The sequence below is a fragment of the Oscillospiraceae bacterium genome (assembly GCA_025757985.1).
Lineage (GTDB): Bacteria > Bacillota > Clostridia > Oscillospirales > Ruminococcaceae > Gemmiger.
This window is the reverse complement of the sequence record CP107210.1, coordinates 2,989,471-3,047,141: the sequence shown is the minus strand read 5'-3', so window position 1 is coordinate 3,047,141 and position 57,671 is coordinate 2,989,471. Positions and strand designations below refer to the sequence as shown.

57 protein-coding genes and 3 pseudogenes (2 of these 60 only partly in view) are annotated in these 57,671 nt (G+C 51.5%); 13 read left to right on the top strand and 47 right to left on the bottom strand.

Annotated elements, in window-relative coordinates:
- On the bottom strand, nt 1-394 hold the start of the coding sequence (locus OGM67_14485; protein ID UYJ34738.1) for a U32 family peptidase. The gene continues 1,682 nt to the left of window position 1, outside the view; the window shows 394 of its 2,076 coding nt (coding positions 1-394); the start codon lies at nt 392-394; its stop codon lies off the left edge, out of view.
- Nucleotides 391-762 carry a cell division protein ZapA gene (locus tag OGM67_14480; GenBank protein UYJ34737.1) on the bottom strand — a complete coding sequence of 124 codons (372 nt, stop codon included), beginning with the start codon at nt 760-762 and terminating at the stop codon, nt 391-393. Before OGM67_14480 ends, OGM67_14485 begins: the two co-directional genes overlap by 4 nt.
- 310 nt (nt 763-1,072) lie before the next feature.
- Here OGM67_14480 and OGM67_14475 point away from each other — a divergent pair, with 310 nt between their 5' ends.
- From OGM67_14475 to OGM67_14460, 4 genes are all read left to right on the top strand, one after another.
- Nucleotides 1,073-3,427, top strand: coding sequence for a glycogen/starch/alpha-glucan phosphorylase (locus tag OGM67_14475; protein ID UYJ36241.1), 2,355 nt, complete (start codon nt 1,073-1,075; stop codon nt 3,425-3,427).
- 218 nt (nt 3,428-3,645) lie between these two features.
- Nucleotides 3,646-5,496, top strand: a complete 1,851-nt coding sequence (locus tag OGM67_14470) for a glycoside hydrolase family 13 protein (protein UYJ34736.1) — start codon at nt 3,646-3,648, stop codon at nt 5,494-5,496.
- Between the two features lie 242 nt (nt 5,497-5,738).
- Nucleotides 5,739-6,878, top strand: coding sequence for a sodium ion-translocating decarboxylase subunit beta (locus tag OGM67_14465; GenBank protein UYJ34735.1), 1,140 nt, complete (start codon nt 5,739-5,741; stop codon nt 6,876-6,878).
- A gap of 13 nt (nt 6,879-6,891) precedes the next feature.
- Nucleotides 6,892-7,017: an oxaloacetate decarboxylase gene (locus OGM67_14460; GenBank protein ID UYJ34734.1), complete on the top strand. Its 126-nt coding sequence runs from the start codon at nt 6,892-6,894 to the stop codon at nt 7,015-7,017.
- Between the two features lie 69 nt (nt 7,018-7,086).
- Here the strand turns inward: OGM67_14460 and OGM67_14455 are convergent, their stop codons facing one another.
- The 3 genes from OGM67_14455 to OGM67_14445 all read right to left on the bottom strand — a co-directional run bounded on the left by OGM67_14455 (nt 7,087) and on the right by OGM67_14445 (nt 10,099).
- Nucleotides 7,087-7,932, bottom strand: coding sequence for a DegV family protein (locus tag OGM67_14455; GenBank protein ID UYJ34733.1), 846 nt, complete (start codon nt 7,930-7,932; stop codon nt 7,087-7,089).
- A gap of 408 nt (nt 7,933-8,340) precedes the next feature.
- Complete coding sequence (gene rmuC, locus OGM67_14450; protein ID UYJ34732.1) at nt 8,341-9,705, bottom strand: DNA recombination protein RmuC; 1,365 nt, start codon at nt 9,703-9,705, stop codon at nt 8,341-8,343.
- Nucleotides 9,706-9,712: 7 nt separating this feature from the next.
- On the bottom strand, nt 9,713-10,099 hold the full coding sequence (locus OGM67_14445; GenBank protein ID UYJ34731.1) for a hypothetical protein: 387 nt from the start codon (nt 10,097-10,099) through the stop codon (nt 9,713-9,715).
- Nucleotides 10,100-10,295: 196 nt separating this feature from the next.
- Here OGM67_14445 and OGM67_14440 point away from each other — a divergent pair, with 196 nt between their 5' ends.
- The gene (locus OGM67_14440; protein ID UYJ34730.1) at nt 10,296-10,604 is read left to right on the top strand and encodes a YerC/YecD family TrpR-related protein; all 309 of its coding nucleotides are present in this window, start codon (nt 10,296-10,298) and stop codon (nt 10,602-10,604) included.
- A 14-nt stretch (nt 10,605-10,618) separates the two neighbouring features.
- Nucleotides 10,619-11,668 carry a galactose mutarotase gene (locus OGM67_14435; protein UYJ34729.1) on the top strand — a complete coding sequence of 350 codons (1,050 nt, stop codon included), beginning with the start codon at nt 10,619-10,621 and terminating at the stop codon, nt 11,666-11,668.
- A gap of 256 nt (nt 11,669-11,924) precedes the next feature.
- On the opposite strand, the gene OGM67_14430 is transcribed toward OGM67_14435, so the two are convergent.
- The 7 genes from OGM67_14430 to OGM67_14400 form a co-directional block, all read right to left on the bottom strand.
- Nucleotides 11,925-12,731, bottom strand: a complete 807-nt coding sequence (locus OGM67_14430; GenBank protein UYJ34728.1) for an ATP-binding cassette domain-containing protein — start codon at nt 12,729-12,731, stop codon at nt 11,925-11,927.
- Complete coding sequence (locus OGM67_14425; GenBank protein ID UYJ34727.1) at nt 12,724-13,641, bottom strand: ABC transporter permease; 918 nt, start codon at nt 13,639-13,641, stop codon at nt 12,724-12,726. The genes OGM67_14430 and OGM67_14425 overlap by 8 nt, the downstream gene beginning before the upstream one ends.
- A gap of 146 nt (nt 13,642-13,787) precedes the next feature.
- Nucleotides 13,788-14,822 (bottom strand): ABC transporter substrate-binding protein, encoded by a 1,035-nt coding sequence (locus tag OGM67_14420; protein UYJ34726.1) that lies wholly within the window; start codon nt 14,820-14,822, stop codon nt 13,788-13,790.
- A 733-nt stretch (nt 14,823-15,555) separates the two neighbouring features.
- Nucleotides 15,556-17,874 carry an LCP family protein gene (locus tag OGM67_14415; protein UYJ34725.1) on the bottom strand — a complete coding sequence of 773 codons (2,319 nt, stop codon included), beginning with the start codon at nt 17,872-17,874 and terminating at the stop codon, nt 15,556-15,558.
- Between the two features lie 28 nt (nt 17,875-17,902).
- On the bottom strand, nt 17,903-19,216 hold the full coding sequence (locus OGM67_14410) for a hypothetical protein (GenBank protein ID UYJ34724.1): 1,314 nt from the start codon (nt 19,214-19,216) through the stop codon (nt 17,903-17,905).
- Between the two features lie 116 nt (nt 19,217-19,332).
- Nucleotides 19,333-20,478: an FtsW/RodA/SpoVE family cell cycle protein gene (locus tag OGM67_14405; GenBank protein ID UYJ34723.1), complete on the bottom strand. Its 1,146-nt coding sequence runs from the start codon at nt 20,476-20,478 to the stop codon at nt 19,333-19,335.
- A gap of 44 nt (nt 20,479-20,522) precedes the next feature.
- Nucleotides 20,523-21,128: a helix-turn-helix domain-containing protein gene (locus tag OGM67_14400; GenBank protein ID UYJ34722.1), complete on the bottom strand. Its 606-nt coding sequence runs from the start codon at nt 21,126-21,128 to the stop codon at nt 20,523-20,525.
- 246 nt (nt 21,129-21,374) lie between these two features.
- On the opposite strand from OGM67_14400, the gene OGM67_14395 reads away from it, so the two are divergent.
- Nucleotides 21,375-21,608, top strand: coding sequence for a DUF6514 family protein (locus OGM67_14395; GenBank protein UYJ34721.1), 234 nt, complete (start codon nt 21,375-21,377; stop codon nt 21,606-21,608).
- 159 nt (nt 21,609-21,767) lie between these two features.
- Here OGM67_14395 and OGM67_14390 read toward each other — a convergent pair whose 3' ends face one another.
- Nucleotides 21,768-22,388, bottom strand: coding sequence for a recombinase family protein (locus OGM67_14390; protein UYJ34720.1), 621 nt, complete (start codon nt 22,386-22,388; stop codon nt 21,768-21,770).
- Nucleotides 22,389-22,466: 78 nt separating this feature from the next.
- Nucleotides 22,467-22,742: a hypothetical protein gene (locus tag OGM67_14385; protein ID UYJ34719.1), complete on the bottom strand. Its 276-nt coding sequence runs from the start codon at nt 22,740-22,742 to the stop codon at nt 22,467-22,469.
- A gap of 85 nt (nt 22,743-22,827) precedes the next feature.
- Here OGM67_14385 and OGM67_14380 point away from each other — a divergent pair, with 85 nt between their 5' ends.
- Complete coding sequence (locus OGM67_14380) at nt 22,828-23,274, top strand: MarR family transcriptional regulator (protein UYJ34718.1); 447 nt, start codon at nt 22,828-22,830, stop codon at nt 23,272-23,274.
- A 316-nt stretch (nt 23,275-23,590) separates the two neighbouring features.
- Here the strand turns inward: OGM67_14380 and OGM67_14375 are convergent, their stop codons facing one another.
- Nucleotides 23,591-23,872 carry a hypothetical protein gene (locus OGM67_14375; protein ID UYJ34717.1) on the bottom strand — a complete coding sequence of 94 codons (282 nt, stop codon included), beginning with the start codon at nt 23,870-23,872 and terminating at the stop codon, nt 23,591-23,593.
- Nucleotides 23,873-24,434: 562 nt separating this feature from the next.
- Here OGM67_14375 and OGM67_14370 point away from each other — a divergent pair.
- Together OGM67_14370 and OGM67_14365 are read left to right on the top strand one after the other, a co-directional pair.
- Nucleotides 24,435-25,493 carry a histidinol-phosphate aminotransferase family protein gene (locus OGM67_14370; GenBank protein UYJ34716.1) on the top strand — a complete coding sequence of 353 codons (1,059 nt, stop codon included), beginning with the start codon at nt 24,435-24,437 and terminating at the stop codon, nt 25,491-25,493.
- 20 nt (nt 25,494-25,513) lie between these two features.
- Nucleotides 25,514-26,818 (top strand): adenylyltransferase/cytidyltransferase family protein, encoded by a 1,305-nt coding sequence (locus tag OGM67_14365; GenBank protein ID UYJ34715.1) that lies wholly within the window; start codon nt 25,514-25,516, stop codon nt 26,816-26,818.
- 185 nt (nt 26,819-27,003) lie between these two features.
- Here OGM67_14365 and OGM67_14360 read toward each other — a convergent pair whose 3' ends face one another.
- From OGM67_14360 to OGM67_14280, 17 genes are all read right to left on the bottom strand, one after another.
- The gene (locus tag OGM67_14360; GenBank protein UYJ34714.1) at nt 27,004-28,053 is read right to left on the bottom strand and encodes a DUF6077 domain-containing protein; all 1,050 of its coding nucleotides are present in this window, start codon (nt 28,051-28,053) and stop codon (nt 27,004-27,006) included.
- Nucleotides 28,050-28,874: a hypothetical protein gene (locus tag OGM67_14355; GenBank protein UYJ34713.1), complete on the bottom strand. Its 825-nt coding sequence runs from the start codon at nt 28,872-28,874 to the stop codon at nt 28,050-28,052. Before OGM67_14355 ends, OGM67_14360 begins: the two co-directional genes overlap by 4 nt.
- A gap of 219 nt (nt 28,875-29,093) precedes the next feature.
- Nucleotides 29,094-30,146 (bottom strand): glycosyltransferase family 4 protein, encoded by a 1,053-nt coding sequence (locus tag OGM67_14350; GenBank protein ID UYJ34712.1) that lies wholly within the window; start codon nt 30,144-30,146, stop codon nt 29,094-29,096.
- Nucleotides 30,143-31,477, bottom strand: a complete 1,335-nt coding sequence (locus OGM67_14345) for a hypothetical protein (GenBank protein ID UYJ34711.1) — start codon at nt 31,475-31,477, stop codon at nt 30,143-30,145. The genes OGM67_14350 and OGM67_14345 overlap by 4 nt, the downstream gene beginning before the upstream one ends.
- The gene (locus OGM67_14340) at nt 31,474-32,013 is read right to left on the bottom strand and encodes a glycosyltransferase family 4 protein (protein ID UYJ34710.1); all 540 of its coding nucleotides are present in this window, start codon (nt 32,011-32,013) and stop codon (nt 31,474-31,476) included. Before OGM67_14340 ends, OGM67_14345 begins: the two co-directional genes overlap by 4 nt.
- Nucleotides 32,014-32,029: 16 nt before the next feature.
- Nucleotides 32,030-32,620 (bottom strand): hypothetical protein, encoded by a 591-nt coding sequence (locus tag OGM67_14335; protein ID UYJ34709.1) that lies wholly within the window; start codon nt 32,618-32,620, stop codon nt 32,030-32,032.
- Nucleotides 32,621-33,481: a LicD family protein gene (locus tag OGM67_14330; GenBank protein ID UYJ34708.1), complete on the bottom strand. Its 861-nt coding sequence runs from the start codon at nt 33,479-33,481 to the stop codon at nt 32,621-32,623.
- Between the two features lie 22 nt (nt 33,482-33,503).
- Nucleotides 33,504-34,250 (bottom strand): glycosyltransferase, encoded by a 747-nt coding sequence (locus OGM67_14325; GenBank protein UYJ34707.1) that lies wholly within the window; start codon nt 34,248-34,250, stop codon nt 33,504-33,506.
- A 12-nt stretch (nt 34,251-34,262) separates the two neighbouring features.
- Entirely contained in the window at nt 34,263-35,615 is a 1,353-nt protein-coding gene (locus OGM67_14320; GenBank protein UYJ34706.1) for a sugar transferase, read from the bottom strand.
- A 567-nt stretch (nt 35,616-36,182) separates the two neighbouring features.
- The gene (locus OGM67_14315) at nt 36,183-37,148 is read right to left on the bottom strand and encodes an acyltransferase (protein ID UYJ34705.1); all 966 of its coding nucleotides are present in this window, start codon (nt 37,146-37,148) and stop codon (nt 36,183-36,185) included.
- A gap of 3 nt (nt 37,149-37,151) precedes the next feature.
- Nucleotides 37,152-38,417: a lipopolysaccharide biosynthesis protein gene (locus OGM67_14310; protein UYJ34704.1), complete on the bottom strand. Its 1,266-nt coding sequence runs from the start codon at nt 38,415-38,417 to the stop codon at nt 37,152-37,154.
- 57 nt (nt 38,418-38,474) lie between these two features.
- Complete coding sequence (locus tag OGM67_14305) at nt 38,475-39,605, bottom strand: glycosyltransferase (GenBank protein ID UYJ34703.1); 1,131 nt, start codon at nt 39,603-39,605, stop codon at nt 38,475-38,477.
- A gap of 9 nt (nt 39,606-39,614) precedes the next feature.
- A complete protein-coding gene (locus OGM67_14300) occupies nt 39,615-40,826 on the bottom strand; it encodes an FAD-dependent oxidoreductase (GenBank protein ID UYJ34702.1) in 1,212 nt (403 codons plus the stop codon).
- A 20-nt stretch (nt 40,827-40,846) separates the two neighbouring features.
- Nucleotides 40,847-42,001: a glycosyltransferase family 4 protein gene (locus tag OGM67_14295; protein ID UYJ34701.1), complete on the bottom strand. Its 1,155-nt coding sequence runs from the start codon at nt 41,999-42,001 to the stop codon at nt 40,847-40,849.
- 30 nt (nt 42,002-42,031) lie between these two features.
- Nucleotides 42,032-42,862 (bottom strand): glycosyltransferase, encoded by an 831-nt coding sequence (locus OGM67_14290; GenBank protein UYJ34700.1) that lies wholly within the window; start codon nt 42,860-42,862, stop codon nt 42,032-42,034.
- Between the two features lie 22 nt (nt 42,863-42,884).
- Nucleotides 42,885-43,526: an acyltransferase gene (locus OGM67_14285; GenBank protein ID UYJ34699.1), complete on the bottom strand. Its 642-nt coding sequence runs from the start codon at nt 43,524-43,526 to the stop codon at nt 42,885-42,887.
- On the bottom strand, nt 43,471-43,944 hold the full coding sequence (locus OGM67_14280) for a YfhO family protein (GenBank protein UYJ34698.1): 474 nt from the start codon (nt 43,942-43,944) through the stop codon (nt 43,471-43,473). The genes OGM67_14285 and OGM67_14280 overlap by 56 nt, the downstream gene beginning before the upstream one ends.
- 258 nt (nt 43,945-44,202) lie before the next feature.
- On the opposite strand from OGM67_14280, the gene OGM67_14275 reads away from it, so the two are divergent.
- Nucleotides 44,203-44,580, top strand: a complete 378-nt coding sequence (locus OGM67_14275; protein UYJ34697.1) for a hypothetical protein — start codon at nt 44,203-44,205, stop codon at nt 44,578-44,580.
- On the opposite strand, the pseudogene OGM67_14270 reads toward OGM67_14275, so the two are convergent.
- From OGM67_14270 to OGM67_14240, 7 genes and pseudogenes are all read right to left on the bottom strand, one after another.
- Nucleotides 44,472-44,693, bottom strand: a pseudogene (locus OGM67_14270) (ATP-binding protein). The gene OGM67_14275 and the pseudogene OGM67_14270 sit on opposite strands and share 109 nt — an antisense overlap.
- 84 nt (nt 44,694-44,777) lie before the next feature.
- Nucleotides 44,778-45,386: a dTDP-4-dehydrorhamnose 3,5-epimerase gene (gene rfbC / locus OGM67_14265; GenBank protein UYJ34696.1), complete on the bottom strand. Its 609-nt coding sequence runs from the start codon at nt 45,384-45,386 to the stop codon at nt 44,778-44,780.
- A gap of 18 nt (nt 45,387-45,404) precedes the next feature.
- Nucleotides 45,405-45,643, bottom strand: a pseudogene (locus tag OGM67_14260) (sugar nucleotide-binding protein).
- 522 nt (nt 45,644-46,165) lie between these two features.
- Nucleotides 46,166-46,396 (bottom strand): hypothetical protein, encoded by a 231-nt coding sequence (locus OGM67_14255; protein UYJ34695.1) that lies wholly within the window; start codon nt 46,394-46,396, stop codon nt 46,166-46,168.
- Entirely contained in the window at nt 46,368-46,991 is a 624-nt protein-coding gene (locus OGM67_14250) for a RelA/SpoT domain-containing protein (protein UYJ34694.1), read from the bottom strand. Before OGM67_14250 ends, OGM67_14255 begins: the two co-directional genes overlap by 29 nt.
- A 327-nt stretch (nt 46,992-47,318) precedes the next feature.
- The gene (locus OGM67_14245; protein UYJ34693.1) at nt 47,319-47,633 is read right to left on the bottom strand and encodes a helix-turn-helix domain-containing protein; all 315 of its coding nucleotides are present in this window, start codon (nt 47,631-47,633) and stop codon (nt 47,319-47,321) included.
- 60 nt (nt 47,634-47,693) lie between these two features.
- On the bottom strand, nt 47,694-48,065 hold the full coding sequence (locus OGM67_14240) for a hypothetical protein (protein UYJ34692.1): 372 nt from the start codon (nt 48,063-48,065) through the stop codon (nt 47,694-47,696).
- Nucleotides 48,066-48,419: 354 nt separating this feature from the next.
- Here OGM67_14240 and OGM67_14235 point away from each other — a divergent pair.
- Together OGM67_14235 and OGM67_14230 are read left to right on the top strand one after the other, a co-directional pair.
- Nucleotides 48,420-48,739 (top strand): annotated as a pseudogene (locus OGM67_14235) (MBL fold metallo-hydrolase).
- A gap of 259 nt (nt 48,740-48,998) precedes the next feature.
- Entirely contained in the window at nt 48,999-49,196 is a 198-nt protein-coding gene (locus OGM67_14230; GenBank protein ID UYJ34691.1) for a hypothetical protein, read from the top strand.
- A 292-nt stretch (nt 49,197-49,488) separates the two neighbouring features.
- On the opposite strand, the gene OGM67_14225 is transcribed toward OGM67_14230, so the two are convergent.
- The 8 genes from OGM67_14225 to OGM67_14190 form a co-directional block, all read right to left on the bottom strand.
- Nucleotides 49,489-50,709 carry an amidohydrolase/deacetylase family metallohydrolase gene (locus tag OGM67_14225; GenBank protein ID UYJ34690.1) on the bottom strand — a complete coding sequence of 407 codons (1,221 nt, stop codon included), beginning with the start codon at nt 50,707-50,709 and terminating at the stop codon, nt 49,489-49,491.
- The gene (locus tag OGM67_14220; protein ID UYJ34689.1) at nt 50,706-53,177 is read right to left on the bottom strand and encodes a hypothetical protein; all 2,472 of its coding nucleotides are present in this window, start codon (nt 53,175-53,177) and stop codon (nt 50,706-50,708) included. Before OGM67_14220 ends, OGM67_14225 begins: the two co-directional genes overlap by 4 nt.
- Nucleotides 53,174-54,154 (bottom strand): lactonase family protein, encoded by a 981-nt coding sequence (locus OGM67_14215; GenBank protein ID UYJ36240.1) that lies wholly within the window; start codon nt 54,152-54,154, stop codon nt 53,174-53,176. Before OGM67_14215 ends, OGM67_14220 begins: the two co-directional genes overlap by 4 nt.
- A gap of 1 nt (nt 54,155) precedes the next feature.
- Complete coding sequence (locus tag OGM67_14210) at nt 54,156-54,626, bottom strand: RidA family protein (GenBank protein ID UYJ34688.1); 471 nt, start codon at nt 54,624-54,626, stop codon at nt 54,156-54,158.
- Between the two features lie 14 nt (nt 54,627-54,640).
- Complete coding sequence (locus OGM67_14205; GenBank protein ID UYJ34687.1) at nt 54,641-55,105, bottom strand: RidA family protein; 465 nt, start codon at nt 55,103-55,105, stop codon at nt 54,641-54,643.
- Nucleotides 55,106-55,317: 212 nt separating this feature from the next.
- The gene (locus OGM67_14200) at nt 55,318-56,076 is read right to left on the bottom strand and encodes a carbohydrate ABC transporter permease (protein UYJ34686.1); all 759 of its coding nucleotides are present in this window, start codon (nt 56,074-56,076) and stop codon (nt 55,318-55,320) included.
- Entirely contained in the window at nt 55,965-56,381 is a 417-nt protein-coding gene (locus OGM67_14195; GenBank protein UYJ34685.1) for a DUF262 domain-containing protein, read from the bottom strand. The genes OGM67_14200 and OGM67_14195 overlap by 112 nt, the downstream gene beginning before the upstream one ends.
- Before the next feature lie 10 nt (nt 56,382-56,391).
- On the bottom strand, nt 56,392-57,671 hold the 3' portion of the coding sequence (locus tag OGM67_14190; protein UYJ34684.1) for a putative DNA binding domain-containing protein. 31 nt of this gene lie beyond the right edge of the window; the window shows 1,280 of its 1,311 coding nt (coding positions 32-1,311); its start codon lies beyond the right edge, outside the window; its stop codon occupies nt 56,392-56,394.

The window sequence follows — 57,671 nt, the reverse complement described above, 5'->3', positions numbered from 1 at the left end:
CAGCCAGCTCCTTTGCCCCCTCCGGTGTGTGGACGCTCATCTGGGTCGAGCCGTGCAGGTGCAGCGTCGGCGCGATGCTCTTGACCAGCTGCGCCGTGGCAAGATCATCGGCGATCACGGCATCCGCCCCGGCCGCAGCCACGGCGCGCACCGCATCGGCCAGCCCTGCCAGCTCCCGGTCATAGACCAGCGTATTCAGCGTCACATGGACCTTGACACCCCGCGCATGGCAGAAAGCCACGGCCTCCCGCAGCTCCTCCGGGGTGAAATTGCCCGCCGTGCGGCGGGCGTTAAAGCCGGTCAGCCCCAGATAAACAGCATCAGCGCCGCTGAACACAGCGGCGCCAAGCATCTCACGGTTTCCCGCCGGGGCCAGAATCTCGGGGCGGCTCATTCGTCCTCCACAGGGAACTGATTGCGGCGCAGACGGCGCTCCAGCTCGTCGATGCGGCGCTTCAGCGACACATTCTCGCGGCGGGCCTCCTCGGCAGCCATCTTGGCGCTGGCTGCATCTTCCAGATAATCCTTGATCTGGCGGCGCATATTATCGGCGCTGCCGCTGGCCTTTTCCAGCTCATCGCGGTAGTTGAGGGCCGTCATGACCGCTGCTGTCGTGATCGAGACAGAGTTCGAGGATGCCATCAGCTCGTTCATGTCCAGATTGAGGCGGTCAGCGAGGTTTTGCATGTAATCCTCGCTCTCGCTTGTGTTGACCACATAACTCGAGCCGCAGATGTTCAGCCGCACTTTCGAGGTTGCCATACCCATAATCATACTCCTTCCGGTCTGCGCGCGTTTTTTGCAGTGACGGCGCAGAATCATGCCATTATTATAATACAAATCCACAGTTTACAAAAGCCCTTTTTGACGGAATTGTATAAAAAAGCTGTAAACAGGCAATTTTGACTTGCGCACACGGGCAAATACCGTTATAATCTATAGTGTGCTTTTGTAGGCACACGAAATACAAGCGCAAAAATCAGTATTCCCAAGCTATATCGAAAGAAGTAAGGAGAGAACGATTTTGAAATACACAAAGCGTGAATTTGAGAAGCTGCTCAAAGACAAGCTGATGAGCGAGTGCAATGTCACTCTGGACATGGCCTCCGCCGATCAGATCTACCGCTGCCTCGCCATGATCACCCGCCAGATCATGTCCGACCGTCAGAAGCAGTTCCAGTCCAAGGTTCTGGGCGAGGGCAAGAAGCAGGTCTACTACCTCTGCATGGAGTTCCTGATGGGCCGCAGCCTGCGCACCAGCCTGTTCAACCTCGGCCTGAATGAAGTCGCCGAGAGCGTGCTGGCCGACGCCGATGTCAAGATCGACACTATCTATGAGCAGGAGCCCGATGCGGGCCTGGGCAACGGCGGTCTGGGCCGTCTGGCCGCCTGCTATCTGGACGGCATGGCTACCGACTGCATCCCCGGCACCGGCTACTCCATCCTGTATGAGTACGGCATCTTCAAGCAGAAGATCGTGGACGGCTGGCAGCAGGAGACTGCCGACAACTGGCTGCCCGGCGGTCAGGTCTGGATCAAGAGCCACCCCGATCAGGCGCAGGAGATTCGCTTTGACGGTCAGGCCATCGAGACGTGGGAGGGTGGCTTCCACCATGTAAAGTACGAGAACTACAACTCTGTCATCGCCGTGCCCAACGATATGTATGTGGCCGGTTACGGCTCCAACGGTGTTTCCAAGCTGCGTCTGTGGCAGGCCAAGGCCCCCAGCTTTGATATGAGCAGCTTCAACGCCGGCAACTACAACACCGCCATCAGCCATTCTGCCTCCGCAGAGCTGATCTCCAAGATCCTCTACCCCAACGACAACCACACCGAGGGCAAGATCCTGCGTCTGCGCCAGCAGTATTTCTTCTCTGCTGCGTCCATCGCCGACATCCTGCAGAACCACCTGAACCAGTACGGCACGCTGGACAATCTGGCTGACAAGGTTGCCATCCAGCTGAACGACACCCACCCGACCGTTGCCATCCCCGAGATGATGCGCATCCTGCTGGACGAGTGCAGCTATGAGTGGGACGCCGCCTTCGACATCTGCCGCAAGGTGTTCGCCTACACCAACCACACTGTCATGAGCGAGGCGCTGGAGAAGTGGAATGCGGACATCTTCCGCAACACCCTGCCCCGCATCTGGCAGATCGTCTGCGAGATGGACCGCCGCTGCCGCGCCGATCTGGCCAAGGCCTTCCCCGGCGATCAGGGCAAGATCGACTACATGGCGATCATCGGCGACAATCAGGTCCGCACCGCCAACATCTGCGCCTACACCTGCCACGCCATCAACGGCGTTTCCAAGCTGCACAGCGAGATCATCAAGGACAGCGTCTTCCATGATTACTTCCTGTACAAGCCGCAGGCGTTCAAGAATGTCACCAACGGCATTGCCTACCGCCGCTGGCTGCTGGCCTCCAACCCCGGCCTGACCAGCCTGCTGGAGGAGACCATCGGCGACGGCTTCAAGACCGATGCCTCCGAGCTGAAGAAGCTGGAGAAGTTCGTGGACGACAAGACCGTGCAGGCTGCTGCCGCCAAGGTCAAGCGCGAGAACAAGGTCCTGTTCGCCAACTATCTGCAGAAGTCCACCGGTCAGGTCATCGACCCCGACTCTATCTTCGACTGTCAGGTCAAGCGCATGCACGAGTACAAGCGCCAGCACCTGAACGCCCTGAACATCGCGGCCGAGTACCTGTACCTGAAGAACAACCCCAACGCCGAGTTCACCCCCAAGACCTACATCTTCGGCGCCAAGGCTGCCCCCGGCTACTACATGGCCAAGCAGATGATCCGCATGATCTGCAAGCTGGGCAAGCTGATTGACGAGGATCCCGCCGTGCGCGGCAAGCTGCGCATCGTCTACCTCGAGGACTACTGCGTCAGCCTGTCTGAGCGCCTGATGCCCGCCTCCGAGGTTTCCGAGCAGATCTCTCTGGCCGGCACCGAGGCTTCCGGCACCGGCAACATGAAGTTCATGCTGAACGGCGCGATCACGCTGGGCACGCTGGACGGCGCGAATGTTGAGATCGCCGATGCCGCCGGCCACGAGAACGAGATCATCTTCGGCATGCTGACCCCCGAGGTCAACGCGCTGAAGGGCATGGGTTACCACCCGAACGCCTTTATCAGCGGCGACAACACCGCTATGGCCGTGTTGGACTTTCTGGAGAAGGGCTGGAACGGCGAAAACTTCAGCGAAGTCACCAGCAACCTGCGCAACTCTGACCCGTACATGGTCATGGCGGACTTCAAGGATTACCGCCGTGCCCAGCACGATCTGCAGGAGCTGTACCGCGACAAGCAGAAGTGGAACCACATGAGCCTGATGAACATCTCCAACGCAGGTATCTTCAGCGCAGACCGCTCCATCATGGACTATGCGCGTGACATCTGGGGCGCCACTCCCGTCAAATAATTCTGTTACTTGATCTTGGCCGTGCCCTTCACAGGGCACGGCCTTTTGCATAGGCTTCCCCCATTGGGGGAAGCTGTCACCGAAGGTGACTGATGAGGGGCGAACTTCCAGCAGCTGCCCGTTCAAGGGCAATCACGACAGCGCCGCCCGCATCCGGCCCTCCGGGCCACCTTCCCCCTCTGGGGAAGGCTTTACGCTAACATAAAGGGGAGACTTTTATGTCCCACACATTCTACAACAGCCTCGACTCCGCCTGCAAATCCCCGTTCGGGGCAATTCCCGCCGGGCAGGCTGTGACTTTCAACCTGACGGTGCCCGAAAACCTCGGCTATGTTGACCCGCATCTGGTGCTGACCAAGGACCGGGAATCCCCTGTCCACTACCGCATGGAGTTCACCGGGCAGACGCCCAACATCAACCACTTCACGCTGACCGTAACACCCACCACCTCGGGGCTGTACTTTTACCACTTTGACCTGTACACCGATTTCCGCCGCATCTACCGCACCCCCGGCGGCGAGGGTGTGCTCAGCTGGACCGAGGGGCAGGAATGGCAGCTGACCGTGTATGAGCCGGACTTCAAGACCCCCGACTGGCTGAAAAACGGCACGATGTACCAGATCTTCCCCGACCGCTTCTGCGAGGGCAACCCCGGCAAGGAGATGCCCTTCGCCGACCGCATCTACCGCGCCGACAAGACCGGTGAGCCCTACTTCTGGCCGACTGAGCAGAGCGAGGGCTACCTGAACATGGACTACTACGGCGGCGATTTTGCCGGCATCCAGCAAAAGCTGCCGTATCTGCGCGATTTAGGTGTGACCTGCATCTACCTGAACCCGATCTTTGAGGCCCACGCCAACCACCGCTACAACACGGCCAACTACCTCAAAGCCGACCCGCTGCTGGGCACGAACGAGGAGTTCAGCGCCCTTTGCGCCGCCGCTGCCAGAGAGGGCATCCGCATCATTCTCGACGGCGTGTTCAGCCACACCGGCTCGGACTCGGTCTACTTCAACCGCGAGGGCCGCTACGGCCCGGGCGGTGCCTACCGCGACCGCAGCTCGCCCTACCGCAGCTGGTACGACTTTGACTCGGGCTATCCCTGCGGCTACCGCAGCTGGTGGGGCTTTGAGACACTGCCTGAGGTGCAGGAGGATTCGCCCTCCTATGTGGATTTTATCTGCGGCAAGGGCGGCGTCATTGACACCTGGCTGGGGCTGGGTGCCTCGGGCTTCCGGCTCGATGTGGCCGATGAGCTGCCTGACAGCTTTATTGAAAAAATCCGTGCTGCCGTCAAAGCCCACGGTGAGGACAAGCTGCTGCTGGGTGAGGTCTGGGAGGACGCCACCACGAAGGAGGCCTTCGGCCAGCGCCGCACCTACCTGCGCGGGCACGGCCTCGACGCTGTGATGAACTATCCCTTCCGCAACGCGACGCTGGACTATCTGCATGGCGCGGACGTGGCTGCCGTGGCCGACCAGCTGATGCAGATCTGCGAGAACTACCCTGCCCCGGCGCTGGACTGCGCAATGAACTTCCTATCCACCCACGACACCGAGCGCGCCATCACCGCCATTGCGGGCGAGCCCTGCAACGGCCGCAACCGCTACTGGCAGAGCAAGCGCTGCATCCCGTCCGGCCAGATGGACAGCGCCATCCGCCGCCTGCTGCTGGGCTATGCGATGATCTTTACCCTGCCGGGCGTGCCCTGCATCTACTACGGCGATGAAATTGCCATGCAGGGCTACCGCGACCCCTTCAACCGGGCGTTCTTTGACTGGAACTCCACCGAGCAGCGGCTGCGTGGCCCGATGAAAACGCTGGCCGCCCTGCGCCGCAGCTGCGATGCCTTTGACGGCGGGCAGCTTGAGCTGATCCGTGCCGAGGGCGATGTGCTGCACTACCGCCGCGTGGGCAAAACCCAGACGGCGGAGATCATCCTGAACCGCGGCCCGCACCTGATCGCGGAGGAGGCCTTCGGCAAGAGCACCGAGGTCAACCCCTGCGGCTTCACGGTGCTGGTCGAGGACAACGAGCCGGAGCATATCGGCTACTTCTCGGTGTACTGAGGGCTTTTTTGCTTTCTTTTGCCGCCAAATTGTTCTTGCAAATTCTTCCGTCCTGCGTTATAATGTCAGGTAGGTAAAAGGGAGTAAGGGACGCGGGTCACCGCGCCGTATCGCTTCGTCACCACGAGCCGTCCGATGCGGCTCCGGGGCATACTGCAATTCTGAGACTTTTGCCGCAGTTTTTTCTGCGGCAGGGGTCTTTTTATTTTGCCCTGCCGCCCATAACCCATGGGAGGGAGCTTATGCAAATCCTGCAAACCTTTGCCGGGCTGTTCGCAAACCTCGGCAACCTCACCTGGCAGATGGTGGTCATGTGGGTCATTGGCGGCCTGCTGATCTACCTTGCCATCGTCAAAAAAATGGAGCCGAGCCTGCTGCTGCCGATGGGCTTCGGCGCGATCCTCGTCAACCTGCCGATGTCCGGCGCCATCACACAGGGCGAGACCGTTGGCCTGATCAGCGCGCTTTTTGACGCGGGTATGTCCAACGAGCTGTTCCCGCTGCTGCTCTTCATCGGCATCGGTGCCATGATCGACTTCGGCCCGCTGCTGGAAAAGCCGTGGCTGATGCTGTTCGGCGCAGCGGCGCAGTTCGGCATTTTTGTCACACTCGTGCTGGCGGGGCTGTTCTTCGACCTGCCTGACGCAGCCTCCATCGCCGTTATCGGCGCGGCAGACGGTCCCACGGCCATCTTTGTCGCCAACACGCTGGGCAGCAAATATCTGGGCGCTATCATGGTGGCGGCCTACAGCTATATGGCGCTGGTTCCCATCGTGCAGCCGCCGGTCATCCGCCTTTGCACCACCCAGAAAGAGCGGCGGATCCGGATGCCCTACCAGAAGGGCAGCGTCAGCAAAACGACCAAGATCCTCTTCCCCATCGTTGTCACTGTGCTGGCCGGTCTTGTGGCCCCCGCCAGCGTGGCACTGGTCGGCTTTTTGATGTTCGGCAACCTGCTGCGCGAGTGCGGCGTGCTGAACGCCCTGTCCGAGACGGCCCAGAATGTGCTGGCCAACCTCATCACGATCGTGCTGGGCCTGACCGTGGCCGGGCAGATGACCGCCGACAAGTTTGTCCGCCCCGACACCCTGCTGATTCTGGCGCTGGGTCTGGTGGCCTTTGTCTTTGACACGGCGGGCGGCGTTTTCTTTGCCAAGCTGCTGAATTTGTTCCTGCCCGAGGGCAAGAAGCTGAACCCGATGATCGGCGCGGCGGGCATCTCCGCCTTCCCGATGAGCGGCCGTGTTGTCAACCAGATGGGTCTGGCCGAGGACAACCAGAATTTCCTGCTCATGTACTCGATCAGCGTCAATGTCTCCGGCCAGATCGCATCGGTCATCGCCGGCGGCCTGATCCTGACCCTGATGAACGGTTATGTATAAGGAGGCTTGCGCCATGTCAACTGCTCTGCTGCCCGTCACCCTCTCGATGCTCTGCGCCGGTATGGCGGGGATCTTCCTCGTCCTCGGCGCGCTGGTGCTGGGGGTGTATGCACTGAATAAGTTTTTCAGCGGAAAATAAAAAAGCTTCTCCGAACAGAGAAGCTCAATTTGTAGGGGCGAGCATTGCTCGCCCCTACATTTTATTTTGTTACTCCTTCGCTACAAACACCACGCCGACCACACCGGGGCCGACATGGGTGCCGATAGTGGGGCCAAGCTGGGCCACACGGCCGCCGGTCAGTTGGAGATTCTGGTGCATGTAGTGGTGTACCGGTGCAATAAGCTGCTTGTTATCGCTGTAGAGCAGCGTATAGCCGTAGCGCGGGTCAACACCGCCGAGCGTGTCCAGCTGCTTGAACATGGCGACCAGCGCACCGGGGCGGCCGCGGCCCTTGTCCACCAGCTTGATGGCACCGTCCTGCAGGGCCAGCACCGGCTTGATGCCGAGTGCGCCGCCCACCAGCGCCACCGCTGCCGGCAGCCGGCCGCCCTTCTGCAGATGCTTGAGGCTGTCCACCACGGCAACGATGCGCACCCGCTTCTTGAACTGTTCCAGCACAGCGGCGATCTCCTCCGCCGTCAGGCCCTCCTCATCACGCAGGCGCACCGCCTCACGGACGAGCAGCGCCTCAGCCTGCGAAGCCGCTTCGGAGTCCACGATATGCGCCTGCAGGCCGACATCGGCGGCGGCCAGATGCGCGCACTGGTAGGTGCCGGACAGCTTCTGGCCAATGGTGATCACAAGAACCTCATCCCCCGCTGCGGCGGCGTCCTCATACACCTGTATAAAGCTGGCCGGGCTGGGCTGGCTTGTGCGGGGCAGCTTGCTGTCCTCTGCCAGACGGACGAAGAATTCATCCTTCGTCATCGTGCCGTCATCAAGCTGGGTGGTGCCGTCTGCAAAGGTGACAGACAGCGGCACAACAAAAACGCCGGGGGCGTTCAGCTCCGCTGCGGTCAAATCGGCGGCGGAATCGGTAACAATACGGATCATGGCAGTAACTCCTTTATGGGCGTGCGGCAGCGCCGCATGTTGTTGACTGTTCAATAACTTATTCAGTATACCACAGCGCACCCGCCGTGTAAAGTGGGCAGCGGCATAGAAAAAGCCCCCTTGCGGGGGCGGATTCTGGCGAAAATGACAGCGTGGAAAGCAAACAACCACACTGTAGGGGCCGGGCATGCCCGGCCCTGCCGTGTACAGCAAATGGCCATTTGTGGGAAAGCGGCGGGCGGATACGGAATCCGCCCCCCTACGGAAGATGTGATTTTGGAAGAAGCTATAAATAAGGGCAGAGGGCGGCGGCGCAAGGCGGCGGGCGGCATATATGCCGCCCCTACTGCTCTATAAACTTTTTAGCAATGCAATAACGGCACATAGCCCGACAGGGATACGCCTCCCCTACTCCTCGATGCCCAATAGCTCTGCGGCGGCATCCGGGTCAAGCTGCTGCACTGACTCCAGCTTGCGGGTGATGGCGCGGCTGCGCGGGCCGATCAGCTCCTCCAGATCGGAGCCGGTCTGGTTCAGGTGGCGCTGCATCTGCTGCAGGCCGGTGCCGAACTTTTCAAACTCGGTCTTAACCGCACCCAAAATCGTCCAGACCTCGCCGGAGCGCTTCTGGATCGCCAGCGTGCGGAAGCCCATCTGCAAAGCGTTGAGCAGTGCCGCCATCGTGGAGGGGCCTGCAACCGTGATCTGATACTCGCGCTGCAGCAGCTCGGTCACGCCGCTGGAGACGACCTCGGCGTACAGCCCCTCAAACGGCAGGAACAGGATGCCGAAGCTGGTGGTGTAGGGTACCTCGATGTACTTGTCATGGATATCCTTTGCCTCAGCGCGCAGCACATTGTTCAGCGCCTTGCGCATCGCGTTCACAGCGGCTGCATCGCCGCGCTGCTGCGCTGCCTGCAGGTGGGCGTAGGTATCACCGGGGAACTTGGCGTCAATGGGCAGCCAGACCGGGCCGCCCTGCCCCGGCAGCTTGACCGCAAATTCCACGCGGTTGGTGCTGCCGGGCACCGTAGCCACATTTTCCTCATACTGGCCGGGGGCCAGGATCTGCTCAAGGATCGCGCCAAGCTGCACCTCGCCCAGTATGCCGCGGGTCTTTACCCCGGAAAGGACCTGCTTGAGGCTGCCGACATCGGCGGCGAGGTTCTGCATCTCTCCCAGACCCTTATAGACCTGCTCCAGCTGGGCGCTGACCGTCTTAAAGGAGTCATTGATCCGCTGCTGCAGCGTGTCCTGCAGCTTTTCCTCGACCGTGCCGCGTATCTCATCCAGCTTTTTGTTGTTGTCGGCACGGATCGTATTCAGCCCCTGCACCAGCGCGCCGCGCACGCTGTCCATCCGGGTAGCGTTGGAATCCTCCAGATTTTTCAGGCGGTTTTCCATCATCGTCAGCTGGGCAAGCAGGGCATCGTTGGCCGCGCGCTGGCGGGCTGCCCCGGCGCGGTCGATGGCCTCCAGCCGAGCGGTGCTATTGGCTGCGCTCTGGCGCTGATTTTCGGCCAGCACGGCGGAAAAGTCGCGCAGCGTTGCGCTTGTGGTGCGGGCGCTCTCTCCCTGCATGGCACGCAGCTGCTCGGCCAGCAGGTCGGTTTCGCTCTGCAGCACCGGTGTCACGGCACGGACAAAATCGTCCGCTGTGTCGATTTTCTGCTCCGGTCCCGCGTTTTTACGCATGACCTTTGCCAGCACCACAGCCAGCAAAATATCCCCCGCTGCGGCCAGCGCCAGCAGCAGATACAGTATCCAATCCATAGTCACCTCAGCGGATCAGCAGCAGCGCCGCACCGATACCGGCCAGCAATGCCGAGAATATTTCGGTCTCCCAGCTTTTGCGCTCAACACAGCGGGCACTGGGGTTGTACCAGACCTGAATGATCTTGCCCTTGTCCTTGTCATGCCTGAACCAGAAGGAGTCGTTCGTCTCCATCTCCAGCCTCCGGCCGTTGGCATGCAGCTCCACCAGATAGCGGTAGCCGCCGGCTGCCGCGCCGGGGCTGGTGGAGCCGGCCTTGCGGCATTCCAGTACGCGGGCAGGCAGCAGCACAGCCCCGCGCACGGTGCGGTATTTTTCCACAATCGCGGCGGCGGCCAGTGCAAAAAGCACCGTGCCCAGCACGCGGTAGACGATCAGCAATGTAGTCGGCATACGATTCTCCCCATAAAGTCAGTACTTCTATAATACAACAATTTGGTGTTAAATGCAAGCGGTTTTGGCATTACTTTCGCACTTTAGAGTATTGACTTGCTTGGTCAAATTTGCTAGAATGTAGGGAGATACCAACTGCAAACAAATGCAAATTTTACAAAGAAAGAGGTCGGCGCACGACCTGCGCCTGAACGCTATGCAGCAAAATGAACGTAATACCGCCCTGTATGAGGCGATCCTGCGACTGAACACGCTTGAGGAATGCATCCGCTTTTTTGACGACCTGTGTGCCGTGACAGAGCTGCGCACGATGGAGCAGCGCTATGCCGTGGCCGGGTGCCTTTTGCAGGGCAAGGTCTACAGCGAGATCCGCCGGGAGACGGGTGCCTCCAGCGCCACCGTCAGCCGTGTAAACCGTATGCTGAACTACGGCACCGGCAGCGTGGCCGAGAGTGTGCGCGAGGATCTGGTCGCGCAGGGCATCCCCGCCGATGCTGAAAAATAAAGGAGGCTTCTGTCATGTCCGTTTCTATCCGGGATTTCGGCAAGTCCACCACCGGCCAGACTGTCAAGCTGGCGGTGTTGAAGAATGAGTTTATTGAGGTACAGCTGCTCAGCTACGCCGCTGTCATCCACCGCATCCTTGTGCCGGACCGCAAGGGCAACCCTGTGGATGTCGTGCTGGGCTACCCCACCGCCGCCGACTATGAGCTGAACACCGACAGCATGGGCGCAGCCGTGGGCCGGTTTGCCAACCGCATTGCGGGCGCGCAGTTCCCGCTGTATGAGGAGATCGTCCATGTGACACCCAACCAGAACGGAAACTGCCTGCACAGCGGCCTGCACGGCTTCAACCACACGCTGTTTGATGTTGCGCTGACCCCCGGCGAGACCGACAGCGTGACGATGACGGCGTTCAGCCCTGCCGGGACGGACGGTTTCCCCGGCAATCTGGAGCTGAAGATCCGCTACAGCCTTGCCAAGAGCGGGCTGGTCATCCGCTACACCGCCACGACCGATGCGCCGACTGTCTGCAACATGACGAACCACAGCTATTTCAACCTGAACGGTCACACCAGCGGCAGTGCGCTGGGCCACCGCGTAACAGTGGACGCCGATGCCTACCTTGAGGCCGATGCGCAGAGCATCCCGACCGGCCGCAAGCTGCCGGTCAAGGGCACGCCGATGGACTTTACCGAGGAAAAGACCCTTGGGCTGGACATCGGTGCCGATTTCAAGCCGCTGACCGACTGCAGCGGCTACGACCAGTGCTATGTCATCCGTGACAGCGGCCTGCGCCACGCCGCCTGGGCAGTCGGCCCCGAAACCGGCATCCGCATGGAGGTCCTGACCACCCTGCCCGGTATGCACCTGTACACAGCCAACTTCCTGAAGCCCGTGACCGAGGGCAAGGACGGCGCCCATTACGCCGCGCGGGATGCAGTCTGCTTTGAGACTGAGGATTTTCCCGATGCACCGAACCACCCGAACTTCCCCGATACCACGCTGCTGCCCGACCAGCCCTACAGCTCCACCACGATCTATCGCTTTGATTTGGCAGAGATGTGAAAGCGGGCGAACGATGTTCGCCCCTACAGCACTCCTTTTTCACTCGCCTTGTAGGGAGGGGTCTTGACCCCTCCGCGGGCGGATATGGAATCGCCCCTACAGACCGGCAAGCAGCGTCGTAGGGGCCGCACATGTGCGGCCCGCGGCCTTCCCGCAGACGCTCACTCGCCTTATACTGCCGGGCCGGGCATGCCCGGCCCCTACCGCGTAACCGTAAAAAATCGCCCGCACGATTTTTCATCGTGCGGGCGGTTTTTTATACCTCTTTGCTTAGCAAAATTCTGTCATTGTCCAGCGCATGGCCGACATTCTCGGCAAAGCGGTTGAGCAGGCCGTCCACCGTTGTGTGGGCGCGCTCCTCGCCGCCGATGTCCAGCACGATACGGCCGTGGTCCATCATCAGCGTGCGGTTGCCAAGGGTGAGTGCATCGTGCATGTTGTGGGTGATCATCAGACAGGTCAGGTGGTTTTCGGCCACGATCTTCTTTGTCAGCTCCAGCACCTTATCCGCCGTGGCGGGGTCGAGGGCGGCGGTATGCTCGTCCAGCAGCAGCAGCTTGGGGGTGACGAGGGTCGCCATCAGCAGGGTCAGCGCCTGACGCTGCCCGCCGGAGAGCAGCCCCACCGGCTGCTTCATCCGATCCTCCAGCCCAAGGCCAAGCTCGGAGAGCCTTTCGGCAAAGAGCGCGCGGTCCTTGCGGGAGATGCGCGAGAAGGACGAGGTATGCCCGGACGCCCGCAGAAAGGCCAGCGCGAGGTTTTCCTCGATCGTCATGTGGGGAGCCGTGCCGCGCAGCGGATCCTGAAACATCCGCCCGATAGCCTTGGAGCGCTTGAAATCCGGCAGGAAGGTGATATCCTTGCCGTCCAGCGTGATCGTGCCGGTATCGGCGATGAACTCACCGGCGATGGCGTTGAAAAGCGTGGATTTGCCCGCGCCGTTGGAGCCGACGATCGTGGCGAAATCTCCCTGCGCCAAATGGAGATCCACCCCCTGCAGCGCCACCTTCTCATTGACGGTGCCGGGATTGAAGGTCTTACCGATATTTTTCAGCTCAAGCATGGCGGGCGGCCTCCTTTCCGGCATGGGCGCGGCGGCGGCGGAAGGCTGCCTTGGCGCGCAGCGCCGGTGCCGCGATGGCCAGCGCCACGATGATGGCAGAGATCAGCTTCAGACATTCAGAGGGGACATTGGCACGCAGTGCCAGCGCGATAATAAAGCGGTAGATCACGCTGCCCGCCACGGCGGCCACAGCCTTGACCCACATGCCGCCGCGGCCGAAGAGCGTCTCGCCGATGATGAGGGACGCCAGACCGATAACGACCATGCCGGTGCCAAGGTTGATGTCGGCAGAGCGCTGGTACTGCGCCAGCACCGCACCGGACAGCGCCGTCATGGCGTTGGCGATGCAAAGCCCCACTGTGACAGTGAAGGCCGTGTTGATCGAGGAGGCGCGCACCATGTCGGGGTTATCACCGGTGGCGCGGATGGACAGGCCCAGCCGGGTGCCCAGAAACGCGATGAGCAGGGCGCAGACGGCCACCGTGATAACCACTGCGACCAGAAGCTTGGCGGGGGCACCCTCGCCAAGTGCGCCCTGCGCCGCCGTAAAGATGGTCACGGTCTTGAGCATCGGCACATTGGAGGAAAAGCCCATAACCGCAAGGTTTACCGTGTACAGCCCCGTGTTGGTGATGATGCCCGCCAGAATGGAGGGCACTGCCAGCCTCGTCTGCAGAAACGCCGTGACAAAGCCTGCGGCGGCACCGGCCAGCATGGCCAGCGGCAGCCCCAAAAACGGGTGGCCGGCCACAGCGGCGGTGGCCGAGACGGCACAGCCCAGTGTGAAAGCGCCGTCGGTCGTCATATCGGCGATGTTCAGCACGCGGAAGCTCAGGAACAGCGCCATCGCAACCAGCGCGTAGATGAAGCCAAGCTCCAGTGCATTCAGCACGGTGGCAACGGTAAACATAGGGTAACTTCCTCTCTAAAAGTAATGGTACAGTCTATCATACAACAATGTAGGGGCGGATTCCATATCCGCCCGCGGGACGCTGCGGCTGCGCAGGCATCCCGGGCGCATATAGAATGCGCCCCTACGGTCTCTTCCCGGAGGGTTTATTCCGCCGTGGTGACCTCAACGACCTTACCGGCCAGCTTGTTGAAGGCGCTGTAGTCAATGCCCAGCGCGGCGGCGGTCTCGGTGTTGACGGTGATGATGCCGCCGTCCATGACGTGGTACTCAGGCACAGTGCCGGTCTCCAGAACCTCCAGCGCCATATCGGCGGTATAGGTGCCCAGCTCGGTATAGTTTACGCCGCAGGTGGCGAAGGCACCTGCCGTGACAAAGCTGTCCGCGCCGGCGTAGAACGGGATGCCGCCCTTGGTCAGCGTCTCGGAAACAGCAGCGGCTGCTGCCATGACCACATTGTCGGTCGGGGTAAAGACGGCATCGACCTGACCGACCAGACTGGAGGCGGCGGTCATGATCTCATCGTTGGTATTGCCGGTCTTTTCAACATAGGAGATGCCTTTGGCATCGAGGTAGGCCTTGGCCTCGGCGATGGGGGTTGCGGAGTTTGCCTCGGAGTTGGAGTAGAGCAGGCCGACCGTCTGGATGTCGGGCTGCACGGCAAACATCATATCCATGATGGACTGGGTGTTCAGCGCATCGGAGGTGCCGGTCACATAGTCAATGTCGGTCAGGTCGGCGGCAGCGGGGTCGGAGATCGCCGCATAGATGACCGGGGTCTTGGTGGACTCGCAGGCGGTGGTCATGCACTGGGCTGCCAGCGTAGCGATGGGGATGACCGCATCATACCCATCAGAGACGACCTGCGTGCCGATCTGGTTCAGCGTTGTGGCGTCATTCTGGCCGTTGAAGTCCTTGTACTCGATTGCAATACCCTTCTCGGCAGCCTTGGCGTCCAGCTCTTTCTCAATAGCCACGCGGATCTCATCGAGGCTGGCGTGGTCGAGCTGCTGCACAATGGCAACCTTGTAGCTCTTGGCAGCGGTATCGGCTGTGCTTTCTGCGGCGGAGGCAGTTGCCTCGGCAGCGGCGGAAGAAGCGGTGGTATCGGCGGTGGAGCCGCAGGCGGCCAGCGTGGTCATCATAGCGGCGGCGGACAGAACAGCAACAAACTTTTTCATGATAAATTCTCCTTTATTTGTAAAACAGGTAATGTTGTGGTTGTAGAGGCGGACATTGACCGCCCCTGCGCAAATAGGTCTGCGGACTCATTTTACAAATTCAGGCTTGCCATCGTTCTTTCATCAGGCTCATTTTCATGCTTCCCTCTCCCCTCATGCTTGAAAACAAAACTGCCCCTGCACAGAATCTCTCCTGTGCAAGGGCAGATAAAACAAATCTGTGGTGCCACCTTGCTTGCCGCTGCTATGTATCGCGGCCACTCTGTAGGGAACCAACATTCCCCTGCTCTGTAACGGGAGCTGCCCGTCAACGGATACTGCGGATCACTCCGTTTCCCCGTGCCCTCCGCGAACCATTGTGCAGACCCGCTCTGTGCCCCGTTCCCAGCCCCGGGGGCTCTCTGTGACTGCGCCGTCTGTTTTACTTTCGCTTCATTGGTTTAAAGCATTTATACCACACCTGCGGGCGTTTGTCAACACCCAATTTCATTTTTTAGGCAATACCTCATAATTCTAAGTGCCGATACGGCGAGCGAGGTGCGGCAGATGCTAAGCCAAAAGCGCAGATAATACTTTGTGTATTATCGAGCATTTTGGCAACGCAGATGCCGTGCCGCACACCGAGCCGCAGCGAGGCGCTTCGGAGCGCAACCGCCGCTTGCGGCGGCTCTTGGCGCGGAGATCCGCCGGAGCGGTGCTTAAGCCGTTAGGCGGGAATTGTGCGGTGTTGCCTTTACTCTGCATCCGCAGTTTCCGGCGAAGCCATGTTGTTTTTATCCAGTACAAACAGCTTTTGCACCTGCTCGCCCACGGGGGCATCGGCATCCTTCAGCAGGCAGCGCTTGCGCAGGTAGGGACTGTCCTCCCCGTCGAGCGCCAGCAGCATGTCCTTGCCGCGCAGCGCATCACTGCCCAGATACTCGGTCAGGCTGTCGGCATCCCAAGCCGTCTCGGTCTCATCGGGGGTAAAGCTGCCGGCGTTGCTCCATGTACCGTAGACAGCCGCGATGGAGCAGACCTTATCCGGCTCCTCATCCTCCTCACGCGGCTGGTCATCCAGCTCTGCCTGCAGTGCGGCGGCCATGCTGCCCTCCTGCTGCATTGCGCTGGATTCATCGGTAAAGAGCAGGATGCCGTCCTCCGGATAGCTGCGCAGCAGCTGCTTGGCATCGTAGAGCGGCAGCTCCTCCGGGCTGCTGATGTTCAGCGTGCCCTGCAGAGCGTAATACAGGCGGGTCGCCTTGGCGTACTCTCCTCCAAGGAACCGCTCCATCTGGCGGGGATATTTTGCCATTGCGGCCTTGAACCAGTAGACGGCATCGGCTGGCGTGCCGCTGCGCATCGCCTGCACGGCCTGTGTGATCTCCTCCTCAGGGGCCTTGCTGCTGTTATCAGCCAGCACCGAGAGCGCCCGCGCTACCGTTGTGCGGCGGACATCGGCCCCAAGCCCTACGGCATGGAGGGCACCGGGGTGGCTGGTGCGGACCTGCTGCCACAGGGTGCGGGCGCTGTCGCGCTCCGCCGCAGGCAGCGCCGTCAGGTAGCCGTTCAGGCTTGCGGCATTGCCGGTCTGCAGGTAGTCGTCCAGCAGCATACCGGCGGCTGCGCCATCGGGCACACCCAGCACCCGGACCCCGGTGCTGTACAGCCGGTCGATCAGCGCGGCGCGCAGCTCGCTGCCGCGCAGGTTGTCGGTATCGGCCAGATAGACGCGGTAGTCATCCGGCCCAAAGTCCGAGGCATCAAGCGGGTAGGTCATATCCACACGATGGAGGTAGCGGTTGTTGTATACCTCAACGGGGTCGTCCGCGCCGGCGGTCTCGCGGGTGGCGATGACCAGCTCACCCGCGGCCTCTGCGGCGGCGGTCTCCGGCGTGGCGGCAATGACCTCCTCGGCGGTCTTGTCGTTGTAGAGGAAATCCTGCAGCGCCTTGATGTTCACCACCCAGTCCGGGTCATACATCAGGCGGTTATCCATGCCGGTGCGCACACCGTAGGTGCCCTGCAGCGGCAGCGACATCTGCTGCACATCACAGCCCAGAAAGCCCGGCAGCTGCACCAGCAGTGCAGCGATCTCGGTCTTGGTAAAGTTCGTCTGGATCAGCGGCAGCAGCGTGTTGAGCAGGTTGTCCAGCTCCACGACGCTGGCGTTTTTGACCTGATCCAGCACGGCCTTAATGACAGTGCGCTGGCGCTCGACACGCTTCCAGTCGTTGTCGATCTTGCGCAGGCGGGCGTACTGCAGCGCCGTGTAGCCGTCAAAGTGGTTCAGGCCGGGGTCCACATGGTTGACGATCAGCATCGAGTTGGAGGGCACCTCCCAGTTCAGGGCCTTGGCCTCCATCTCGGTGATGTCGATATCGACACCGCCCACGGCGTTGACGATCTGGACAAAGGAGTTGAAGTTGACCCGGACAAAGTGATCCACCTCAATGTTGTAGCATTCCTCCACCGTTTTCATCGTCAGCTTGGGGCCGCCGTAGCGGAAGGTGTGGGTGATCCAGTCGTACTGATCCTCATAGCCGTCCAGCAGGATCGGCACGCCGGTGCCGCGCTCGATCGACACAAGGCGGATGACATGATCCTTGATGTCCATCGACACGAGGATCATACTGTCGGCACGGGCATCATCGCTGAACTCAGTCGTATCCTCCGTGCCGTCGAGCTGGTTCAGGTGGGTAAAGGCATCGGCGTCATTGACGGCCTCGGTGCGCTCGTCCGTGCCGATGAGCAGGATATTCAGCACATCCTCGTCGGCAAAAGGGCTGCCCTCGGGCACGGCCATATCGGCCTCGGTGTGGGTCAGGCCGGTGCCGTCCAGATCCTGATCCTCCTCGGCACCGATCTCGCCCATCTCGCTGACGCTGCCGTCATTGTAGCGCAGCAGGTCAAGCTTGCCGTTGACATACAGGAACGCCGCCACCGCCAGCAGCACCGCGATGCCCAGCGCGACCACGGCCGCGCGGCCGCCCTTGGGCAGCCGGCGCCAGCGGCTCTGCTTTGGCCGGGCATCCCCGGCCTGTGTATCGCTTTTCGTTTTCAATTCGTTCATTTTTACTTTCCCCTATCCTCTGCGGATGTTACCTTTTTATGCGCCGCCCCACGGCGCGGATGTCGCAGCTGTAATACAAAAATGCCATGCCGGAAAACAGCGTCAGCCCCAGCGCGCGCCATGTGAACCAGCCGTGCTGGATGCTGTGGGTGCGCAGCACGATGAACCACGCGGGAGTCATCAGGGTGCAGAGCAGCAGCGGCAGCGCACGGATAAGCGGCTGCCTGCCGCGGATGCTCAGCACAAACAGCGCGGCCAGCAGCACAAGGGCGGCGGCAAGCGGCCAGAGCAGTCGCCGCTCGTTCAACGCATTGTATACAAATGCAAAAATATTACTCCATGTTAATTCCATGCCGTGCCATGTATCGGCGGCGGTGCGCACCCCTACCTGATGCAGCGCATCGGCAATGACATTCTGTCCGGTGACAAGCCCCGCCAGCACCCACTTGGACGCCCAGCAGAGCAGATACCCCACGCCCCAACAAAGGCTGCCGCCCACCACAACGCCGCACTGCGGCAGACCGGCGCGCAGGCGTTGCTGCGGCTCCAACAGCCAGCAGACCAGCGGCAGCCCCAGCGTAAGGATCGGCGTGACCAGCAGATCACAGAAGGCCGTTGCCGCCCCCAGCACCAGCAGCGCAAGGCAGAGGGCATCGCTGCGGCGGGGCTTTGCCAGCACCCAGACACAGCCCGCGTAGCCAAGAGCAAAGCAGGTAAAATACTGCACCTGATGCGGCACCCAGAACACCGTGACCAAAAGCTGGCTGACGGCAAACCAGAGGCAGGCCCGCAGCCCGCAGCGGCGGCGCAGCAGCCACAGCACGGCGGCCAGCAGCGCCAGCAGCACGGCATACTGCACGATGCGCACGCCGGTGATCGTTGTGACCAGCAGCAGCGGTCGCAGCAAGATCAGATAGCCGTGCCAGTACCGCGCGTAGGAGAAGGGCACCAGCGCGGGCGCATCGGTGCGCTGCGCGCCTGTGCTCCAGTCCTTTTCTATGTACCATTGCAGGTCCTCGGCCAGTGTTTCAAAGTTATCGACATTGTAGGCCGTGTTCGTCATCATGGCCGTCAGCGGCGGGGCCTCATCGGCGGAGGCCGCCTCAAACAGCATGACGGTGTCGGTGTAGTTGTCCATCTGGAACAGCTTAAAGCCGAAGTATTCCGGGTACAGCCCTTCCTCGGCGATCGTCTGCGCGGAAGTATACACATGGTCGCGCACCGGCCCGCCGGGCAGGGCATACGCCGCCAGCAGCAGCGCAAACAGCACCGCCAATGTGATTGCAAAGGCCCCCAGTGCCCGCAGGGCAAAGGGCGGCTTCTGGTTTTGCGGGTTCGCCATACGGCACCTCTTTCACACAAAAATGCAGTATAATTATAAAACAAAACTCCCGCGGTTTCAACCGTGGGAGTGTGAAATGTTTATGGTGGGAAAAACTGGAAATCCATCCGGCAGCCTTACACCATGTCGGTCTGCCGCGACACCGAAAGGACGATGCCCATCTCGCCGAGCAGCATGAGCAGGCTTGTGCCGCCGGACGAGAAAAACGGCAGACTGATGCCTGTGTTGGGGATCGTGTTCGTCACGACCGCGATGTTGAGGATTGCCTGCAGGATCACCTGCACCACAAATCCCACTGTCAGCAGCGCGCCGAATTTATCCCGCGCCCGCACGGCGATGGACATGCCGCGCAGAAGCAGCAGCAAAAACAGCGCCACGACCAGCGCCGCGCCGATAAAGCCCAACTCCTCGCACAGGATCGAGAAGATAAAGTCATTCTGCGGCTCCGGCACATACAGGTATTTCTGGCGGCTGTTGCCCAGCCCCAGCCCGGCCAGCCCGCCGGACGCGATGGCATACAGGCTCTGGATGGTTTGGTGCCCCTCCCCCAGCGGGTCGGCAAATGGGTTCCGCCACGATGCCAGCCGGTCGGTGGCATAGGGCACCAGCTGCGGCAGCAGCACCACCGCTGCCGCGATGGCCGCCGCCCCCAAGCCCCCCGCCAGCGCAAACCAGCGCAGCCCCGTACCGCCCACAAACATAAGCACCGCCCCGATCGCGAGGATGAGCAGCGTGCCGGAGAGGTGCGGCTCAAGCAGCATCAGCACCGTGACAACGCCCAGAATCAGCGCAAACGGCAGCACACCGGTGGAAAACGACCGCATTCGATCATGATTCAGCGATATAATATGGGAAAACACCAGCACCACCGCAAATTTTGCGATCTCGCTGGGCTGCAGCGTGCCCAGCCCGGGCAGCACGATCCACCGCTTGCAGCCGTTGTACTCCGGCATAAAGAGAACGACCGTCAGCAGCGCCAGCGCCAGGGCCAGCACCGGCCAGGCCAGCCGGTGCCAGATATGGTAGTCCACCAGACTGGCCGCGTACATGGCCGCCACCCCCAGCGCCGCAAACAGCAGCTGCGGGCGGATGTAGGTGTAGGCATCGCCGCGGCGGTAGAGCGCGACTGCATACCCGGCTGAAAACAGCATGATAAGCCCATAGCTGAGCAGCAGCAGCAAAAGGATGAGAAACGGTACATCAAAGGTGGGCAGCGCGCCGAATTTATCCCGCGCCCGCACCCTGCGCACAAGTTCAGACATACAAAAAAGCCCCCTGCGCAGATTGTACGCAGAGGGGGCGGTTTTTATTCCGCTGCTTTCAGGCCGGACAGCGCGTAGCCGTTGTCTCCGTTTTGCACGCTCTGGGAGCTGGCCTCGTAGCAGGCCCGCAGCACATCCATGTTGGGCTGCGGGGCGTCCGGGTCGGTGATGGCGCCGGTGGCCAGGGCCTCATTGTAGTTGTCGATGATCTGGCCGCAGATGCGTTTGCGGTCGCGCAGCGGTGTCATCAGGTTTGCCATCCACTGCTGGTACATACCGTCACAGCTGCTGCCGTGGTTGGCAAACAGGAAGTAATATTCCTGCTCGACCTCAAGCGGCGAGGCCTGATGCTCGTAGTAGTCTGCCAGTGCGCTGCGCTTCTTGTCGGTGGAAAAGCCGCGAATGTCATCGAGGCCCCGGGGGAACAGCTCCGGGTTGCGGATCCACTTGGAGTAAGCCTCCACCGGGATCTTCAGCGCATCGAAAATATCCAGAAAATCCTCGAGCGTGATCTTCATTTCGCCCTTTTCCCATTTCTGGATCGTGCGCCTGTCCCGACCGAGGCGTTCCGCCAAGGCACGCTGCGAAACCCCTGCGTCCTGACGCGCTGCAGCGATTGCCTCTGCCACGCGTATTCGATGTTCGACCATACTTTCCAACTCCCCTTCTTTTGAACGCAAATCGCCGCCGGGGAGCCCTGTGGCAGGCGGCGCATAATGTACCGCCAAACTTCCCGGTCACTGGCTGTGTACTTTGTACACCGGGATGTGGTATAGTGAAAAAAGCCGATATTCCATCATCTTCCGGTGATGTAACCATTTTACATTCTTTTCCATTTATTGTCAATCTTTTCCTGTACATATCGTATAACAATTCAAAAAAAGCAGGTGAAAATCGTGTACATCTACCGCGCTGTCCGCCAAGAGTTGTCCACCCCCGAAACAGGCCCCTATACCACCTTTGGCATCCTTGCCCTGCGTCTTGAGGCCGGCCAGAGGCAGAAGGTCTGCCTTATCGCGGATGTGTCAACTTCCCGCAGCTTTGCCGCCGACCTGGCTGACCGCTGTACCGCAGGCCAGCTTGACCCGCGCCAGCTGAACGATGTAATCGAGGATGCACTGGCTTTTTAGGAGCATGGCAAAAGTTTCGGGGACAAATGCGCCCAAAAATTTCCCGCTGCCTTTTCATCCGGGAAGGGGCCTCTCCGGGTGAACATATCCCCCCTGCCCAATACCTGCCGTTGCACCCGAAGTCTCGACGGCAGTGCCTATTCCTGATCAATTTTTGTGTCATAGCTTCTGCGCAAGGCTTTGTAGGCTCGTTCTACTACAAGGCCTTCTTGTTTTGCGCTCTCCAGCTCGGCCACATCCTTCAAGATGCTGCCTATCGTAAACATAGCCAAACAACGCATTGTGTGCTGACGGTTCACCTCGTTCTCTTTTTACCTGCTGCCCCGCTCTGGATCGTTCGCTGATTTTCCGACTCTCTTCCTGTGCCAAGCAAGCCAGGATCGATAGACGAAGTTCTCCGTCACTTTCCATCGTCCAGATATCTTCCATGACGAAATACACTTCGACGCCGCACTGCCGCAGCTCTCGCACCGTTTCCACCGTATCTACGGTATTGCGGGCAAACCGCGAGACCTCCCGCGTCACGATCAGATCAAACTTGCCCTCTTTGGCATCGTACAGCATCTTCATGAAAGCCCGGCGCACTTCCTTCACGGTTCCGGTCACGCCATCGTCCGCATACTGATTCACAACTAACCAGTTCGGGTACTGCGCTGCCAGCTTATGATACCATTCCATCTGACTTTTAAGCGCTGCCGTCTGTGCTTCCAGCTCCGTGGAAACGCGCCCGTAGAAGGCCACCTTGCGCGGACGCCTGAGTGTTTCATCCGAATAACTCACTGATTATCCCTCCTTGCGCTTTCAGTATACCGCATTGTTTAACGGCTCACTTCGTCGTGGTTGACTTTGAGCTGCTGCTCATGGGTCAGACCGCAATCGTCCTTCTGTGAAAAGACCAGTGTCTGCAAGATGCATGCTGCCTTTACGCGCTTCATTGATTTCACCTTCCTCAGCCTCCGCCCGGTCAGAACGGATGCTCTTTTTCAGAGAGATGATCAGTGAACAAACAGCCTGTGCGCGCCAGTCTGCCGCCAACGCCCACCGCACCGGATGCACTCTCATGATACCTTTGTATGGCTTTATTTTATCAAATTTGAAACTCGATTTCAAACGATTTTTTGAGATTTTTCCCAACTTTTTCTTTAGGACCCTTGTAAAGTGAAAATCGTGGTGCTATAATCCAATCACAAGTTTCCTAATGATTTTTCGAGGTGATCTCATGGACAACGAACTGAATTTGCGCCTGCTGGGGATGATGCACCAGATCTCTCACCTCATGCAGACACAGGAAAAGTTCCGTGGGCAGGGGCGGCTGTTGGTTCTTTTGAACCGATATGGCGCATTGACCCAGCGGGAATTGATCGAGCTGACCGGACGCCGCTCCGCAACCCTCAGTGAGCAGCTGGACGGCATGGAGAAGTCCGGGCTGATTTCCCGCTGCAAAAACGAGCAGGACAAGCGGAATGTGGATGTGGAGCTGACCGAGCTGGGCAAAAAGGCCGCGATAGAGGCGATGCAAAACCGGCAGGCTTATGCGGATGAGCTGTTCGCTGCGATGCCGCAGCGGAAAAAGCAGCAGCTCGCGGGACTTTTGGACAGCCTGCTGCATACATGGGACATTCCCATCAACGAGGAAGAATACCAATTTTACGATTCGGAGGAATAAGAACATGGATGCTGTCAATGCAATTTTCACCCGCCGCAGCACACGGGAATTTACAGATTCGCCTGTTGAAAGCGAAAAGCTACATCAGATACTGGACGCCGCTAAATAGTATCTTGCTAAACTTAGTGGCAAACACCATTGGACTGGTAATCCCTAAATGGTTCAATACACTGTATGGAAAAGAACTATTCGAGGGCAAACCATCAAATTGGTTTTACGGAAGTTTTGCGTTGACACTAACAGCATTACTTATATGCCAATACACGGATTCAACTACAATTCGTTTTATCGCTAATCTCATCACGGGTGGAAACGCTTATATCACGGCGTTGTGTTTTAACATGATTCTCAAACAGAACGAGGAGATAGCCCTCACAAATTCCCATAATGAAGAAGAGGACAACAAGCATAACAATTCTCCCAAAGTTGTAATCAGATTGATGGAGCACTGTTCCGCTTTCTGTCCGGCACAGCCAACCAGACGCTTGAGGGTCACACTGTGCAACACGAGGTTGTCATAGTGAATCTGACGGTTGGAACCATCACGCGGGGTGAAATCGCCAGTTTTGCGCTCAACGCCAATAACCTGATACAACATTTTCTTGCTCTCTTTCCGCTGGGCTTGTTTTCTTCATTGCCAGCACTCTTATTTTTGTACTTTTCGGTCAGGTTCAAGGCCTTCCGGCCTTTTTCACGATTATAAAACTCTAGGTCCGAGCTTTTCTGAATGAGTTTTTCTTGTAAGAGCACAAGATTCATGGTATCATAGGAATAATAGGAATTTTGTATATGTCCTCATAAATGATTTTACATTACTGCACAACTCTCGCCTTTTGGGCACAAGTACCGCTACAGCATGCCCCCCTATTACAGTAGAATTTAATAATGCATTGACTTTCATTCTGGTAGTCAGTACACTTCATTTTCTGTGTCGGCGCTTGAGATTATACCAAGCACCTCGCGCAACGAGATTGAAGTCTGAAATCCAAGTTTTAAAGCAAATGTTATTAAATCGCGCAGATGGTGTAAAAGTTATGTATATATTAAACCTAAACGCAATTTTATTTTTTGCGCTTTTGGCGAAAGGGAAGATCATCTCTTTCTTGGTTCTGTAACACACCAACAACAAAGCAACCGCGCTTGAATTGGAGGAACGCAAAATGTACTACCTAAATCACAATATAGAAAACTTAGTTAGAATCTTTGACCAAAACGAAAGAAAAGGATATCTTCGCTTGGATTTAAATGAAAATCCAGGCGGGTTGCCCCAAGAGTTTGTTGAAACGGTTTTAACCGAAGTCACTCCACAGATGATAGCACAGTACCCAGAAACACTGCACTTCACGCAGGTGTTGGCAGATTATATTGGAACAGATATCTCTAATATTTGTATTACAAACGGTTCAGCAGAAGCTATTCGTTATGTGATACAAGCATTTACAGCTCCTAATGGCAGAATTGTAGGCGTTGTACCCTCATATTTCATGTTCCAGATATACTCAGAAATGTATGGCAGGAATTTTGTGAAAGTTCCGTACAATGACGATTTAACTATTAGTATTGATAACATCGAGCGAGAGCTAACCGATGATACGCAGATGCTTATTCTTCTGAATCCCAACAATCCTATGGGAAATGTTTATACTGACGAAGAATTCGAAAGGTTATTCAAGACCTGCCAAGAGAAAGAAATCACGCTTCTGATTGATGAAGCATATCATTATTTCTACCCTAAGACGTTCATAAAGTATGCTCTGGGTAATAGAAGAGTCCTCGTCACTAGAACATTTTCTAAGCTCTTTTCAATGGCTGGTTGCCGCTTAGGATATGTAGTAGGGAATCCAGAAGACATCAAATTTGTTCAAAAATTTTGCACGCCACATAATACAAACGCTTTCGCCCTGCTATTTGCAGAGAAAATCATCACAACACCCGGGATGGTTGACGGCTTGATAGCCAAATTTAACGAAGGAAGAACTTATTTATTGAACAGTTTGGATGCAAATGGATATCGACACAAAGGAGAAGCCGGGAATTTCTTGTTCATCGAACCAAAGACCAATGCAGGACGCATAGTTGATCGAATGAAAAATGAAATGAAAATACTCATTAAAGAATATCCTAATGTTGGTGAGTTTGGAAATTGTTTGAGAGTTTCTATCGGTGAAAAACAGTATATGGAACGATTTATGGATTCATTGTTAAAAATAGACAAATAAGAAAGCTAAATGAGTGCTATATGACTAAAGTTATAACATATGGAACATTTGACTTGCTCCATTATGGACATATTCGATTGCTTAAAAGAGCAAAAGAACTCGGTGATTATTTAATTGTCGGTGTAACAGCCGATGATTTCGATAAGACAAGAGGCAAAATCAATGTACAGCAGTCCTTAATGGAGCGCATTGAGGCAGTACGTGCTACTGGTCTTGCGGATAAAATCATCGTCGAAGAATACGAGGGACAAAAAATTGATGATATTCGCAGATATGGCGTAGACATTTTTACCGTTGGCTCGGATTGGGCCGGAAAATTTGATTACTTGAAAGAATACTGCAAAGTAGTATACTTGGAACGTACAGAAGGTGTTTCTAGTTCCGAAATCCGCTCGGAAGAACGCAAAGTCCGGTTGGGAATAATTGGAGACTCTCATATTGCAAAAAAGTATATTCAGGAGTCTCAGTTTGTAAATGGATTGGAGATTACTGGTGTTTGTTCAAGTGACCCCAAGTATTTCGAAGAGATTCCATTTATAACTGCCAGTTATGACACACTACTCGAAAAAGTAGATGCAGTCTATATTGTTTCCACACCTGAACACCACTATGATCAGATTAAGAAAGCACTAGAATGTGGAAAACATGTCTTATGCGAACCGCCTGTTGCATTAACCGAGCAACAAAGCCAAGAACTCTTTCTATTAGCGGAAAAAATGTGCTGTGTTTTGATGGATGCGCTCAAAACTGCTTACGCCACCGCATATTCACGATTGCTCTTGCTGGCAAAAGAAGGAAAAATCGGTGAAATCTATTCTGTTGACGCTACCTGTACTAGTCTACGATCGATTGCAGAGGATGCGTGGGATAGCATTTGCGATTGGGGCCCCACGGCAATGCTTCCGATATTCAACCTCTTGGGGAATGACTACAAATCCAAGAATATTGTTTCCCATATTGACGATGAAGGTCATGACCAGTTTACAAAAATCACCTTCCTTTATGATCACGCAGTTGCGTCTGCAACAGTTGCAAAAGGCGTCAAATCAGAAGGTGCACTAATTATTTCGGGAACAAAAGGATATATTTATGTCCCCGCCCCATGGTGGAAAACAGACTATTTTGAGATTCGTTATGAAGACGCTTCACTGAACAAGAGATATTTCTATCAACTGGATGGTGAAGGTATTCGTTATGAACTTGTTGCATTTGCTAGAGCAATAGAAAGCGGGCGCAACTTGGCATATGTTGACAGCAATGTATCAAATAGAATATGCAAAGTAATAGGCGATTTTTATTCAAACATAGATTGCATTATGATTTAAGGACCCTCAGATGAAAAAAGCCGGAGCTAATTAGCTCCGGCAACTATCATGGATTTTTTTTGCAACATTCGTAGACACACATCTGATCATAGTAACAAATGTGCATAGCCAACATCATTCAGTAAGCGTGGGATTGTTTGAACCACGCAATCGTTTGCATATACTCTTCGTAATTTCTCACAGTGTCATAAAAACTGATACAACATACAACAACCCGCAGGAACTGCCGCCACTATAAGCAGTGGCAGTTCCTGCCATTGCTTTGTCCGCAAAACATATAAGCTACCCCAAATTCCCACCTCTACTGGAATCATTATAAACAAGGTTCCAGAAATCAAACAGCTTCCCCAGCAAACCGCAATAAGTGCTGCAAAAATATCCTGCCTTAGTATGGCATCGGCGGGTTCTTCCAACTGCACAAGAAGCAAAAGCACTAACGGAATCACAATACTTCCTGCCAACGATTTTCCCGTCCAGCAATTCACCACAAGCCACCACTCTGCGCTGGTGCCGGGCATGTTTTCTGCAGTCATCAGGATCAGCATTTGAGCGAATAAAACTGTAAGTAATATTTTTTCGCGATTATCTTTCCAAAAGCACCTTGCAAACAGCCCCAAAACTAGCATTGCCAATGGAATCTCAAATAAAGGCAGAATCGTCCTATAGACAATAGCTGGATGCACGCCCATCAACAGTGCCAACATCGCGTTGTAGATCGGCCAGTTGGGGAGTGAATACTGCTTATCATAAATAAAAGCTGGCACCAGCTTTCCAGCTTCTATGCTTCCCCTGTTTACAGTATCTGTTAATAGGGAGCTTACCGCTGTAGCACAGTAGGTTTGATCATCCCAGTTTATATAAATCGTACCGAAAACAGTGCACCCTGTCAGTAGCATCGTAATCAACACTACCATAGCAAGTAGAAGCCATTCTGTACAACCCCTTGCTCTTAGAACCAACTCTGGCTTACGCAACTGTCCTGCTTTCGTCACCTTTATAAAGCCCAGAAGCATCAACACTGCGCATATTATACACCAAATTGCAACCATAAGACGCAAACTCCACAGCATCCCATGGAAAACAAGGCACAATATTTCAAAAACCGCCGTACTCAATCCAAACCCTGCTGCCCATGTTACAGCTCTTGCTCGGCCAGATGTAATAAGTTGTCCTATCCCCAAAGGGGACAGGACAAGTACAATGAAAAGAACTATCCCGCAGCGCAGAACCGTCACTTTACCGCCTCCTTACGATGATAGAGAATGTATTCTCTATCGTAGACACCAACATCCTCCGGTGCCCCCATATTCACACGAGCAAGTTCTTCAAACCCATAGCTATGCAGGTCGCTTCCCTGAATCCAACTTTCCGGAAGGACTACATAGTTACAAGGGGTATCCTCCAGAACAGCACCAAATTCTGTCACATCAAAAGGCTCTAGGCCGTTCATAAAGTCATATAACTCATCCACCTTGGGAAAGTATTCATCCGTGTCATTCCAAGAAAACGGTAGCTGCACCTCTGCTCGATACTGGCGCACCCAAAGGTTTAACGGGTGAGGTAGTATCGCGACTTTTTGCTCTATTGAATCATCTGCCATGATATCATCCGTAAGTTCTATCACGGATGCCGGTATCTTATACCAGTTTGGTGTTTCTTTTTCCCTTAAAGAACGAAGATTGCTAAATCTATTAATCTGTGCTGCAAAAACACCTAGTACAATGCCTCCTGCCAGTATCTTACCGACCTTGTTTTTGGGAATTGTAACAAGTTCCACCGTGACCAATGCCATAATCAATGCGGCAGGAACAATCCAGAAGAAGCGCAGAATGCGAGTCTCCATCACATTGGGCACCAAAAAATGAGTTGAAACCGGGTTTAGAAACATAACAATCAGAACCAGTGACGGTATAACAAGGAGATTCCGTATACTTTTAAACTCCGGCTTATTTTTTTTTAGAGCCAGAAGAAATACCAACACACAGCAAACCAAAAAATAGACAACCCGCTCGGGATAACTCCACAAATACGCGAATACACTTCGCATGGAAACCATAATGCTACCTCTCCATTAGTTCTAGTAAATAATTTCCAGAGAGAATGTATCAACATTTCTTTCTGGCGGATGTGCTGTAATCCTAAGTAAGTGAATAAAATCAGCGAAAGACATTGTCACTCATTGTTTTTGGCAACACCAATCTTTCTGACACCCTAGTTCGCTATGGCACAACCAACTAGCACCAACGCATTTTTTTAAATCGATTCCAACTCACTTCTATCTCAGTTTCTCATAGACCCGCTCATAGCCTTTTCGGAAATGTTCCAAATTTAATGCCTGCTGATAAGCCTTGTAGACGCTGTCTTTTTCAAACGGTTCTAGCAGAGCTTTCTCTATCGCCTGCGCCAGAGAGACTTCATCTTCGGAGTGAAAAGTATATCCAAGATGGTTCTTATTAATTGTATACCCAAGATTGCCGTGATCCGGCCCAACAATCACTTTTCCAAGTGCTACTCCGTCCACCATTGGCCCACTGGCACCATCAAAGACTTTCCGATACGGCAATACAACCAAATCTGCCGCCGAAACGGCCAAAGCCATCTCTTCATCACTAAGATACTCCAAATGCAACCGTACACTATCTCGATAGAGCGCAATCTTCTTCTGAATGAAGTCTACATCAAAATAGGCACTCTTCCCTGCGACCAATAACTGGAAGGGAACCTTTACCTTGCTCAGTGCATTCAATAGAATATCAATTCCTTTGTCATAGCGAGTATTACCCAAGCAAGCAATAACCGGTATATCTGTTTTCAAATTCCAGTATGCCTTTGCCTTCTTAGGCTCAAATGCCAGCGTTTGAAATCTAGGATACTCAACATGGACAGCATTATTGACTCCCTTACTCTGCAATTTACATTTCAAGTAATCGGAGTGTATTACTATCGTATCTACTGCACCTGCAATGCACTTTGTGCTAAGTGTTCCAAATAAGCCATTGCGCAGCCAATGCAATGTTACAATGGTTTTATAGGCAGAAAAACAACTCAGCCTCCAACCAAAGAAACGGTAAAAGTCATCCCCCATCAAGAAGTGGACAATATCAGGCTGTTCTTCATCCACGATTGTTTTCACTGCTCGTATCCACCTGTCAAAGTCAGACAGTTTTCTTTTGGGGGCTGTTGGGAATGCACACACGCGCTGACGCATAGCAAAATGGGGGATTCTTTCAGGCAACACTGCAACTGATTCATCGGCCAAACCTACCAGTCCCTGTAGATACGGAATATGGTGTCCTGCCAGATTGGTGTCTATATATACGATTTTCACAATGCCACCTCCATCTTCTTATTTTCCCAATCGCTCGCCATTAGTAGTAATACGATCGAGAAAAACTTTCCATAGGGGAAACTGTTGAAAAGTCCTTCTATCATGGATAGCACTGTAAAATATTGTGCCGCCATTACAGCAGCCGAATTCGTTTTTTTCCACAGATATTTCAACGGCACAACAAACATAATAATCGAGAACACAATTCCGCCAAAAACGCCTAGGTCAATAAATGCTTGAAAGAACGGCATATCCACCCAAGAATGCATATATCCTCTACCAAACAAGAATTGCAGCATCGTTGATTCCTTATAACTATTCCATGCCAAGCTAGCGGATTCAAATCGCATAGATGCTGATGCATCCGCCTTAGAAAGTCCAAGCATTGTTATTAGGCCGTTCCAAAATTTTGTGACAACCACCATTATTAAATCACGAATGATTGGCACTGAAATGGAAGCCCATGTGAGCAACACCACTCCCCCACTCACCAAAATAGCAGTAAGCCGCTTATGGCTACGCACCCACGCCATAACATGCATGTTTTTTCCATGCAGAATGAGCGTAAGAATAACCGCCATATAGATACTTCTGCGTGAAGAAACTGCAATCGCAGCAACAGATGATAACAGCACAATATACTTACATATTCTGGTTGGCTTCTTATTTGCACGATAGGCAACCGCAAAAACAAACGTAGCGTAAGCAAGTGTTCCTGTTGCCTCACGGTCAAACAGAATGTCCGTAAACAACCAGCTTTTTGCCATCTTGTCAAAGGGGTTTACAAAACTCGAATCGTAAAAAGTGTTAAAAAGTGGTGGGAAAATTCTTGTTCCCATATCCACCATATTCACATTTTTGTGCAACGAGTAAAAATTGTTGAAATAAGGAACGCACCCCCGTACCATCAGTAGTGCAAGTTCTATAATGCAAAAAACGCCACTAACCCAAAAGCCAATTTTAACATAGTTTTCAAGGTTGCCATCTCTACGCATATTCCAAAGAAGTATTATCTCCACAAAATAGGCACCCTGATACACGAAGCCACTTCCAGACTCCATCAATCCTATACCCGAAAAGAACGCCAATACAAGTGTTGCCAAACTATACAGACCAATTAGTCTAATTTGCCATGTGGTTTTCTGGATTTGCGTGCAACACTGTCCAGTTGCCATCAATAGCACCGCACCAATAACCACACCAATTGACAGTTCGCGTATATTATAGTCCAGTAGGCCTTTCACAACAGCCATACAGCCAATCCCGTCAATCGCCAGCACAATACCTAGACACGCTAGTAGATTGCGGTACTGCATTGTATTATTCTTCATTCGCTCTCCATTAGAAACCTCTGCATCAATGTGCAATGCTCCTCTGCCATTCTTTCTACAGTCCAGTCACGAATTGTTGCCAAGCTGTTTTCAGCCATCGAATGCCGCAGCACATTGTCTTCAAGTACCGTTCGTATCCTATTTGCCATTTCTTCCACATCGTCTACTTGAACTATATAGCCGTTCACGCCATTTTTCACCAGTTCGATTCCTGACACGCATCGATTTGTAGTGATAACCGGAAGGCCATTAGCCATCGCCTCATTTACAACCAATCCCCAGATATCCTCTCGCGTGGGAAGTACAAACAAATCTGCCGCTCGGTAATACTGCTTCAATTCTTCTTTGGCCTTAAATCCAACAAAAAAGACATTTGTCAGTTCAAGTTGATTTTTTAGCGCCAAATACTCTTCCGTTGGCTCAGCACCGATAATGTAAAGGACATTTTCCGGCGAACATTTTGCCCACGCTTTCAACAGAACATCGAACCCTTTTCTGTGGATGAACTGTCCGACTGACACCACAACTTTTGTCATCGCAGGAACCTCCGCACTACTCTGCTTTCAAGCCAATCTGTATACGTAATTGCCGCTTTTCTTCATCATTAGGCAACCGTTCCAGAACATCATCTTTCAACAGGGAAGTAAAGTGATATCGTACTATTTTTTCCTTTGGGACCCCATAGTGCATTAGACATGAATCCACACTCTCTCCTGGTGACATCACGAGCTCTGGGCTCTTCAAGCAATACTTTTTCACCATATATACCAGAGGGTTCTCATGCTTTCTGGGAAGCATCCCATCCACCGAAAGTAGAAACTTCTTCTTCATTCGATTCATGCAGAAGATCGCATACATATTTGTCGGATTACCATACATATCCATAAAGATCAGCTCGTAGTCCATCAGCATTTTTCTGATATCAAAAGCAATTCTCACACCTGCAATTTTTGTGGTATTCAGGTAAACCACTTTATAGTTTCGCTCTGTGTGCGCAAACCACTTCGCATTGCGATCCTTTCTATCTTCAGGACGCTGTGTCAGCACCAATGTTAAATCAAACTTTTCCCCCAGAAGGTTAAAAAAGGGCACTCGATACGGTGCCTCAAAATTATTTATGTATAGTAACTTTTTTTTCCCCATTTATACGTATTCCTTATAACTCTTTTGGGTGTCAAATGCTTCCGGCTGGTGGAACATTACCTGTTTCTCTTTGGGTGGCAGCTTCATGTAATCACCATACCAGCGTTGTAACATATCTTCCGGATCTGCGATACACATTAGTTTGTGCCCCTCGAAGTCAACCTCCTTGTAATGTTGTAGGCTTTCTGTATCAAAAGTTTGTACCCCATAATCCGGGCGTAGTAAAACACCACCTTCACAAATAATACCAGAGTATTTGCATGGCTTATCGTCATATTTCGTAATATAGTGCATTTCCAACTTATCACAGATGTTTCGAGGGAAAAGTCTCACCACATAGTAGAGCATATTTTTAGCTATGTACAGTGCCTTCCCGAAACGCTTAGAGCAACCATTCATATAAATAACAGGGTTTCTGGTAATTCGCACTGGTGTAAGCAGAATAACAAAAAATTTCTGAATTGCATGCGCCACTTTGTTGTCAGGGATTCGATCCACTGGATAAATGTCAATATAAATTCCCTGATGAATGCCAGAGTCTTTCCATTCCGGATATATCATTGCCGTATTATTTTTTCTCAGACGACTGATATTATATGGGTACAACGGTTCAGTATCTTTGCTTTGAAAAAAATATCCATCACGAAGCGATTTCGGGCAGACTTCGCAGAACCGATTATAATTCTTACGATCCATTACGACATCCACATCATCGTCCCATGGGATAAAGCCTTTATGACGAATAGCCCCGAGCATCGTACCATATGCCAACGAATATTGAATATCATTATCTCTGCAGACTCGATCAAACTCCAGCAGAATATCCAGCAGTACTTCGTGAAACTCTTTCAAATCAACCATAAATCTTACTCTTTTCTATTTCTTAAGCAACCAAGTATTTTGCCAGCTCCGTAGCGACCCTCAGGAACCAGTACATACGACTCATACCGTATTTGCGATAAATATTGTATGTAATACCTACCCTTCGCATAGCTTCACTAAGGCTCTTTTGTGTGCTCATACCACCCGTACCGAAGCTAAAGTTACTAATGATATGATCCGTTGTTACAATTTTTTTCCCTGACTGATGTACCGCAGTGATATAATCAAAATCATCGTACATACTTTCCAATGGGTATGGAAACGCCAGTAGTGTTTCTCTGCAGCTAAACATACCTGGGTGGCACCAGCCAGTCGTAGTCCACAATTTCCCAATTTTAGCATGCTTTATCAGGTCGCCATTCTTTTTCTTAATACGGATACTCCCCCATGCCGCATCATATTTTTCTCTCTCATATAACCGAACCATGGTTTCAACTGCATCCAATTCGTACCAATCATCTGCGTTAATCTGCCCAACTAATTTTCCCTGTGCTATTTTTGCTCCTTTGTTCAGTGCATCATACATGCCCTGATCCGGCTCAGACACAATTCGATAGGTATACCCTTTTTCGCAAAACGCCTTCATGTAGCGCTGCGCCACATCAACCGTTTTATCAACAGAAGCACCATCCAATATCAGATATTCTATATCCGGATATGTTTGATTCAGCACAGACTCTATTGTGCGCGAAATTGTTTTTTCCGCATTAAACGCCACCGTAATAATAGAAACCTTGATCTTCTCCATGGACTTGCCTCTTTATTCTGCTGTTGTCTTCCCTTCTTCGACCCCTTCGGTACTCTCCGGGATAAACAGTATTTTAATAGTAGCAAAAATAATGCGCAAATCCTCCACAACACTTGGGTGTGCAATATACATCAAATCCATCTGTAGTTTGTCATAGGGAGTTGTATTGTATTTCCCATAAACTTGCGCATAGCCTGTCAGCCCTGCTTTGGCTTGTAGGCGCAAAGCAAACTCGGGCAATTCTTTTTCATACTGAGCTGCAATCTCCGGGCGTTCCGGACGCGGACCAACGATAGACATGTCGCCTTTCAGAATATCCAACAGTTGCGGCAGCTCATCAAGGCGCACCTTGCGGATAAAGCGACCTACCGGTGTCACACGGGTGTCTTTGTCACCCGTAGAAAGGCGAGCCACACCGTCTTTCTCCGCATCAACACTCATACTGCGAAACTTGTGTACCATGAAAGTTTTTCCATCTTTGGTCAATCGGCATTGCTTATAAAACACCGGCCCACCATCATACACTTTAATCGCAATCGACACTGCAATCATCACTGGTGAAAGAACCAGCAATGCAAGACCAGAAACAATAACATCAAAAATACGCTTAATACAGACATATTCTGGATTCGGGTCGTACCGCGTGACCTGTAAAATTGGCAGATGGAACAAATGCAGTTGCTTTGCGCTGCTGATGAGTACATCACCAATGCGTGGCAACATATAGACCTGTATGTCCTTTGCCACACACCGTTTCAAGATCAGATTACGCTCATGGCTATGGATACCACACAGGAATACCGTTTGTATCCCATTCAATTCTGTCATATCTTGTTTCAAAAAGTCACTTACTGCAATAATTTTCTCGACTTTGAACTTTTTCTGCAAGCCATACTCTTCAATCAACTGTTCCATTCCCGGACGGAAATCATAAATAATTGCAGTTCTACGCGGTGGAAAAACACGATAATACCACTGGTGTGTCGTGTATGACCACATAGTTGCCACAAGACACTGCACAGTAAAGCACAGTACCAACGGCCAAATTTTAGGCCTGTCTTGATTCAAGAGCCAGATGATAACATACATGACTGCATCCGAAAAGAAAGCTGCCAATGCCTGGGAGTACACCATTTCCGATATGCGATACAATGATACTTTAAATGCATCATACACCCGACCGTACAAGCTATACAGCACCATAAAAATCGCAATGACAACAAAATTTCCTCTCCTGTAGAATGGAGCCATTATAAAATCTGCATAGAACACATACCATGCAACCGCAAAAACTGCGGTCGCATTGACAATATTCAGCATTTTTACTGCCCGCAGCATTGTGCGGTTTTTCATCGTGTTCTCCATGTTATCCCCTTAAACGAGTAGCTCCTCTCACATTTTATCTTCTGCACGCAGAAATTTCTATCTGTGGTTTGTACTTCCGCATTCCTTGGTTGCAAAATTAGCACATATTGCATTAGCAAAAAAATCAGAAAATGTGCATCAATTAGCGCACAACAGCAAATCCGATACACTCAAACCGCACATGTGCCACATTGCCAAGCAGGTGCTTTTCGACAAAATAATAGTAAAGTTAAGTATATTTTATCACACATTCGACACAATTTCAACCAGCGAATCCATTTAGAGTTTTGGGGGATCAGAGCAATCTCATGGCCTCTGGCCTGCAGATACTGCCCTTTCCTCTATTCCTTTAACCTCATATCCATGTCCACATGGACACCGCACACACCAAAACATGCGACTATTCTTGATAGCAATGGATAGACCAACATAGCCGATACCTGCATCTGCAATTTTCATCCTATCAACCTTTCCCATCATCAAGATTTTAATCTTTTTACTGTCATCTGTGCATTTTCAAGAGTGTCGCCGATACCATAGCCCCATCATTTTTATGACACTCACTTTTCATCCGACTTTATCCATTAAATATTTTTGAATCGGCTTTTCTAAACAACAGTGGACAATTTCCGCTAAACCAATAATAATTGTGCATGTCACAACAATTGCCACGGTCTTATTTACGCAAACCGCTAAAATTCCATCTATGGCAAAGTCAATAATAAATGGATGCACCAAAAAAACAGCGTATGTCAAACCATCTATGTGGCTCAGAATCTTTCCTGTCCTATTCGTTGTATCAAGCTGAAATTTTCCCGAAAGCCACCCTAAAGCCAGCGAATATATTGCGGACAGGAAAATCGTCATCGTGTGATAAGACGGCTTTATTGCAACACATAAAATTGCTATAATCGGCAGTACGATCAATTTCTTTTTCTCTTGCTCCTGATGTGCTATCATTCCCAAAATAAAAAATTGCAAATAGCACCAGCCATTTACCGACCACATCGCATCCCGCTGCTTTATCACAATAGAGCACACGCTGCAAATCAAGAATGCTATGTACAGAAATCCATCATTTGTTCTTTTAACTCTTTTCCAAAGAAAAGCAACAATAATATAAAACCCCCATACAACACTTACATACCAGTTTGCGTGCATTCCTTTCCAAAAGATGTCCTCCGCCGGTAGCCATGCATTCAACCCCAATATGTAGCGAAGCCAATTCGCCTCATTTCCATGAGTTTCGCAAAGGATTAGTCTGTGAATGACATAACAGAAAACAAGCGACATGTAATATATTGGAGCCAACCGTATGATTTTTTTCTTAATATAGGTACGCCTGTCTTCTCCATTCCACATACAAGCAAGAAATCCGCTCAACACAAAGAAAACAAAAAGACCATATCTTCCTACAGATAGTACTCCCCCTATACCTTTAACCTCATATCCATATCCAATGTGAACGCCACACACACCAAGACATGCGATTATTCTTGATAATTGGATAAACAAATCCTTCCTTCTGCTCACATTCTAGTTTCCTTCCTTATTCTTGTACAACAGGAACCACACTTGAATCGGAATAGCGATTGCCGTCAATATAGCCGAAACCAGCGTCGCCAGTTTGATACCAAATATTCCCATCCCCAGATTCGATGCAAAAAATACAGAAAGCGGAACATTTATCGCTGCGCCTATAATAGAAACGATTAGTTGAAGCTTGATTTGATTCAATCCGTTAATCACATTAACAAATATAGCCGAGAACGAAATTGTAATACCATATACAGCAAACAATGCGACAAGCGCCGGTTCATAATACGATGCCTTGGCGCCGATCCAGATTTTTACAATTGGATTGAACAGAAGCGACACACCAATGACACCTACCACATATATGCACCAAACCATAAGAAGCTTTTTTATTTGACCCTTGATCCAGTCCATATTGTTTTTCACCGATTGATAAGTCACCGCAGACCACAAGGCAATCAACATAATTGCAAACAAATTCTGTCCCGTATCATAAACTTTCGTAATAACAGAATATTTTGTCACAGCTTCTCCGTCAAACAGATAATTGATAATTAAATTATCCGTGGAATAAAGAACGATTGAACAAATCTGTATTCCAAAGAAATTCATTCCCACGCCCACAATATCCTTGCGAAGTTCTCTCTTTGCATTTCGCCGAATACCGCAGTGCAGAATATCCGTTCCTTTCTTTTTCAGCAGGAATATTAAAACGACGTTTGGAACGGTCGAGCACACACCATGAACAAAAGCAAACAGCACCAAATCCGCTGGCACATTCATCACTTTCAAAAGTAGAACGACAACCAACGCTGAGGCCGTCATGCCTGTACCCGCAAGCGAAACATACCAACTTTTTTGTTGTCCGTAAGAAATTGTCTGTACTACGCTCAAAACAAGATTCAAACAGAAAAATGCGACCGTAATATCCATTGGGAATCGCAGCTCCGGCTGAATTACGCCAAAGCCAATCAGCACCTCACACAGACCACAGCCCACGAACAACAGCAAAGCGGCAATCTTAGAAAGTGTATTCATACCTGTCGCAATCAGTGCTGTCTGCCGGGGCTTATCCCCCTGCGCATAAGCCTGTGCGTACTGATTTCTCAGTCCATTTCCAATGCCAAAATCTCCGGAGCTCATCCAGGAAACAATTGAGGCAATCGTCACCCAAAGACCATAAAGGTTATTTCCGAGATAATTGATGGTAACGCGTGTACTCAACAGAGAAATTACAATTCCAAAAATTTTGACGATGTAATTCATGAGTACATTTTTCTGATAATTATCTATCTTTTTTATGTGCATTATCTCACCTTCATGTCACAAGACATCTCGCAGCGCCTTTCCCATCTCCTGCGTAAAAGCGTTCCGCGAATATTTTGTCTTCGACAGCGCAATCATCTCATCACTTTTTGTTTCGATCCAATTCATATCTTGTTGGGAAGCATCCAGAATTGCTTTTTGGATTGTTTCTTTGCTGCAGTCTTGAAGTGTAATAACCTCGTTTTCCTCAAAGCCACATTCTCGACTACAGATAGGAATCACACCTGCAGACATACACGCCACAACCGATCCAGCCATCCCTTCTGAGCAAGAGGGCATAAGTGAATAAGCACACTCGTCATAAAGTTTTTGGAATTCTTCCCCCAGCACATCAACAAAACCAACAAGCTTTATATTGGGGGTATGGTACAATTCTTGCTCGTAAGCCTTGCAGAAATCCGCTTCCCCTTTTATGTTTCCACACACATACAGTTTACACGGGAAATCTTTTCCTGCGAAAATTTCAAGCAACAGATCCAAACCCTTGTGTACACTTCCTGCACTTCCAAAGTACAGAAAACTATTTGTCTTTTTCTTATCTCGATCAAAATGAACACTCAAATCATAGCCCGTGTTAGGAACTTCAAATGTTTTCGGAAGGCGAAAGTCATTGTATGTTGCAAGGTTATAATCATTTCCAATGATTATTGCCTCGTCAAACTCTTCCACCCTTTTACTGATCAGTGGCGCCTGACGTCTCGGCTGCAGTTTGACGCCGCGGCGGACATATAAATCGTCTATGCGTTTTAGCTCCGCATTGTTGGCAAAAACGGACTCGCTACCCGTAAAATAGACGATTTTCTTTGCGTTTTTCTTCAGCGCTCTTTTATATATCGGATTATCTCTGACACAAATGTCAAATACTGCATCATATTTTTTATGTAGCCAAACAATATCATCACTATAGTCTACCACATCAACATTGTACCCAAGACCATTGATGAGCCGTGCAATTTCCTTCGTCTGCCATAAGTTTTGATGTGCAGCAGATTCTTCAGATGTTTCAAACGGCTTTTTTACATATAATAGCAAGCAATTTTTTTCATAATTGCTTTCAAATACATTTTCCAGTACCGCCTTACCTCGCAAATTGTTATAAATCTGGCGCAAATATTTTTTTATGCTCATACGAACTCCTTATTGCTCAGTCAGTTCATCTGCCAATTTCATCGCCAGTTCAACAGTAACATCTGAGTTGTAATGCTGGTGTTCACCCCAGCGTCCCAAGCCAATCACATGATGCTCTTTGCTCCATGCAAGAAGTTCCTTCATGATCTGCGGTTTTTCAACTGTATTCAATGGATAAGCATACTGGTTCAGGTACTTGAAATTGTTGTTCGGTTCTTCCATACAAATTCTTTCGCTGTTTGTTTCCGTCCAATACCCCTTACTGTTGGCGCAGAAATTGTGCCGCACCAAAATTCGGTGGTAGGGAAGCTTCGGGTCCGGATAATATATCCAATGGCAAGGTGTATCCAGATTTTCTTCAAAATATTCCGTTTGGATAGAGCTATATTTCAATTTTGAAATACTATGCTTGATTTCTTCCGGCATTCCAATCAATCCCGAGAATTCTGGCCATGGAATTGTGGTAATGATCACATCCGCAGTATAGCTGCTTCCATCGGTTGCGCGCACCTCATGCGTGTTGAAATCGATACTTTTAACGGCTTTATTATATTCGATTTGATTACGAATAGCATCTGCCATGCGCAACCACAATTCCCCATAACCATATTCTTTCGGATAATAAAACTCAGCGTGACCCGGCTGTTTACCATATGGCTTATGGGTCAGACAGGAACGCAGTGTATCCTCAAAGCTGACATTTGGAAGCTTTTCCAGCCAATATGTTCCCAACTGATTCAGTTCTTTACTGAACATTTTCTGGTTGTAAGGAATCATATAATCTTGTGCAACTCGATTCCCAAGTTTCCAATAAATCCAGTCTACAAAGTTCTCCGGCATTTTTGTTCCGACATTGCACCCAGCGGCAGCGATTGACTTCAAATAATCTACCTGGTCATCTATTTTCATCTGCCAGATATTAGCCTCTATCGGATGATTTACAACATTCCCGTTTACAACAATCCGACTGTCCCTGGTAAATTTGTTCCACTCATCTTCTGGCATAAAGCCAAAAAGAAACTCATTTACCTTAGGACGTCTAACATCCAGAAAATGACCGCCACCAATATCAAAAGCCGAGCCATCCACATCTGCTGAACGACACAAACCACCAGCAGTTTTTTCCTTTTCAAGGACACAGAAGTCAGTAATCCCCATTTGCTTCAGTTTATTTGCTAGTGTTAAGCCTGCGGGGCCGGCACCAAGAATCAGATATTTCATACCCTATCTTCCTTCTCCATTCATTTCCTTAACAGTTCGTCAAATAGCTTTACCATCTTCGACGAATACAGTTTTTCCCATGTATAATCCTTCACTGCATTATACGCCTTTTCGGAAATACGATTATAGTACTCTCCATCTTCCATCAAGGCAATCATCTGATCTGCAATTTCTCTGACATCTTTAGGTTCTACGATGATTGCGTCTTCGCCATTATGGAGCAGTTCAATTGCCCCCACGCTGTTCGATACAAGCGTAGGAATGCCCGCACTCATTGCCTCAAAGACTGTTAGGCCCCAACTCTGGTCAATATTAATAAACGCAAAGATATCCGCCTGATTATAAAGGGTATTGTAGGTTATTTCATCTACCTGCCCCCAGATTTTAATATCATTTTCAAGCTTTTTTTCTTTGATTAGAGCCAAAATCTTATTCGCATAATCTTTATCCTTGTCTGTACTTCCAATAATATCTAGCTTTACCTTATATCCTTTGCTGCGCAGATAATCAACCACAAGGACAAGTGTCTCATAGTTGCGATAACTGAAAAACACGCCTGTCGACAACAACTTGACTTGATGTTTCATTTCATTATGGTATTCGTGTTTCTTCAAAGCACCATTTACATCAACTCCGCAATAAAATACATCAGCGGCTTTTCCCATACAAGACTCAACCCGTTCTTTGTTTTTAGTAACATTGACCGTGATTGCATCTACCCGGCTTGCAATCCAGCTGTTGAATCGGCATTGCACCGTATCACTTTTTCTTGTTTCTCCCCTCTTACCAACGCCAACACGGAAACAACTTGGCAAATCATTGATTTGCCAAACCACTTTCGTGTTTTTTCTGAATGTTGCAAGACAGGTAATCCATTGCAAACCACCGTCATGAATATTAACGATTTCGTAATCATCTGGAACCATCTTCAAGAATCGCCGAGTGCTTCTGATCTTGTCAAATAGGCTTCTATGCTTCTGAAATTCCTCAAATGTGTCATACAGGCTTACTGGATGGTACTTTTCAAACTCTGGATAGGTCTTTTCAGGATCATAATACTTTGTTAATAAAAGCATTTCAATTTTTTGTTCTTCCAAATATTCACAAAGCCTCAGAACTTGTTTATGTGTTCCTCCTCGTATATTTAATTCATTTATAACAATTGCTACTTTCATTATGTCGTCCTCTCCAATTATATTATACTATTAATATTTTTTCCTTCCACGCACGCGATTATATATAGCCCACATAAAAAATGGAATTTTCTTCTTGATGTTCTCATGTTTCAAATTTTTATTTGTTGTGACAAATCTATTTCGATAATCGAATGCAATGCCTTCCTTTTCTTGAACCTCACAATACTCTTTTGTAATTCTTTCAACTTGAGTTGTGCTTACTCCCCCTGCTCTAAAGTTGACGACAATCTCATCAATATGCACAAACCTTTTACCTTGTTTCCACATTGATAATGTAAAATCATAATCAGCCACAATTTTATAGTGAGTATTATACGGATGTTCTTTCATTAGCTCTGATTTAATGAACATTGCCTGATGACAAATAGACATCCCCTTTTCTATTGTTTGTAGGCTGCCTATCTCTTTCTTGCCATAACCTCTTTCAATTTTAATAATATCCCCATACAAAATATCTATATTATCCTTTTGTATACAGTGACTTATTTTAGAGAGTACCTCATCATCATGAAACTGATCACCCGCATTCAAAAAATTTAAATATGCGCCATTCGAAAGTCGCACGCCGATATTCATACCAAAATAAATTCCACCGTCTTTTTCCGAATGGACAATAAATCGAATTTTCTTATTTTCAAATGCCGCTCTATATGACTCAACAATCTTTAATGTTCCATCTGTGCTACCGCCATCACACACAATGTATTCATAGTTGCAGAATGTCTGATTTAGGACAGACTCAATAGTCTTTCTAATCGTATCTTCTTCATTAAAGCAGACTGTTATGATTGAAAAAAGTATTTCACATTTCCCACTCGTCATATAACTCTCTTCTTTCATGCAAATTGAGGCGTTCTTTTGGTCATTCATTATCGCGTTCTCCAACCAGTTCATTTTTTAGCTTTTTTATAAACCTTGCAGGGTTTCCTGCCCAGACTTCATCATCTGGTATTTTACCCGTCACGACTGAGCCTGCTCCAATAACTGCTCTCTTTCCAATGTCAGCACCCTTTAATATTATTGAGCAGCCTCCAATGAACGCTCCTTCTCGTATAACAATTGGTTTCGTTGTTCCATCAACCTCTGATTTTATCCGTTCTGTATAATCTATTGGATGAAAATCGGTATCCCATATTTTCACTCCAGATCCAATCAAAACATCATCTTCAATTACAACTTTATCATATGCTGTAATATTCGCGTGACTTATTCCAACACGATTTCCGATTTCGAGTGTACCATCACTTCCTACCACCAGGTGAATATGATTCATGCCTGATGTAGGGTTGACATTTTCACTAGACATCAACATACAATTATTTCCAATCTTTACCCCGCCTTTTCTACCATGTACATAGAGTCTCCCGTAGATAACTAAGTTGTCTCCTGCATCTACCTTTTTAAAGGAAAGCATAAAACAATTCCACAATTTATCAAACAACCTCATTTTAGATTCCCCCATGAAAAAATTCCAAATTTGTCGTTTGATAACCAGAAAACGCATAAACAAGTGCTCCGATCACTGCCCATTGATGCTTATCAACGAAAAGTCTGAGATAAAGATACGCTGTTGTTGCAGCAGTTACATATTTGATAATATACAAAAAGCCAGCCAGATATGGGAACACACCTCTTGGAGCCAATAGGCTCAACCAAATAAACGGACTTCCCAAATCATAAAAGCTAAATGTAGTAATAAAAGAAGATCCTAAATCTATATTCCAGCTCCATTCTCCTACATCGCCTGAATGAAGCACGTTCCACACTGCAGTCGCAAATGGCAATTGCTGTGCATTAAAATCATCAACGACTGTGAAAAATCCTCCACTTTTAAAAATAAAATATCCGAATATAATGCATGCAGATATTAATGAAAATAGCATTGTCTGAATAAGGTAAACATCTTTTCCTTCCTTTTCCATCTGCCCCTCCTGTATAATTTAACTTTCTACTTGTCAAAATGTGTATTTTTCTGTAAATCGCCTATGTAGAAGAACCCATATTAATATTACCACAAAAGTGCGTTCGTTCCAATACAAAATGGCAATTTTCAAGGCGATTTTTCTGGGTACAGAAAAGTACATCGTATGCGATCAATAATCCCCCGGCTAGAAATCAACTCCATTAAGTACGACAATAGATTCTGAGAAGTCTAAGAATCTAAAAAGGTGGAGTGAAAAATGGCGGGTGAATATCACAGCTTAAAAAAGCAGCATTATCTGGCCCTAATTAAGGAATGTGCTCATAGCGGGAAAACCAACCGTGAATGGTGTTCTGAAAACGGAATTGCATATTCCAGCTTCATGCGCTGGCAGGCGCTGCTAAGGGATGAGGCAGCCGGGAAAGTCATGGAACAGCAGGCAATAGTCCCTGTAAAAATAGCTCCGCCAGCATCCGTCAACAGTATTCCAGCCAATGAATCGCACCTGGAGATTCGCATACCTTCCATTCAGGCCAGAAGTGTTTTCAGCAAGTTCAATTTTGCCTGTCCTATATCCTTTCTCATGCTGGGGCCTGTGCAGGCAATCGGGGTACACAGTTCCAGCAGACGGTCATAGATACGGGCGTGAGCGGTATCCTGCGGGTTCTTCAACTCCGTCAGGGTCAGGTTCGTGGTAACGATCAGTGGTTTCCTGCTGCGGTAACGGCTGTCGATAATGTTGTAAATCCGCCATATGCACCTAAGCTCTTAGCTCCTACCAGAAATACGTGTTGTACTTCGTTTTCCCACTGCATTCTTCCTACCCCTGTGTTCTTAAAATTTAAAAGTGTCTTTCAGTCCCAACCACTTCTGATCCTTATCACTCAGGTTCAGTGCAGTACCATCTTCCAGCGTGTATCCCTCTGCGCTTGCACTACCCTTGTATTCGCCCTTCAACTCCGGCCATTCAATGCCGATCTCCGGGTCGTTCCAAGCCATGCCGCCTTCATCATTCGGATGCCAGAAGTCATTGACTTTGTAGCAAAACTCTGCTTCATCACTCAGAACCAGGAAGCCATGTGCAAAGCCTTCCGGGATGAGGAACTGCTTCTTGTTCTCAGCAGACAGAGTCACACCATACCACTTGCCGTAACTCTTAGAATCACTTCTCAGGTCAACCGCAACATCAAACACAGTACCACGCACAGCGCGTACCAGCTTGCACTGCGGATACTGCTTCTGGAAATGCAAACCGCGCAGAACGCCCTTAGTGGACATAGACTGATTATCCTGCACGAAGTGAATATCAATTCCAGCTTCTTTCATATCTTTCTCGTTGTAGGTTTCCATGAAATAGCCACGAGCATCACCGTGAACAGCAGGCTCAATCACATAAAGCCCTTCAATACCACCAACATTTTTCTCAACTTTAATCTGTCCCATTTTCTTCTATCTCCTCTATTACTGCTCGATCTCTTTCAGGTAACGGCTCAGTGCATCCTGCCAAGTCGGAAGCGGAGTAAAGCCTGCCTCCACCAGCTTGCTCTTATCCAAACGACTATTGAACGAACGAGCAGCCATGCTCAGACCATACTCCGCCGTGGTCACTGGCAGGACTTCCGTCTTCCATCTAGCCTGACGGTGGATTTTTTTGTGAAATCGTACCAACTGATGTAGTCACTCTCATTAGTGGCATGGTAGCACGCTAAGGGAGAGCCCAACGTATCCAGTTCCAGCCACTGCAATTTTGTATTTTTTCATATTTCTCCTCACTTTTCTCTTTATAAAACAGCAATAAGCCTACGGCGGGTCGCACAAAGGCAATCCACCGTAGGCTTGAACTCTCCTTCAATCTTTATTTGTTGCTCCTTTTTGTGGGTCAAAACAGAGCTTCCAAAAGCCACCTACATATAACCCTCAGGATTTCCCGCTTCTTGCAGTCTTTCAACAAATAAAACATTTGAAGGACAACTCAAGCCGTCAAAACCCTTTAGTTATCGTGGTATTTCTTGGTTGACCCTATGCGGTTGTCAAGTAAGGAACAAAAATTTTTGTAAAAAAAAAGCCCTACAAGGCTTTCAATCGGTTCTTACACCAATTTGAGCCTTATAGGGCTTATCTTCTTATTCATAATTCGGGGGCTTAACCTGACTACAGATGGTATTATTCCAGCACACACCAATCGCCTGAACTGAAATACACTGCTCCCACGTACAGCATTTTTATGGACGAAGACCCTTTACAAGAGTCTGAAATTCCTGTTCTGTATCCACAAAGTGGTAAGGCGCATACTCACCATACGCTGTTGGCCTGCTGATTGTTACAAGCTGTACGCCCTTATATCCAACCTCTCTGTTCAATTCTCTTTTTAATTCCACCAGATGCTTTCCATGCGTCGTTTTTAGAGCAAAACAACCATGTGCATTACGATCTTTTGCTACCAAATAGCACATTATTCAGCACCTCCTTAAATTCATGTTCATTCCGAATCAATCCATTTTCATACTTTTCACGCATTATCTTCCCTGTTTCCACGGGATAATTCTTTTTATACAGATAATCGTGAAGCCAGTTATTTAATTGCCTATCAAACAACGTATTAAATTGGATTTCTATGGGGTAATGTCTTCCACTTTTCTGATAGTACACATGGACACCCCTGTAACCATCATCCACTGCCTTTCCTTTTGCCATATCAGCAATCCGGAACGGTGAAAACTCTTCTTCTAATATTTGATCGTAGCTATCACAAAAAGCCCGGAAGCCCAGAATATCATTAAACACTTTTCGTGTCTGATGATCCGGATAGTAACGATCATACTTCAAAAGTATAGAATCCAAGCTCTTAACCCTGTAGTCTAGCGCAATATTAGAAAGGATTTCCTGTTCATCCAACCACTCAGTCATCGAAATCAGTTCAGCAATTAACAAATCCTTATCAAAATAATGCAAGTTCTTCTTCAACGGAATTCCCAAATGCGACTCAAATGATAGTGCATCTAAAATTCCCACCGATAAGCCATTCATTTTCAGCAATTGCTCATTCATAGAGATGCCTCACTGCTTATTAGGATTCTTATGTTATCGGTTTTCAACTAATTGAGCCTCGTATAGCCTATCTGCTTATTCGATATAGTTTTAGTGACCAGCTGTTCTTAGCAGCCTTATCATCACTCGAATTATATTTCGTCTGAGTTATCGCATAAGCAAGCTGGTTTTCCATCAGCATTCACTTCCAGCAACAGATTCAACGGGAGTGTATGCTCTCCCTATTGTGCTTCCATCTTACCATAAAACGCTTTGCATATCAAGCTTGCAGATATAAACTTTTCGGCATAGATTTGTCCATATTGCTCTTTTTTCGGCATCATGCCGTCATTTAAATTGATGTTTTCCCCTGTCACCAAATCGTTTGCCTTCAATAGTTTTCAATTCTTCAAGGTAATAGTCACCATGATAGAATTTAGAAACATCCATATCAAGAGCTTCAATTACCCGACACGCCAAGCCAAAAGAAGAAGTCAAAATGTTTCTTTCCCCAGATTCCAGCCTTTGATATTGACGTAATGTTATTTTTGCGCGATCAGCAACCTCTTGTTGCGTCAGCCTTAATATTTGTCGTTTTTCCGATAAGACAGCCGCTGCCGTTGGAATTATCGTTTGAAAGCCATCTAAAATTCCGGCACTCATAGTATTAGCTCCCTTCATCACGTCCATTTGGACGTATTATACGACCAAGTGGACGTGATGTCAAGTTGTACACTTTTGAGGCGAGAGGGCACTTTGTTCATCTTTTTCAAGCGAAATGATAACTGCATTTTTCTCGGCATCATACCGTCCTTTAAACTGATGGTCTTTTCCTGCCGCCAGACCATTTGCTTCCAGCAACACCTGAATGAACTGTATTCCGTTAATCATCATCCGACACTGCCCATCGGTCAGTAGCCTGCCCGGGACCTTAAAGGACATGGGATGCTCCGCAGCACACGGCGTGATTGCAATAGCCTTCCGATCTTTCCTCTGCAAAACGCAGATATAGGCCGGACTTCCAAGAATACGGATAACATCTTTCCCAACATTCATTCTCCGGCTTTCCGCCGGAATTGTCACTCGCAGGTTCATAACTCGCCCAGAATTCATGTCGGCATTCCTCTCTTAGCAATCTCATTGCCCGATTGTTGTACGTTTTCAAGCTGTCCCGGTAAATCTGGCAAAGGTATATTTTTCTATCCTTCCTAGCACCCCACTATTATGGTCTTTGTCCGCGGATAAGTCAAGGGATTTTTCTCCCTAAAATCCGTCAAAGATCGACACCCCCGCGGAAATTTCTCCGGGAATCCCGGCATCCCTGCGGATAAGCGCCATTTCCGGCGAAAAATGCGGATTTCCTATTGAAAACCGCGTTTCACTGTGCTACAATGTTTCCACAGTAAGCATTAACTAACCATATAAAGAGCGCTTTCGGGAGGGATTCTGATGTCAAAAAAAGCAACCGAGTTTCAGAAAAAAGAAATGAGCAAAATGTACCGTGGCAAGGAGATTTTCAAGCCCTTGAACACCGGCTGGATTGATGAAAACGTCGCCTGTGTCCGGGAGTGGGTGGCAATATCTTCTTCTACCGCAAGGGCGTTACCACCATCATGATCGACGCGGGCTACAACTACGACCGGCTGGAGGAGAAAATGGGCTGGCTGGGCATCGCCCCCAAGTCCATCCGCCACATCCTCATCACCCATCAGGACACCGACCACGTGGGCGCAGTGGAAGCCGACAGCCCGGGGCTGTTCCGTGACGCGAAGCTGCTGAGTCACCACAGTGGCCAGTCCGTCAATTCCAAGACGGAGGTCTGTGTAGCCACAGGCAAGGTAGTAGCTGCGGACTTTGGTCAGGTCCATCATAGCGATTGAACGGAACGGAACGCAAAAGCGCCGCAACGGCATCCATATCTACGCCGGACGGCAGCTTCAATTCGGCCCCACGATACCGGATTTGAAGTTCCTCCTCAACAGGCGAGGCCATCTCCAGCGGTACCAGTTCCGGTGCGGAGGCCGCAATTTGCGTGCGAAGCTTTTTCTGCCGGTAATAGAAGCTCTTTTCCGAAAGCCCATGTCGGATGCAGTATTCCTTCTTCGTCAGCCCACTGGCCTTGCATTCCTGAATTACCGCCGCCCATTGGATTTGCCGGTATTCATCCCGAACGGCAAGAATGTCTCCAATTTGATCACCCCATTTTTCAGTTTCTCAAATAGCTGAGACTCAGCAACTTGAGATTTGGGATATTATCTCATAGAGGTGGGGGAAATGCTAGGCGGGGGGTTATTGAGCGCTTACCAGAGGATGTCATGACCGGCCAGCTCCCCGGCTTTTTCCTGAGCTGCACCGTTTTCCTCGGGGTATTTCTCCTGGCCGCCGATGCGGTTCTTACCAAACGGGATGTGGTGGCATAGCCATTTTCCACAAATAAATGTTGGGGCCAGGCATAACGCCTGACCCCAACATTTATTTTAGAACTGAAAGCCGTTTTTGCGGTCGTCAAAGGATTTCGTTACAGCACGCCCGGAGCTGTCCAATACGGCGCGGGCGCCGTCTCCCAATCCGGCATGGCGAGGGCATACGGATCATACACGATGTCACCCCCACGCAGGGTGGCCATGCATTCCAGCCGCACATTGCCCGCCATTCTGGCATGACCACTGTCGGCAAAGTGAACCGGCCCTTCCACGGTACGCAGCACCGCCACGTCCGCGCATCCGCCCACGGACAGATTGCCAACGCCCTTCATCCCCAGCACCTCCGCAGGGCGCTTTGTGGTGCGCATGATCACCTCGGGCAGCGGCATTCCCATGCTGAGATATTTGGACATCACATGAAGCAGTCCGATCACCGGCCCCGCCACGTTGTCCAGGTACAGATCAGTGGAAATCGTATCCGGGTAGAAGCCCTGCCGCAGGGCAGGCACCGCATTCCGGAACCAAAAGCTTCCCGCGCCGTGTCCCAGGTCAAACACGATTCCCCGCTCCCTTGCCTGGAACAGGAAGTCGTTCACCTTGCCGTTCTCATCCAGAATGGGGAACTGCTGGGCATATACATGGGTATGGATATCACCGGGGCGCAGGTGTTTTAGCACCAGATCCTGGTAGGTGCGCTCGGGGCCGTTGGGCTGGAAATCCGCCATGCAGGGCAGGCCGCTCAACTCAGCGGCTTCCACCATGCTGTCCACCGATGCCCACGGCGCATGGTCGGCGTCATAGGGGAGCCCTACCCAGTAGTGCGCCGTCTTAATTGCCACCACAACGCCGGGGAAGGCCCTCGCCATCTGCGCCACCAGTGCGGGGTGGAACTCTCGGCAGTCCTGTTCGCCGTCCAGATGCACCATACCCGTGGAGGCGATGTTCAGCATGGCAAATACACGCACGCGGGCCTTGTCGATGATCTCCTCTTTGAAGCGGATAAAATCACGCCAGCCGCAGGTGCCTGCGTCTACGGCGGTAGTTACGCCCTGCTGGAACATATGCGCATCCGGGTGGATCGTGGGCAGGCTGTCCGCCGCATGGGGGAAGAACGGATAACAGTGGCAATGCATGTCCACCAGTCCCGGTGTCACGATGCAGCCGGAGACATCCAGCACCTTCCCGGCTTCTCCCTGCACAGATCCTACCGCCGCGATTTTTCCATCCTTGATCGCCACGTCCATCACGCCGTCGATGCCGTTGGCGGGGTCGATGACCCGACCTCCGCGCAGCAGTATGTCAAATTTCCCGTTCATATGTTTTCCTCCTTTGGATTGCGGGATGTCCAGTGCAGCCCCCGCGCCTGCGGCTCCTGACCGGAGGGGTCCTCAAAGCGAAGGATACGCTCCGTTCCCGGCAGCAGATCAAAATAGTTATCTTCGATCTCAAAGCCCTCCAGCAGACCTTCCAAATGTACAAACTGGGCAAAGTGCCGGGTTTGAACCCTCACCCATCCGTCTCCCCATTCCTCTTCCAGTGTCTGCACAGGGAGCAGCAAATCCTTCGGGCGCTCGAAATAGCGGACGTAAGGCCGCGCTTCGCCCTCCAGTGCAGCTGCCAGATAGTATAGACGCGGACGGTTCATCAGGATCGCGTTGGGATAAAAGCGGCCGCCCGCACGCAGGGTTCGCACGCAGCGGCTTTCCCCCGGTGCCAGCGTAAGCTCTATTGTTTCGCTCAGCACCCGTGTGCCAAAAAAGTCGCCGATCTCCAGATTCAGCCGAGTTTCCCGCACCTCGCTGCCGTGGTTCATCACCCAGACCCGGGTTTCGTTCGCCGGACATTCCTCCAGATATACCGCCACCGGCGCAAAGGCCTGGCGTACAAAATACCATGCGGCCTTGGGAATATTGCAGCTGTCCACAATACTCCAGCTGTGTGCGCCGCAGCAATCGTTCAGCTGCCAGATCAGCGCGCCACCGCAATCAGGGAACCGATGGCGGTAATGGCTGCAGGCACAGGCCAGTGCCAAGGCTTGGATCAGCATGGTATCTGCAATATAGCGGTTCAGGGTCACCGGCTCTCCCGTATACTCCCTCAGATAATACCGCATCCGTGACAAATCCTGATCCCGGTTGAGATACTGCACTTCAAAGCTCTCCAACGTAGGCGCGCGCAGGCCGGTGGTCTTCTCGAACACCTCCCGGGACGGTGCGCCGTGAACACCAAACTCACTGGCAAAGCAGGTAAGATCCTTGCAGTAATCGGTATAGGGGATATCATTGAACCACACGTCCCAATTGTGCCGGTCGCCGGACGCCATGCTGTTGGCCAGCCCCTCTCCCCAAGGAGAGCCGGGAAGGTAAACCGCATTGGGATCCAGCTGCCGCAGCCATTCCGGGATCTGCTTCTCGAACAGCTCCTGTCCGTACATCGGCCGCTGCAATCCGATTTTCTCACACAGCATACGGGACTCCACATTTCCGATCCACAGCGCAATGCTGGGATGACCGGTCAGGCGGCGTACGGCCTTGGTCACCTCGTCCCGGACATTTTCCACGAATTCCGGATCAAATCCCGGATATTCGCCGCAGGCAAACATGAAATACTGCCAGATCAGGATACCCTCCCGGTCGCAGAAATCATAGAATACATCCTGCTCGTAAATGCCGCCGCCCCAAATGCACAGTGCATTCATGTTGGCCTGCTTCGCCCGGCGCAGCAGGGTCAGATATTGCGCTTTGTCCACGGAAGCCGGACGGTTGGAGGCTGGCACCCAATTGGCTCCCCGTGCAAAAATTCTCCGGCCGTTCAGCACCATCACGAACCGGGCTTCCCCCGTCTCCGGGTCACGCTCTTCCACGTGAACGGTGCGGATACCTACCCGGCGCTGACGGCAATCCAGCACGCGCCCCTGCGCATCCAGCAGTTCCGCCCGCAGCATATAGCAGTAAGGCTGCCCCTGATCGTGAGTCCACCACAAACGCGGCCGTTCCACCGTCATGCTGCCGTCTCCGCTTTCCGATTCGCAGCAGGCACAGGCGTGACCCCAGTCATCTTCCAGGGTAAACCGCACCCGGGCTTCTCCCGTTCCAAACAGCCGATACTGGGCGCACACATGAAGCACCGCCCGGTTTTCCTCCGGTTCTATGCAAACGGTCTGCGCCTGCAAGCCGTCCAGCACGCCGTTCCATACAGCTTGCACGGACGCGGGTCTCCACACCCCAACGGTACAGACCCGGGGCGTCCAGTCCCATCCCACCTGATAAGCGGCCTTTCGGGCATAGGCACGCTCCGTGGAGTAGTTGATCCAGAATCCCTCCGGAAGCGCTTTCCGGGTGCTGCACCGGCCAAAGGGCCAGAAGACGATGTCCAGCCGGTTCTCCCCCTCCGATACGAAGGGTTTTGCATCCAGCCTGTGTTCTACCAGCATGTTTTCACAGTGTCCGCACAAGCTGCCGTTCACATAGACGTCCGCGTAAGTATCCAGTCCCTCGAACAGAAGCTCCAGCGCAGAGGCAGACAGCTCCTCTCTTCCGAGAGAAAAACGGGTTTGATAAACCCACACCTGCCGCTCCACCCAGAGCGTCTGCACATCATTGGTACCCACGGCCGGGTCAAGGATAACGCCGTAGCGCATCAGTTCGGTGTGGACATCCCCCGGTACCGAGGTATCCCGCCAAACCGTTTCCAGCCGGCCGGTCAGCAGCTCTTCTACGGAAAAAGCATCCGGATCAAAGCCGCCGAATTGCCAACCCTCCTTTAGTGGGATCACACGTTTCATTCCAATCTCTCCCTCTGGACGGAATCGAGCAAAACCGCACAGGATGCATGTTCCAGCTTCAGCGTGTCCGCAGGCCGCAGACCCCTTCCGTCCCAGATATGACTACATACGCAGCCGCTTTTTTGGCATGCCGCCAACAGCAGGTTCCCCGAGCAGGCAACCCACCTTGGCCACACGCCTCCCGCAGGCCATTCGCCTGCATACCGCAGATTTCCGTCCCAGAGCCGCAGCGCGGCAACGGTATCGGCTCCCCGGTTACATACAAACAGTGTTCCGTCCGGCGCAAGGCAGGCGCCGCCGGGATAGTTTTTCCCGGTTGCCCGGGTGCAGGATACGGTGTCCTCCACCGACCATCCGGCATTTCCACGGCGCAGCAGCGCCACCGCATTGCCGTTTTCCAAAATGACCGCGGCCAGATCCCGCGTCAGGAATATGACCTGCCGGGGGCCGCTGCCCGGGGCAAGCGGAACGCTTTGCGGGTCGCCCCATGGCTGCCCGTCATCCAGCCGGCAGAAAAAGACGCTGTCCGCGCCCAGATCCGCCCAGACGAAGGCATCCCCATCCGGCGTCACCTCGCCCCAGTGGGCGTGGCCTCCGGGTGCCGGAGACGCCTGCCAAAGCACACGTCCCCCCGGCTCCATCCAAAACACATCCCCACTGCCGTAGCAGCAGCCGAGTACGCCGCCCCCAACGGTGCGCAGATGGCACAGCTCCGTACCCGGCACCGCGTACCGTCCGTCGATCCGTAAACCAGACGGTTCGGCAGAGAGCCGCAGTACAGCGGCTTCTCCGGCCTGTTCACAGCCTGCGTAATAAACACCGGGCCGGGTTCCGGCACACAGGCACGAGGGATTCTCGCCGGTGCGCAGGGCTGCCTGCGCAGTCAGCGTTCCGTCCGCGTCCACCTTTGTCAGCACGATGTCGTTACCCGCGCCGCTGTAACCAGACAGCAGCCAGAATTTCGCACCGTCTTCCATCTCAGTCACGCACTTTGATGATGGCTTCTACCTCGCAGGGGATATTGCCGTTGGGCAGGTTGTGCGTACCCATTACGGTACGGGCATGGTATCCCCGCTCCTCCAGTACATCCGCCAGCGTATCGGAAAATCCGTCCATTACGCCGTCCACATCGGTAAATCCTTCGGCGCAGTTCACCAGAGCGAACACCTTTACAAAGCGCTCCACCCGATCCAGCGTCCCCAGCGTGTCCTTCAGCGCGCCCAAAATGATGATGGCGCACTCACGAGCCGCCTGACGGCCTTCATCCGGGGTCAGATCTTTGCCAATCCGGCCGGAAAACAAAGGCTTGCCCGTCACCTGATCCTCGGGGCCGTGACCGGAGATGTAAATATACTGCCCCTCCCGGCGCAGAAGCACGATGCCCCTCTTCTTTTTATAGGTCGGCTCGGTCTCCGCACCGTCTACAAACACACGGTTGATCGTATCCATTTTCTGCCCTCCGTTCAGCGCAGCTTTGCAATCATTTCCACGACGACCGGGACATTCATCGGCAGAGCAAAGGCACCCATGGCGCTGCGGGCGTGCTGTCCGCGGCGGCCGAATACCTCCACCATCAGATCAGAGAAGCCGTTGATGACAGCCGGCTGGCTGGAAAAATCTCCGGCGCTGTTCACCAGACCCAGAACCTTTACCACATGGTCGACCCGATCCAGCTCTCCCACGTAGTCCTTGATGGTAGCCAGGGCATTCAGGCCGCACAGGCGCGCCGCCTGGTATGCAGTCTCCAGATCCACGTCCGCGCCCACCTTTCCGGTGTACACGGGCTTCCCCTCCAGATCCACGGGCAGATGGGCGGACAGATACATCATGCCGTCTTCGATGACCGCATCCACGACGCCTTGTCCCTTACGGTTACGAACGGGCAGCTGAATGCCCAGCTGCTCCAGTCTCTTTCCTGTTTCACTCATAATTAAGCGCTCCTTTACTATTATGATCCGGCATCCGCCGGGAAGTTTTCGGAAGCTCTGATAAAATCGGTAAGAGCCGTGAGCGAGAGATTTTTCGGCCAATTGAGGTATTGGAAGCGGCGGAATACTGTATGTATTTCCCGGTTTCAATACCGAAGAGTGGGCGAAAAAGATCCGCTCACAGCCGAAGGCGATTTTATTCAGAGTTTCCGTTATCCTTTTACAGCGCCGCTGGCCAAGCCCGCGACGAACTGCTTCTGAATCAACATAAATACAATGACGACCGGCAGGGTGATCAAAGCCGCAGCGGCCATGGTCTGCCCCCAGTCTACCTTGAAGAAGGAGGAAAATTCATTCAGCGCGATGGGAACCGTGCGGCTTGACATCGAACGGGTGAGGACGTTGGCAAGCGCGAACTCGTTCCACGAGGATACAAAGGCATAAATGCCGGTGGCAGCCAGCGCAGGCTTCAGCAGCGGCAGAATGATGTGCCACAGCGTCTGCACCGTATTGCAGCCGTCCACCATGGCGGCCTCCTCCATCTCCTTGGGAATGCTCTTAAAATACCCCCGCGTCATCCAGGTGACCAGCGGCATACAGATCACAAGATGCGCCATGGCCAGACCGAAACGAGTATCGATCAGTCCCATGCGGTTTTCCATATAGTACATGGGGATCATCAGCACCGTCAGCGGCAGCATCTGGCTGATCAGCATGAACAGCGACAGCCCCTTGTTGCCGCGGAAGCGGAAACGCGCAAAGGCATAACCCGCGCTTCCGCCCAGGAGCAGAGAGGCCAGTGCGGCCATCAATCCCGTAAGGAAGCTGTTGAGAAACGCCTTGGGAATGTCGCTCTGGGTCAGTACCGTGATATAATTTTGCAGGGTAGGTGCCTTGGGAATCCAACGGGGCGGCTTGGCAAAGATCTCGACGGAGGGCTTGATAGACGTACTGATGATATACGTTTCCATTTATAGTGGTCGTCCAACACCTCTTGCCCAACTATTGCGGCAGCCATTGCCGTAATACGCTGCTGCCCATCAATCAGAACCTTTTTGCCAGAGGACTTTGTTCCGTCTTTCAGCTTAACATCTGGGTTTTGCCATACAATGATGTATCCTACTGGAAATCCCTTATACAAAGAGTCCACCAAATCTCTGACTTTAGAGCTATCCCAAACAAAAGGGCGCTGCATCTCCGGGATTGCAATGCTTCCAGATTTTATATTTGAAAGCAATGTTTCAACTGTGTAGTTATTAACGCTGTAACGTGCCATACATTGTCCCTCACTTCAATCTATATCTCTTACCCGCGCCTCTGCCGATAATTTCGATCAATCCATTTTCATTCATCTGACGGGCGAGCAGATAGGCTCTCGTCTTTTTGACGTTCAACAGTTCCTGCAGATCTTCGTCGGTCATTTCGCCGTACTCTGCCAGATAATCCATCACAGTTTTCATCTGAGGGGTGATGGCTGCTGTGGCTTTGACAGTTGTCGCCGGTGCATCTTCGCTTGTAGCACTGGCAGCATTCATATTCGGCAGTACAATTTTGAAAGCATTGGTCGTTGCCTCAATACTAGGCTGAACGGGGCAGTTTTCGTACAGCTTGAAAATACGTCGAATACCTGTACCGTAACTTTCAATCAGACGCAGACGGTGAAATATCTCTGCCAGTTTCTTGTTCCTTGGCTGAGAAACGCCGATGCGAATATCCTCAGTAGAAAGGCCAGGGAGAAGTCCGCCAAGCGAAATAAACTCCATCTTTCTGTCATTCACATTGATGATGATGCTGCCGCTGAATCCGTAATCACGATGCACCAGGGCGTTGAGCAGAGCTTCACGAATCGCTTCTTCGGGGTAATCCTGCTTATCCGTGCGAACAACTCCTTTGATCGTGGAAACAGTCTTGTTGCACAGAGCAAGATAGTTTATCGCATCATCAAGCTGCTTGAACACGGAACCTCCGAACTCCTTGCTGTCACGAAACTCTGTGCAGAATTCATCTTTGAACACGGCAACTTTGATCGTGTGATGGCACTGATCGGAAAGCAGCAGCGCAAGGTTGGTGTACACGTCGTTTTGGGTGATGCCCAAAGCGCGGTATTTCTCGACGGAAAACTCCACACCGTAGCGCTGGAATGCAGTTTTGGCAGCATCAAAGGTCAGTTCCTGTTCCAAACTGCGGGAATCTTCGTAGGTATCTCCGTCTGATTCTTTTATCATCTGGCGAATCTGTTCGGGAGATGCCTGAACGCTGGATGTGCCCTGACGAACATAAACGCCGGTGGGCTTCATGCCTTTGGATTTCAGATAGTAGGGCTTATAGCTGCCTTCGCCGACTTCAATCCGAATTACCTTATTATCCTGGAGGACATACCGCACGAACATGGTCACATCCGGTGCGATTGCATCACGGATGCCGTTGGTCAGGCGCGTGTAGGTTTCATCTACATTGTCAATGCCAATCTGGTTGCCTTTATCATCAATACCGAGATAGATCACGCCGCCGTCCGTATTTGCAAATGCGATGACCTCCTTATAAATGTCATCGATCATCTGAGATT

Excerpts from the sequence above, each read along its gene's own strand:
- OGM67_14340 (UYJ34710.1), bottom strand. The coding sequence starts at position 32,013 with ATGACAAAAGTTGTGGTGTCAGTCGGACAGTTCATCCACAGAAAAGGG.
- OGM67_14195 (UYJ34685.1), bottom strand. The coding sequence starts at position 56,381 with ATGGCACGTTACAGCGTTAATAACTACACAGTTGAAACATTGCTTTCA.
- OGM67_14330 (UYJ34708.1), bottom strand. The coding sequence starts at position 33,481 with ATGGTTGATTTGAAAGAGTTTCACGAAGTACTGCTGGATATTCTGCTG.
- OGM67_14255 (UYJ34695.1), bottom strand. The coding sequence starts at position 46,396 with ATGTGCTATTTGGTAGCAAAAGATCGTAATGCACATGGTTGTTTTGCT.
- OGM67_14405 (UYJ34723.1), bottom strand. The coding sequence starts at position 20,478 with ATGTCTGAACTTGTGCGCAGGGTGCGGGCGCGGGATAAATTCGGCGCG.
- OGM67_14325 (UYJ34707.1), bottom strand. The coding sequence starts at position 34,250 with ATGGAGAAGATCAAGGTTTCTATTATTACGGTGGCGTTTAATGCGGAA.
- OGM67_14200 (UYJ34686.1), bottom strand. The coding sequence starts at position 56,076 with ATGGAAACGTATATCATCAGTACGTCTATCAAGCCCTCCGTCGAGATC.
- OGM67_14285 (UYJ34699.1), bottom strand. The coding sequence starts at position 43,526 with ATGCGTTTTCTGGTTATCAAACGACAAATTTGGAATTTTTTCATGGGG.
- OGM67_14370 (UYJ34716.1), top strand. The coding sequence starts at position 24,435 with ATGTACTACCTAAATCACAATATAGAAAACTTAGTTAGAATCTTTGAC.
- OGM67_14250 (UYJ34694.1), bottom strand. The coding sequence starts at position 46,991 with ATGAATGAGCAATTGCTGAAAATGAATGGCTTATCGGTGGGAATTTTA.
- rmuC (UYJ34732.1), bottom strand. The coding sequence starts at position 9,705 with ATGGATTGGATACTGTATCTGCTGCTGGCGCTGGCCGCAGCGGGGGAT.
- OGM67_14445 (UYJ34731.1), bottom strand. The coding sequence starts at position 10,099 with ATGCCGACTACATTGCTGATCGTCTACCGCGTGCTGGGCACGGTGCTT.
- OGM67_14335 (UYJ34709.1), bottom strand. The coding sequence starts at position 32,620 with ATGGGGAAAAAAAAGTTACTATACATAAATAATTTTGAGGCACCGTAT.
- OGM67_14480 (UYJ34737.1), bottom strand. The coding sequence starts at position 762 with ATGGCAACCTCGAAAGTGCGGCTGAACATCTGCGGCTCGAGTTATGTG.
- OGM67_14210 (UYJ34688.1), bottom strand. The coding sequence starts at position 54,626 with ATGGATACGATCAACCGTGTGTTTGTAGACGGTGCGGAGACCGAGCCG.
- OGM67_14425 (UYJ34727.1), bottom strand. The coding sequence starts at position 13,641 with ATGTTTACCGTTGCCACCGTGCTGAATGCACTGGAGCTTGGCTTCATC.
- OGM67_14460 (UYJ34734.1), top strand. The coding sequence starts at position 6,892 with ATGTCAACTGCTCTGCTGCCCGTCACCCTCTCGATGCTCTGCGCCGGT.
- OGM67_14345 (UYJ34711.1), bottom strand. The coding sequence starts at position 31,477 with ATGAAGAATAATACAATGCAGTACCGCAATCTACTAGCGTGTCTAGGT.
- OGM67_14380 (UYJ34718.1), top strand. The coding sequence starts at position 22,828 with ATGGACAACGAACTGAATTTGCGCCTGCTGGGGATGATGCACCAGATC.
- OGM67_14355 (UYJ34713.1), bottom strand. The coding sequence starts at position 28,874 with ATGGTTTCCATGCGAAGTGTATTCGCGTATTTGTGGAGTTATCCCGAG.
- OGM67_14435 (UYJ34729.1), top strand. The coding sequence starts at position 10,619 with ATGTCCGTTTCTATCCGGGATTTCGGCAAGTCCACCACCGGCCAGACT.
- OGM67_14475 (UYJ36241.1), top strand. The coding sequence starts at position 1,073 with ATGAGCGAGTGCAATGTCACTCTGGACATGGCCTCCGCCGATCAGATC.
- OGM67_14400 (UYJ34722.1), bottom strand. The coding sequence starts at position 21,128 with ATGGTCGAACATCGAATACGCGTGGCAGAGGCAATCGCTGCAGCGCGT.
- OGM67_14420 (UYJ34726.1), bottom strand. The coding sequence starts at position 14,822 with ATGAAAAAGTTTGTTGCTGTTCTGTCCGCCGCCGCTATGATGACCACG.
- rfbC (UYJ34696.1), bottom strand. The coding sequence starts at position 45,386 with ATGGGACAGATTAAAGTTGAGAAAAATGTTGGTGGTATTGAAGGGCTT.
- OGM67_14295 (UYJ34701.1), bottom strand. The coding sequence starts at position 42,001 with ATGAAAGTAGCAATTGTTATAAATGAATTAAATATACGAGGAGGAACA.
- OGM67_14205 (UYJ34687.1), bottom strand. The coding sequence starts at position 55,105 with ATGAGTGAAACAGGAAAGAGACTGGAGCAGCTGGGCATTCAGCTGCCC.
- OGM67_14430 (UYJ34728.1), bottom strand. The coding sequence starts at position 12,731 with ATGCTTGAGCTGAAAAATATCGGTAAGACCTTCAATCCCGGCACCGTC.
- OGM67_14465 (UYJ34735.1), top strand. The coding sequence starts at position 5,739 with ATGCAAATCCTGCAAACCTTTGCCGGGCTGTTCGCAAACCTCGGCAAC.
- OGM67_14410 (UYJ34724.1), bottom strand. The coding sequence starts at position 19,216 with ATGGCGAACCCGCAAAACCAGAAGCCGCCCTTTGCCCTGCGGGCACTG.
- OGM67_14300 (UYJ34702.1), bottom strand. The coding sequence starts at position 40,826 with ATGAAATATCTGATTCTTGGTGCCGGCCCCGCAGGCTTAACACTAGCA.
- OGM67_14240 (UYJ34692.1), bottom strand. The coding sequence starts at position 48,065 with ATGAACCTGCGAGTGACAATTCCGGCGGAAAGCCGGAGAATGAATGTT.
- OGM67_14440 (UYJ34730.1), top strand. The coding sequence starts at position 10,296 with ATGCAGCAAAATGAACGTAATACCGCCCTGTATGAGGCGATCCTGCGA.
- OGM67_14455 (UYJ34733.1), bottom strand. The coding sequence starts at position 7,932 with ATGATCCGTATTGTTACCGATTCCGCCGCCGATTTGACCGCAGCGGAG.
- OGM67_14220 (UYJ34689.1), bottom strand. The coding sequence starts at position 53,177 with ATGAAACGTGTGATCCCACTAAAGGAGGGTTGGCAATTCGGCGGCTTT.
- OGM67_14470 (UYJ34736.1), top strand. The coding sequence starts at position 3,646 with ATGTCCCACACATTCTACAACAGCCTCGACTCCGCCTGCAAATCCCCG.
- OGM67_14225 (UYJ34690.1), bottom strand. The coding sequence starts at position 50,709 with ATGAACGGGAAATTTGACATACTGCTGCGCGGAGGTCGGGTCATCGAC.
- OGM67_14215 (UYJ36240.1), bottom strand. The coding sequence starts at position 54,154 with ATGGAAGACGGTGCGAAATTCTGGCTGCTGTCTGGTTACAGCGGCGCG.
- OGM67_14290 (UYJ34700.1), bottom strand. The coding sequence starts at position 42,862 with ATGAAAGAAGAGAGTTATATGACGAGTGGGAAATGTGAAATACTTTTT.
- OGM67_14245 (UYJ34693.1), bottom strand. The coding sequence starts at position 47,633 with ATGAGTGCCGGAATTTTAGATGGCTTTCAAACGATAATTCCAACGGCA.
- OGM67_14415 (UYJ34725.1), bottom strand. The coding sequence starts at position 17,874 with ATGAACGAATTGAAAACGAAAAGCGATACACAGGCCGGGGATGCCCGG.
- OGM67_14280 (UYJ34698.1), bottom strand. The coding sequence starts at position 43,944 with ATGGAAAAGGAAGGAAAAGATGTTTACCTTATTCAGACAATGCTATTT.
- OGM67_14365 (UYJ34715.1), top strand. The coding sequence starts at position 25,514 with ATGACTAAAGTTATAACATATGGAACATTTGACTTGCTCCATTATGGA.
- OGM67_14375 (UYJ34717.1), bottom strand. The coding sequence starts at position 23,872 with ATGTTGTATCAGGTTATTGGCGTTGAGCGCAAAACTGGCGATTTCACC.
- OGM67_14320 (UYJ34706.1), bottom strand. The coding sequence starts at position 35,615 with ATGGAGAACACGATGAAAAACCGCACAATGCTGCGGGCAGTAAAAATG.
- OGM67_14310 (UYJ34704.1), bottom strand. The coding sequence starts at position 38,417 with ATGAATTACATCGTCAAAATTTTTGGAATTGTAATTTCTCTGTTGAGT.
- OGM67_14305 (UYJ34703.1), bottom strand. The coding sequence starts at position 39,605 with ATGAGCATAAAAAAATATTTGCGCCAGATTTATAACAATTTGCGAGGT.
- OGM67_14275 (UYJ34697.1), top strand. The coding sequence starts at position 44,203 with ATGGCGGGTGAATATCACAGCTTAAAAAAGCAGCATTATCTGGCCCTA.